At 37.4% G+C, this 57,671-nt stretch carries 42 protein-coding genes; 13 read left to right on the forward strand and 29 right to left on the reverse strand.

The features are described 5' to 3' along the window. Nucleotides 1-977: Ig-like domain-containing protein (locus tag BUA16_RS08935; protein WP_218616757.1), on the reverse strand; the 977-nt coding region annotated here is incomplete at its 3' end. A 417-nt stretch (nt 978-1,394) separates the two neighbouring features. After that, nucleotides 1,395-2,609: a fibronectin type III domain-containing protein gene (locus BUA16_RS08940; RefSeq protein ID WP_072764411.1), complete on the reverse strand. Its 1,215-nt coding sequence runs from the start codon at nt 2,607-2,609 to the stop codon at nt 1,395-1,397. A 762-nt stretch (nt 2,610-3,371) separates the two neighbouring features. On the opposite strand from BUA16_RS08940, the gene BUA16_RS08945 reads away from it, so the two are divergent. Together BUA16_RS08945 and BUA16_RS08950 are read left to right on the forward strand one after the other, a co-directional pair. Further along, the gene (locus tag BUA16_RS08945; protein ID WP_072764484.1) at nt 3,372-4,442 is read left to right on the forward strand and encodes an ATP-grasp domain-containing protein; all 1,071 of its coding nucleotides are present in this window, start codon (nt 3,372-3,374) and stop codon (nt 4,440-4,442) included. Nucleotides 4,443-4,568: 126 nt separating this feature from the next. After that, nucleotides 4,569-5,663 carry a GNAT family N-acetyltransferase gene (locus tag BUA16_RS08950; RefSeq protein ID WP_072764412.1) on the forward strand — a complete coding sequence of 365 codons (1,095 nt, stop codon included), beginning with the start codon at nt 4,569-4,571 and terminating at the stop codon, nt 5,661-5,663. A 452-nt stretch (nt 5,664-6,115) separates the two neighbouring features. Here the strand turns inward: BUA16_RS08950 and BUA16_RS08955 are convergent, their stop codons facing one another. The 9 genes from BUA16_RS08955 to BUA16_RS08995 form a co-directional block, all read right to left on the reverse strand. After that, nucleotides 6,116-7,285, reverse strand: coding sequence for an OmpA family protein (locus tag BUA16_RS08955; protein ID WP_072764413.1), 1,170 nt, complete (start codon nt 7,283-7,285; stop codon nt 6,116-6,118). A gap of 128 nt (nt 7,286-7,413) precedes the next feature. Continuing rightward, entirely contained in the window at nt 7,414-7,878 is a 465-nt protein-coding gene (locus BUA16_RS08960; RefSeq protein WP_072764414.1) for a hypothetical protein, read from the reverse strand. A gap of 92 nt (nt 7,879-7,970) precedes the next feature. Further along, nucleotides 7,971-9,113, reverse strand: a complete 1,143-nt coding sequence (gene bshA / locus BUA16_RS08965; RefSeq protein WP_072764415.1) for an N-acetyl-alpha-D-glucosaminyl L-malate synthase BshA — start codon at nt 9,111-9,113, stop codon at nt 7,971-7,973. Between the two features lie 220 nt (nt 9,114-9,333). Then, a complete protein-coding gene (locus BUA16_RS08970; RefSeq protein WP_072764416.1) occupies nt 9,334-12,249 on the reverse strand; it encodes a serine hydrolase domain-containing protein in 2,916 nt (971 codons plus the stop codon). A 95-nt stretch (nt 12,250-12,344) separates the two neighbouring features. After that, on the reverse strand, nt 12,345-12,827 hold the full coding sequence (locus BUA16_RS08975) for an ABC transporter ATPase (protein WP_072764417.1): 483 nt from the start codon (nt 12,825-12,827) through the stop codon (nt 12,345-12,347). A gap of 136 nt (nt 12,828-12,963) precedes the next feature. After that, entirely contained in the window at nt 12,964-13,755 is a 792-nt protein-coding gene (locus tag BUA16_RS08980) for a (Fe-S)-binding protein (protein WP_072764418.1), read from the reverse strand. 17 nt (nt 13,756-13,772) lie between these two features. Beyond that, on the reverse strand, nt 13,773-15,098 hold the full coding sequence (locus tag BUA16_RS08985) for a 4Fe-4S dicluster domain-containing protein (RefSeq protein ID WP_072764419.1): 1,326 nt from the start codon (nt 15,096-15,098) through the stop codon (nt 13,773-13,775). Between the two features lie 3 nt (nt 15,099-15,101). Further along, nucleotides 15,102-16,067: an MlaD family protein gene (locus BUA16_RS08990; protein ID WP_072764420.1), complete on the reverse strand. Its 966-nt coding sequence runs from the start codon at nt 16,065-16,067 to the stop codon at nt 15,102-15,104. Between the two features lie 56 nt (nt 16,068-16,123). Then, nucleotides 16,124-17,347 carry an N-acetylmuramoyl-L-alanine amidase family protein gene (locus BUA16_RS08995; protein WP_072764421.1) on the reverse strand — a complete coding sequence of 408 codons (1,224 nt, stop codon included), beginning with the start codon at nt 17,345-17,347 and terminating at the stop codon, nt 16,124-16,126. A gap of 130 nt (nt 17,348-17,477) precedes the next feature. Between BUA16_RS08995 and BUA16_RS09000 the strand changes: the two genes are divergently transcribed. Together BUA16_RS09000 and BUA16_RS09005 are read left to right on the forward strand one after the other, a co-directional pair. Continuing rightward, the gene (locus BUA16_RS09000) at nt 17,478-20,186 is read left to right on the forward strand and encodes a putative LPS assembly protein LptD (protein ID WP_072764485.1); all 2,709 of its coding nucleotides are present in this window, start codon (nt 17,478-17,480) and stop codon (nt 20,184-20,186) included. Nucleotides 20,187-20,230: 44 nt separating this feature from the next. Continuing rightward, complete coding sequence (locus BUA16_RS09005; RefSeq protein ID WP_072764422.1) at nt 20,231-20,611, forward strand: RidA family protein; 381 nt, start codon at nt 20,231-20,233, stop codon at nt 20,609-20,611. Here BUA16_RS09005 and BUA16_RS09010 read toward each other — a convergent pair. The 4 genes from BUA16_RS09010 to BUA16_RS09025 all read right to left on the reverse strand — a co-directional run bounded on the left by BUA16_RS09010 (nt 20,601) and on the right by BUA16_RS09025 (nt 28,034). Beyond that, nucleotides 20,601-21,455, reverse strand: a complete 855-nt coding sequence (locus tag BUA16_RS09010; RefSeq protein ID WP_072764423.1) for an N-acetylglucosamine kinase — start codon at nt 21,453-21,455, stop codon at nt 20,601-20,603. The genes BUA16_RS09005 and BUA16_RS09010 overlap by 11 nt on opposite strands. 83 nt (nt 21,456-21,538) lie before the next feature. Next, on the reverse strand, nt 21,539-22,540 hold the full coding sequence (gap, locus tag BUA16_RS09015) for a type I glyceraldehyde-3-phosphate dehydrogenase (protein ID WP_072764424.1): 1,002 nt from the start codon (nt 22,538-22,540) through the stop codon (nt 21,539-21,541). A 23-nt stretch (nt 22,541-22,563) separates the two neighbouring features. Continuing rightward, nucleotides 22,564-23,550, reverse strand: coding sequence for a 6-phosphofructokinase (gene pfkA, locus BUA16_RS09020; protein WP_072764425.1), 987 nt, complete (start codon nt 23,548-23,550; stop codon nt 22,564-22,566). A gap of 194 nt (nt 23,551-23,744) precedes the next feature. Beyond that, the gene (locus tag BUA16_RS09025; RefSeq protein ID WP_084668469.1) at nt 23,745-28,034 is read right to left on the reverse strand and encodes a translocation/assembly module TamB domain-containing protein; all 4,290 of its coding nucleotides are present in this window, start codon (nt 28,032-28,034) and stop codon (nt 23,745-23,747) included. Nucleotides 28,035-28,163: 129 nt separating this feature from the next. Between BUA16_RS09025 and tsaD the strand changes: the two genes are divergently transcribed. The 5 genes from tsaD to BUA16_RS09050 all read left to right on the forward strand — a co-directional run bounded on the left by tsaD (nt 28,164) and on the right by BUA16_RS09050 (nt 33,094). Beyond that, entirely contained in the window at nt 28,164-29,186 is a 1,023-nt protein-coding gene (gene tsaD / locus BUA16_RS09030; protein ID WP_072764426.1) for a tRNA (adenosine(37)-N6)-threonylcarbamoyltransferase complex transferase subunit TsaD, read from the forward strand. A 101-nt stretch (nt 29,187-29,287) separates the two neighbouring features. Further along, nucleotides 29,288-29,992 carry a 16S rRNA (uracil(1498)-N(3))-methyltransferase gene (locus BUA16_RS09035; protein WP_072764427.1) on the forward strand — a complete coding sequence of 235 codons (705 nt, stop codon included), beginning with the start codon at nt 29,288-29,290 and terminating at the stop codon, nt 29,990-29,992. Nucleotides 29,993-30,162: 170 nt separating this feature from the next. Then, nucleotides 30,163-30,813 (forward strand): DUF4159 domain-containing protein, encoded by a 651-nt coding sequence (locus BUA16_RS09040; RefSeq protein WP_072764428.1) that lies wholly within the window; start codon nt 30,163-30,165, stop codon nt 30,811-30,813. A 3-nt stretch (nt 30,814-30,816) separates the two neighbouring features. Continuing rightward, nucleotides 30,817-31,905, forward strand: coding sequence for an AI-2E family transporter (locus BUA16_RS09045; RefSeq protein ID WP_072764429.1), 1,089 nt, complete (start codon nt 30,817-30,819; stop codon nt 31,903-31,905). A 7-nt stretch (nt 31,906-31,912) separates the two neighbouring features. Further along, nucleotides 31,913-33,094, forward strand: a complete 1,182-nt coding sequence (locus BUA16_RS09050) for a THUMP-like domain-containing protein (protein WP_072764430.1) — start codon at nt 31,913-31,915, stop codon at nt 33,092-33,094. 62 nt (nt 33,095-33,156) lie between these two features. On the opposite strand, the gene BUA16_RS09055 is transcribed toward BUA16_RS09050, so the two are convergent. The 10 genes from BUA16_RS09055 to BUA16_RS09100 all read right to left on the reverse strand — a co-directional run bounded on the left by BUA16_RS09055 (nt 33,157) and on the right by BUA16_RS09100 (nt 46,729). Beyond that, a complete protein-coding gene (locus BUA16_RS09055) occupies nt 33,157-33,906 on the reverse strand; it encodes a M15 family metallopeptidase (RefSeq protein WP_072764431.1) in 750 nt (249 codons plus the stop codon). A 56-nt stretch (nt 33,907-33,962) separates the two neighbouring features. Next, nucleotides 33,963-34,382, reverse strand: coding sequence for a hypothetical protein (locus tag BUA16_RS09060; RefSeq protein WP_245795538.1), 420 nt, complete (start codon nt 34,380-34,382; stop codon nt 33,963-33,965). 6 nt (nt 34,383-34,388) lie between these two features. Next, a complete protein-coding gene (locus BUA16_RS09065; RefSeq protein WP_072764432.1) occupies nt 34,389-34,700 on the reverse strand; it encodes a hypothetical protein in 312 nt (103 codons plus the stop codon). A 234-nt stretch (nt 34,701-34,934) separates the two neighbouring features. Next, on the reverse strand, nt 34,935-35,651 hold the full coding sequence (locus tag BUA16_RS09070) for a gluconate 2-dehydrogenase subunit 3 family protein (protein WP_072764433.1): 717 nt from the start codon (nt 35,649-35,651) through the stop codon (nt 34,935-34,937). Nucleotides 35,652-35,654: 3 nt separating this feature from the next. After that, nucleotides 35,655-37,373, reverse strand: a complete 1,719-nt coding sequence (locus BUA16_RS09075) for a GMC family oxidoreductase (protein ID WP_072764434.1) — start codon at nt 37,371-37,373, stop codon at nt 35,655-35,657. 350 nt (nt 37,374-37,723) lie between these two features. After that, nucleotides 37,724-39,301, reverse strand: a complete 1,578-nt coding sequence (locus BUA16_RS09080; protein ID WP_072764435.1) for a RagB/SusD family nutrient uptake outer membrane protein — start codon at nt 39,299-39,301, stop codon at nt 37,724-37,726. Nucleotides 39,302-39,321: 20 nt separating this feature from the next. Next, a complete protein-coding gene (locus BUA16_RS09085) occupies nt 39,322-42,639 on the reverse strand; it encodes a SusC/RagA family TonB-linked outer membrane protein (protein ID WP_084668470.1) in 3,318 nt (1,105 codons plus the stop codon). Between the two features lie 195 nt (nt 42,640-42,834). After that, the gene (locus BUA16_RS09090; RefSeq protein ID WP_072764436.1) at nt 42,835-44,004 is read right to left on the reverse strand and encodes a FecR family protein; all 1,170 of its coding nucleotides are present in this window, start codon (nt 44,002-44,004) and stop codon (nt 42,835-42,837) included. Between the two features lie 92 nt (nt 44,005-44,096). Beyond that, a complete protein-coding gene (locus tag BUA16_RS09095) occupies nt 44,097-44,624 on the reverse strand; it encodes an RNA polymerase sigma-70 factor (RefSeq protein WP_072764437.1) in 528 nt (175 codons plus the stop codon). An 89-nt stretch (nt 44,625-44,713) separates the two neighbouring features. Beyond that, complete coding sequence (locus BUA16_RS09100) at nt 44,714-46,729, reverse strand: thioredoxin domain-containing protein (RefSeq protein ID WP_245795539.1); 2,016 nt, start codon at nt 46,727-46,729, stop codon at nt 44,714-44,716. A gap of 440 nt (nt 46,730-47,169) precedes the next feature. Between BUA16_RS09100 and BUA16_RS09105 the strand changes: the two genes are divergently transcribed. Together BUA16_RS09105 and BUA16_RS09110 are read left to right on the forward strand one after the other, a co-directional pair. After that, complete coding sequence (locus BUA16_RS09105) at nt 47,170-48,192, forward strand: sugar kinase (protein ID WP_072764439.1); 1,023 nt, start codon at nt 47,170-47,172, stop codon at nt 48,190-48,192. A 16-nt stretch (nt 48,193-48,208) separates the two neighbouring features. Further along, entirely contained in the window at nt 48,209-48,877 is a 669-nt protein-coding gene (locus tag BUA16_RS09110) for a bifunctional 4-hydroxy-2-oxoglutarate aldolase/2-dehydro-3-deoxy-phosphogluconate aldolase (protein WP_072764440.1), read from the forward strand. Nucleotides 48,878-49,241: 364 nt separating this feature from the next. On the opposite strand, the gene uxuA is transcribed toward BUA16_RS09110, so the two are convergent. Beyond that, nucleotides 49,242-50,438 (reverse strand): mannonate dehydratase, encoded by a 1,197-nt coding sequence (gene uxuA, locus BUA16_RS09115; RefSeq protein WP_072764441.1) that lies wholly within the window; start codon nt 50,436-50,438, stop codon nt 49,242-49,244. A gap of 255 nt (nt 50,439-50,693) precedes the next feature. Here uxuA and BUA16_RS09120 point away from each other — a divergent pair, with 255 nt between their 5' ends. Together BUA16_RS09120 and nagB are read left to right on the forward strand one after the other, a co-directional pair. After that, entirely contained in the window at nt 50,694-51,761 is a 1,068-nt protein-coding gene (locus tag BUA16_RS09120; RefSeq protein WP_072764442.1) for a substrate-binding domain-containing protein, read from the forward strand. A 314-nt stretch (nt 51,762-52,075) separates the two neighbouring features. Continuing rightward, nucleotides 52,076-54,004 carry a glucosamine-6-phosphate deaminase gene (gene nagB, locus BUA16_RS09125; RefSeq protein WP_072764443.1) on the forward strand — a complete coding sequence of 643 codons (1,929 nt, stop codon included), beginning with the start codon at nt 52,076-52,078 and terminating at the stop codon, nt 54,002-54,004. Between the two features lie 70 nt (nt 54,005-54,074). On the opposite strand, the gene BUA16_RS09130 is transcribed toward nagB, so the two are convergent. The 3 genes from BUA16_RS09130 to BUA16_RS09140 form a co-directional block, all read right to left on the reverse strand. Next, on the reverse strand, nt 54,075-54,929 hold the full coding sequence (locus BUA16_RS09130) for a hypothetical protein (protein WP_072764488.1): 855 nt from the start codon (nt 54,927-54,929) through the stop codon (nt 54,075-54,077). A gap of 11 nt (nt 54,930-54,940) precedes the next feature. After that, nucleotides 54,941-57,004 (reverse strand): TonB-copper family protein, encoded by a 2,064-nt coding sequence (locus BUA16_RS09135; protein ID WP_143150481.1) that lies wholly within the window; start codon nt 57,002-57,004, stop codon nt 54,941-54,943. Nucleotides 57,005-57,213: 209 nt separating this feature from the next. Next, entirely contained in the window at nt 57,214-57,588 is a 375-nt protein-coding gene (locus tag BUA16_RS09140; protein WP_143150482.1) for a hypothetical protein, read from the reverse strand. Nucleotides 57,589-57,671: the final 83 nt, after the last annotated feature.

A 57,671-nucleotide genomic window follows, 5' to 3' on the forward strand; every position in this document is an offset into this window, starting at 1 on the left:
CCTGCTCCGTTGGGCGTAATATCTACCGTATAGGTATTCCCATCGACCGCGATAAAATTGGACGACGTTGCATTGCTTAGCACCACATCCCCTAATTCAAAGCCAACAACATCCTCGCTAAATTCCAGCGTCACATTAAAAGCTGCGGTGGTATTCACGCTCGCCGGAGCGCCTTGAATAAGCACTGTGGGTGGTTCCGTATCCGCAGTTAATGTAGTTATGTTAGCCGTATTACTTAAGCCCGAAGTATTACCAGCAGCATCACTTGCCGAAATCGTAAAATTATAGGTAGTATTTTCTGTTAAACCAGTAACGTTAAAATTGGACGCTCCAGAGGTAGTTCCTATAATCCCACCGTTTTGGAATACATTATAACTAGTGACTCCTATATTATCTGTGGATGCCGTCCAAGATAAATCGGTGGTCGTAGTAGTTGTACCGCTAGCCGTTAAATTCGATGGAGCAGTAGGGGGAGTATTATCTTGAACGGAAATAGAAACGTTATCTATTAACACCTGACTTCCTACTTGACCTCCATTATAAGGAGCTGTATATACCCTTATCATTGGGTTGGTTGAAGCAGCCGTTAAATTCCATGTATACTGAGACCAATTATTTCCAACTATTGGGGTTGTAGAAAACCCTGTAAATCCTGTCCAATTAGCAAATGCAGGTTGAAAACTTAAATTTCCCTCTCTAGCCCATATACTAATTGTATACACTTGTCCAACAATAGCGGTAAAGGTATAATTCATATCACGGGTATTCCCCGTGCTCCCTGTAGAGGTGGCACTGAGTGAGAAATTTCCTTGAAATGGATTTACATTGCTTGATGTTATATCGGCATTCCCCGTCCATCCCGTGGTTGCATTGGCTTCATTTAAAATGGAGGCTGCATTTGCCTGTGTATGTAAATTTTGTCCTTTCACACTTAGCCCCAATACTATCATAAAACACAGTAGTAGTTTTTTTTTCATATCATACCACATTTTAAAAAATTATCATTCATCAAAAAGTTAACGGGGGAGGATTAACTAAGATAAACCGCTTATAATCCATTCTGAAGTAATCTCTTTGAAACGCAAGAATTTCCTTCATACCACATTCCAAATACCTCTTAACCTAAAATAGTTCAGAAAAAGCTCAAAACTGATTGCAATAAGTACATGATCCTTTTGAAAGTTTACCGAGTTATATTTCTAACTCCTTGATTCAATTATATTCCTATCGGATATTAATTAATTCTTCAATACTTGGAATGCTATTCCTAGTTTATTTTATAGGCGGTTAAAAGACAATTTTTTAATGATATAATGCCTTCAGCTAAATTCCCTGAGTTCAAAATCCAATCTATTGTCTGGATTTGAATCCTTTAATAGGCCTGAACCATTTTTTTAATCCTTTTTAAATAACCTCATGTTTTTTAATTCTTCATCCAATTGGTTGATCCGTTTTTCTTGTTGAATGGTATAAAGGGTAAGTTCTTCTATTTTAAGCAGTAATCTAGATACCATGTCTCCTAAAACAACTCCGTTTTCTTCCATTTCCTTGGAACTCGGAATATTTAGCAGATACCCTCTTTCTATAATTTGGAGTTCTACTTCTTCCAAGGATGGCAATCTATAGTCTTTTTTAAAAATATAATCTGGCCAATTTGTCTGGAGGGCTACTTTTACTTCTTCTGCAATTATGCTACCGGCTACCGCCAATCGATGTCCTTGGGTATTGGTAGTACCTATACCCACATTTCTGTTGGCAAATAAATCCCTTGCCCTCCAATCTACGGTAAATAAATTGGCATTCATAGAAGTATAATCAGTAGCTCCGCCCCCTCCTGATTCAGTAGTAACGTTGACGGTATTTCCAGAAGCGGAGGTATTTCCGGCGGCATCTCTAGCCCGAGCCGTAAAAGCATAAGAAGTACTAGGATTCAATCCTGTAACATTGAAAAAGGTATTGGTCGGAGATCCGACTTGCGTTCCATTTTGAAAAATAGTATACCCGGTAACCCCGACATTATCCGTTGAGGCATTCCAATTTAAGTTCGTTGAAGTTGCCGTTGTGCCTGAAGCGGACAAAGATGTTACTGCCGAAGGAGGCTGATTGTCTCCCCCACCACCTGCCGCCGTAATGGAAACACTGTCAAAAAACACCGAATCCCCTGTACTTCCTCCACTACTCGGACTCGTGTATATTCTAATAATAGGTGAGGTACTCGAGGCTGTCAAAGTCCAAGTATATTGTGTCCAATTAAGACTATTGATTATAGTAGTGGAAAATCCAGTTAAGCCGGCCCAATTGGCAAAGGCAGGTTGAAAATTTTGGGTTCCAGCCCTAGCCCAAATACTGATCGTATAGGCCTGTCCCACAGTAGCGGCAAATGTATAAGCACATTCCCGCCCATTACTTGCCGTAGAAGCAGCATTGATAGAAAAAGTTCCTAGAAATGGATTGTTGGTACTCGAGATAATATTGGCATTCCCTGTCCAACCGGTTATAGAATTAGCCTCATTATCAATTGAAGCTGCATTGGCCTGATTATGTAGATTTTGACCTGTCAATCCAAGACCAAAACATAAAAGCCCCAAAAAGAGTATTAGCGATTTCATATCCCATAGTGTTTATTATAGTTAAAATTGAACAACAAAACTGGGGGAAATACAACTCTATTGAAGATAACCAAATTCTACAGTGATGTCAATATTCTTCTATGAAAAGCATAAAAACCCTTTGAAATAGCTAGAAAAAAAAAGTGATAAAATAGTTGTCCCTTTTGGAGTTAAACCAACTACCTATAAGATTATAACCAATTGAATTGCAATATTTTTACAAAAACTAAAATTCAATTTTACATTTATAAAAATAGCATATTATAAGTATTACACACATTATAATTATGCACCTTCTTTGTCTAAAATAAAACTAGAAATTCACGATCTCATATAAAATTTGATAAAATGCCCTTTGTAGAAATCGAAAAGTCAAAAATCGTCCTATATCTTTTACCCTTTATCGATTAAACAGATTGTATTTACCGATAGTAACTATCAATTAGTAATTTTAATATACCTAAGTTCTGTCATCAATAGTATAACCCCTAAGAGTACAGTTTATAAACAATAATTGAAATTGAGAGGATCAGCGATAATTACAAGAATATATACCCCTAAGTAATTGTGGAACAATTAAACATTTCGGTTAATTCAAAATTTATTGATAGGCTATTTGTTTAATACCTAAGACTTGTGTCTTTATAACTTTTAGTTACCAATTTTCTATTTTTTTTCTATGATATTGAATAAAATGTAATCTTAAAGATGATTTTTTGAATGTTTAAAGGAGGACCGTTTTACAAACCAAATCACACCGCTATGAAAACCAACAATATACTTTTTACTTGTGCCGGCAGAAGGAACTACCTCATAAACTATTTTAAGGATGCCTTAAACGGCAATGGTATGGTCATAGCTATTGACAATCAGACCAATGCTCCTGCTTTAATAGATGCTGATTTGGCCATTCAGGTATCCGATATTTATTCGGACACCTATCTAGAAGAATTAAAATTTATTTGCAGCAAACATAAGGTCACCGCCCTAATCCCGCTAAATGATTTAGAACTCCCTATGCTCGCTAAACAAAGATCCGAGATTGAAGAAACTGGAGTCAAGGTAATTGTCTCAAATCAATCCGTTATAGATGTTTGTTTTGATAAGTGGAAGACTTTTCAGTTTTTGAATGATCATAAATTACTTACCCCTAAAACCTATATTGACTTTAATACAGTTGCTGAAAATATAAAAAACAAGGAATTAGAATTCCCCCTAGTTTTAAAACCCCGCTGGGGAAGTGCATCCATTGGTATCGAAATTGTAGAAAATATGGAGGAATTGGATTGCGCTTATCGTTTGCTCAAAATAAAATTATCACGATCTATTTTAAATAAAGCCAGCGAGGATGCTATTGAAAGCGCCATCCTGATTCAGGAAAAAATAGACGGAATAGAATATGGCATGGATATTTTAAATGATTTTGAAGGAAACTATTACAATACCTTTGCCAGAGAAAAACTATCTATGAGAGCTGGGGAAACAGACAAAGCTATGTCTGTAATAAACCCTAAATTAAGTGACATTGGAAAGACAATTGCTCGGAATTTAAAACACATAGGAAATATGGATTGCGATGTTTTTGTGGTAGGCGAAAAAGTATATGTTTTGGAATTGAATCCAAGATTTGGGGGAGGTTATCCTTTTTCACACGAAGCCGGAGTTAATACGGCAGCCATTTATATTGAATGGTTTAACGGTAATAAGGATGTAGCACACCTTAATAATTATGAAGAAAATATTTCTTTCGCAAAATGTGATGTTTTAAAAAAAATTCCAAACTCAAACGATCAACCAACATCCATAAATTCTTATGTCATAAAAGAGTATTAATTTCTTATCTTTTCATAGAAAAAACAAGATAACCAATTAAGATACAGTTTTTTAAAATCAATTATTTACTGGTTTTTAGACTAACTATTCTTTTTTTTAGTAAATTTAAAAATACCCCCCTAAGAAATGGCTATTATTCTTTTTGAAACCGGAGTTAAGGACGTTGCTCTAGAAGTATATCATTTGAATACTTTAGGTGACGAGGACAAGTATAATGATTTTTTAAAATTACTCCCTCCACACCCACTATACAAAAAGGAAATTCTCTTGTTCGGAAAATCACCCAATGAAGAGTTAAAGTATTTCGTATTCATTTATCAAAATACCGTAGTTGCATTAATGCCTTTTTTCCTTAGAAAAGTGATCATTAATGAAATAGATACAGGTTTTATGGATGTAAGTTCTCCTTATGGGTACTCTGGTCCCTTATATGCAGAAAACACTAGGGAAGAAGTTGTACAAAAGTTCTGGAAAAAAATAGATAAATGGTACAACAACAATAATATTGTTTCCGAGTTTATCCGATTTAATATGCAACACAATTGGAAAGGTTACAACGGGGAAGTAAATGCCACCCTATCCAATGTTTGCGGCAGCATTATCACGGAAAAGGAACAATGGAAAAACTTTAAGCCAAAAGTCCGAAATAATATCAGAAAATCACAAGAATATAATTTAACCAGTTCCATTTATCATAAAAATATCACTGCCGATGTTATAAAACAGTTTCACGCTATTTATGTCCATACAATGAGAAGGAATAAGGCAGCTCCTCACTTTTTCTATGAATTAGACTATTTTATAAACTTAATCAACACTAATTCGGATATTTGTGCTCTTATCCTTATCTACAAAGAAAACAAAGCTATTTCTGCTGAGTTACTATTATTGTCAGACAATACCGTTCATTCCTTTTTAGGTGGTACCGAAGCTGACTTTTTTCATACTCGCCCAAACGATTTCCTTAAATATGAAGTGCTTAATTGGGCCCGTAAAAATGGTTTCGTCCATTATTTCCTTGGCGGAGGAAGGGAAGACGGCGATAGTTTGTACCATTATAAAAAAGAATTCTTCCCAAAGGATAAGGACAGGATTTTTTATACCGGAAGAAAAATAGTCGATAAGGACATATACGATACTCTTGTAGCCCACAACCCTTTTTGTACGGGCTGTACTGTTTCTAATTATTTTCCGAAATACAATTGTAGACGCCCCTGCTGAATCAATTAGTTAAAGCCTGTCCATCATTTCTGTTTGGGCGTTCCCTCCTTCGTCGGGCGGGCCCTTAGCTATATCCCTTGCGATGCTGCGGGGATGTCGCCGCGGTCCCTAACGCAAAAAAACATCTCCGCAGTAAAACTTAGAGCCTTACAATAGACTTAAAATTTATAGATTATAGACCGTAATGTGGTTCATAGCCCCGGCTATAATCTGTCCTTTAAAAAAAGTAGATAGTTTCATTAAACCTTAATTCCTAAGATATTCCCTATTTCTTCTAATTTATCTCCTCTTCTTTTTTCTAAGATCTATTCCTAAATCAAGACACAGTATTCAAGACACAGTATTTAGGAATAAACAACCTGCTTAATCTTGCAGTTAATAAACGTCTAAAATAATAAAGCCGTGAGTTGCAACCCACGGCTTTATTATTTCTTAAGACCTATTTTAGCTACTTAAAATTTTATCACTTTAAAATCTGATCTTCTATTTACTCTATGCTGTGCTTCTGAACAACGAATGTTATCGTCACAATCATTTAAAAGATGTTGTTCTCCATGTGCTTCAGAAGTAATTCTCTCAGCACTTACGCCTTGGCGAACTAAATAGGCTACAGTCTTTTTAGCCCTACTCTGAGATAACTTTTGGTTATATGTAGATTCTCCTCTGGAGTCAGTATGAGCATTAACCTGAATACTTAGATTCGGGTTTGTTTCCATTAACGAAGCTACTTTTCTTAGGGCCGCTCTAGATTTAGAGTTTAAATAAGAAGAGTTAAAGCCAAATTGGATGTCTCCATATCCCTTTATAGTTTCTTCAAACTGTTTTCTTTTTGCTTCTTCAGCATCTCTTTTCGCTTTCTCTTCCGCTGCTAAACGTGCCTTTTCCTTTTCCAAGGCCAATCTTTCTGCCAATAGCCTTGCTTCCTCCTCGGCTTTTTTAGCTGCAATGGAATCGGCTTTTCTCTGATTTTCCTTTTCGAAGGCTTCTATCAAAGCTAATTTCTCTAATCCTCTTTTAGATAGATCCTTTTTCGCGCCAAATCGGTAAACAACACCAGCAGAGTGTTGTAAGTGATTTCCTTTAGCTTTGTCCATTGCAAATTTTCCAGAAGAACTAAGGTCTAATCCCCATCGGTCAGAAAACCAAGTTCTAAATCCAATCACAGCGTTATAAGTTCCCATATCCACATTATTGGCTTCCGTATATCCAACTCCGGCACCTACATATGGGTCAAACCAAGCTGTTTCACCAATAATCTTGTTTAAGTCGTAGCTTAATCTAGCATCAACAGAAAAATAATCGGTTTCTATAGTGTTTACAGCGCCATCAATTATTTTTCCTACCTTATATTTATTGTAGGCTCCAATGGCTTCAATACCCAATCCGCTTTCAAAATACCTTCCAATACTTACTCTGGAAGGATAAGCCAATGCATTCCAATTGTCCTCAACATCGAATAATCCCTCGAAACTTCGAGATCCGGAATCATCTACAAAATTATATCCCAATCCTACCATCCAGGAACTTTTTACGATACTATCTTTTTGGGACAATTGTAAATCCTGAGCGTAAATCGCATTAGTAATTACAAGTACAAATAGCAATAATTTAATTCTACTCATTTTCTTTATAAGTTTATTTCACAAAATTAACGAACTAAATTAACACTAAAGCACAATGTTTCCAAATAATACCACACTGTTGTGTGGTTTCATCGACAATGCACATATAAATAAGTTGAAATACATTCCTACAACCCTTTAACCAATATTTCCTTGCCAGAATCCTTCAATTTATAAATACAAAATGCACTTGTAGAAATGGCATTAGTATCTACTAATTCGGGAACAATCTTTTCTTTAATTCCTAATTTAATCAAACTATCATTTTCGGAGATAAAAAATAGTTCTGGAGGTCTTGTATCGCTTCCAAGTCCAGAAAAATATGCTACCACAATGTCTTTATCAAAATCGATTTCAGGAATTGGTAAGCCTGGTTTTCTGGTTTTGTTAATTTGGAGAAATAATTTCTTTAGGGCACCTAAATCTTCAATGACCCGAAATTCTTGAAATTCAATACCGCTATGACTATCATGTACTATTAATTCAAGTGAAATTGATTTCGAGGGATCTTGTTCCATTTTTTCAGTATTGATTTCCTTTAAAATAGTACATGAAGTAAAAAAAATAAAGAAAAAACACATCCCCCTTTTCATCTGTAGCTATTTATGGTTATTTATTGGTCATACGTAACTCGCATATCTTCATTATTGCGACCAGTTTTCGGTCATGCTGATTTCATTAAATATTATTGAAAGTTCTTATTCATGGCCAAATAGGCTTTTTCGTAGACGGCTTCGTACAGTGGTAATACCTTTAATATATCAAATTCCAAGGCTGCCTTTTGGGCATTTATTTTAAATTCTTCCAGCACTACATCATCCTTTAATATTTTCAGTGCATTTTCTGCCATCTCCTCTACATTTCCTATATCGCTTAAATATCCGGTAACCCCGTGTAAATTAACCTCTGGAATACCACCAGCATTACTGGAAATCACGGGTACCTTATTAATCATTGCTTCCAAGGCGGCTAATCCAAAACTTTCGGTTTGGGAGGGCAAAAGAAAAAGGTCTGAAAAACATAATATTCTATCTATTTCATTGCTATTTCCTAAAAACATTACCTTATTGGAAATCCCTAATTCTTCACATAAACGTTCGGCTCCCTCCTTTTCTGGCCCCTCGCCTACCATGATAAGTTTTGCTGGAATTTGTTTTTGAATATTATTGAAAATCTGGATTACATCTGGGATACGTTTAACCTTTCTAAAGTTACTGATATGTGTTATAATCCTTTCTTCATCCGTAGCCATTAAGGAACGCTGACAATCTGTAAACGTTGGATTGCATTTCCTTTTATCGATAAAATTAGGAATCACTTCAATATCCTTCTTAATATTAAACAACTCCAAGGTACTCTGCTTCAAATTTTCGGAAACAGAGGTCACAACATCGGAATTATTAATACTAAAAGTTACGGCCGGTTTGTAAAAGGGATGTTTCCCTACCAAGGTTATATCTGTCCCGTGTAAGGTTGTAATCATTGGGATGATGATCCCTTCCTCTTCCAACATTTTCTTTGCCATATACCCCGCATAGGCATGTGGTATCGCATAATGTACGTGTAAAAGTTCTATCCCGTGCAACTTTATGGTATCTACCAATTTACTGGACAATGCCAGTTCGTAGGGCTGATATTGAAACAAAGGATATTCTGGAACATTTACCTCGTGAAAGTAAATTTTATTGCTTAGCAACTCCAATCGGACCGGTTGACGGTAGGTTATAAAATGTACTTCATGCCCTCTATTCGCAAGAGCAATTCCTAATTCCGTGGCCACTACACCACTACCTCCAAAGGTCGGATAACAAACTATAGCTATTTTCATTACCTACAAATTTAGGGAAAAGAGGATACTATGAGAGTTTTTGTACGATTTATTTCAACCACGGCCCAAACTCATAGATGTATCTCCACTCTAACCAATTAACGTATTGATTATTATAAAACCCACACCACTATAAACTTTGCTATAAATTGTTTGTAAAGACAGCTTCTTTAATACCTATTCATTAAGGCAAAGAGCTCGCCGAATTGAGATAAAATAGTTAAAACTCTATAGCCTCATAAATGGCTGTTTGAACTTTAGTTCTTAATCCCGATTTCACCAAGAGCGTATTGGTAGCCGTTGGATAGGTTCTATTAGAGAGAAATACATATACCAAATCCTTTTCAGGATCGGCCCAAGTATAGGTGCCTGTAAACCCGCTGTGTCCAAAACTTTTTCTAGATACAAGTTTACTGGTAGGGCCTCCTTCCCCTTTTGGATCGGGCTTGTCAAATCCAACACCACGCCTTACATCTTTATCACAAAAATAACAGGTGTTGAATTTTTTAATGGTCCTACTTTCTAAAAATTGCCGCCCACCATAATATCCATTTTGCAAATACATTTGCATTATTTTGGCAACATCATTGGCATTGCTAAAGAGACCGGCATGCCCGCCTATCCCTCCTTGCATAGCTGCTCCCATATCATGTACATAGCCTTGAATAGTTTGATATCTATAGTAATTATCCTCTTCGCTAGGTACTATTTTGTTTTTGGCATATTTCTCTAAAGGATTATAGGAAGTATTCGTAGTACCTAAAGGCTTATACAAAAACTCATCGATCAAAGTGTCGAGACTTTGCTTATAAGTATCTTCTATGTATTTTTTCATTACAAAATAAGCCAGATCACTATAACGATACCTATTGGCTTTTAGCTTTTGTCTACCTATTCTGTTATAGATAGAATCTGAATAAACATTCGCAATATAAAGATGATCGGCTACTTTTACCGAAAAGCCATTAGATGATTGATTTCTATAGTACTCCTTGGATGGTTTCCTATCATTGTCCATAGTACTGAGATAAAAAGCTATCCATGCAGGCAATCGACCATAATGGGAAAGTGCCTTTAACACCGTTACATTTTTAAGTTCTGAAGATGAATAAGCCGGAATAAGTTCCTCAAAAGTATTGCTTAGGCCTAATTTCCCTTCTTCTTCCATTTTCATTACCAAAGGCAAAGTCGCCAATATTTTTGTCAATGAAGCTAGATCGTACAAATGATCAGGGGTAATTTTCTCTTCGGCGTCATAGGTAGGTTTCCCAAATCCTTTGTTGTAAACGACCTTACCCTTTCGTGCCACCAAAACCTGAGCCCCAGGAAACATTAGGGAATCTAATCCGTTATTCACCAATTCGTCTATCTTAGCCAATTTAGTAGAACTCATTCCAACACGCTCTGGCAGGCTGTACCCTAATCGTTTTAAGGAGGTCAATTCAATACTGGTTCCTGCCGGCAACTCCGGACTTACAGTAACTGGCAACTTCCCCTTGGCTGCTAGTGCCCCAAAAATTAATTGGGCTGTTTTTTCTTGGGCAATGGCACTATTTTGATAGCCCATGACGATGCCATCTATACCTTCAAAAGACTGTACATCTAAAAGCGCATAGGGTTTAGCAAATACAGAAAGAATAAGGTTAGAAGTTGACTCTTTGGCAATTTCTTTTAACCATAATAATTCGTTTGAAGAAAATTTATAAGCTTTCCAAGGAGTTGAATTGCTTTTGTGCAGGCCAATAATCACTAAATTATAGTCCTTTAATTTTTGTTTGACTGTGGTTAAATCCCCAGCATTGACTTGGGTAACCTTTGTGTATTTGTTCAGTTCCTTTAAAAAGGGCTTACTGTCATCATCCCCAAACTTTACATAAGCTATCTTTTTATTTTCTAAATTTTTAATGCCTAAAACATTGAACTCATTCTTTATAACAGTTATAGCATTTTCTATGGCTTCTTCGTATATAAGATCGTCTTCAATGGAATTTAAATCCTTATAAAGGTTGTTAAGTTTTATAGGCTCATATTGTTGCAAGCCTACCTTATATTTAGCCATAAGGATTTTCTTTACAGAACGAGCCAATCGCTCTTCAGTAATCCTTCCTTTATTATAAGATTCTAGAAGTTTTGCCTTTGCCTTAGGAACATCTATCGGCATTAATAAAATATCGTTTCCCGCTAAAAAAGCAGAGAGTTCTACTTCACCTTCTTTGGCAAAATTGGAAACCCCTCTCATATTCAAAGCGTCCGTAAACACCAAGCCTTTAAAATTTAATTCTTCCATTAAAAGCCCAGAAATAATCTGTTCTGATAAGGAAGAAGGGTATCCCTCTTTAATCTCAAGGCTAGGTACGCTTAAATGTCCTACCATGACACTACTAAGACCTTCCTTTATTAATTTTCTATAAGGATATAACTCTATGCTGTCTAATCGTTGTTTGGAGAAATCAATGATCGGCAAGCTTTTATGTGAATCCACAGCTGTATCTCCATGTCCAGGAAAATGCTTCCCGCTTGAAAGCACACCCGCGCTTTCCATTCCTTTCATAAACGCAATTCCCTTTTCAGCAACGTTATCCCTATCCTCTCCAAAAGATCTGTTCCCGATAATGGGGTTTTTTGGATTTATATTGATGTCGATATCGGGCGCAAAATTGATGTGAACCCCTAATCGTTTTGCATGCTTACCAATTTGACGCCCGACATTTTCTACTATGGCGTTATCTTTAATTGCCCCTAGCGTCATATTCCAGGGAAAAGCATAGGTTGAATCTAAACGCATTGCCAGTCCCCATTCTGCATCCATACCTATTAATAATGGAATTTTAGCATTCTGCTGGAACTCATTCGTTAGCTGTGCTTGCCGTACAGGACCGCCCGTAGAAAAAATAATCCCACCAAGGTGATGGTCCTGAATTAACTTCTTTGTCCTTTCTGTACTGGCTTTTGTCTGATCAGATGTAACCATTACCATAAATAATTGGCCCAGTTTTTCATCCAAAGACATTTTACTATAGGTCGCATCAACCCATTTTTGCTGAAGCAAACTATCCTTGGTTACTAAAGGATTAGCTTGACTATGGGCAAAAAACAAGGAGATAAAGAAAAATACAACAAAGAAGGTTTCACGCATAAAAAATCTGTCAATAAAATTTGGATATACAACAGTATCCTCTAGCCGTAATCACCAAAAAGTGAGCCAGAAAGTCATATTTTGGAAGTATTTAATTACATAAAGCGGGCATGCCAACTTTCTTCTGCCGGCACTTCCCAATGGCTAAGGTATTCTTGTTTGTTGGTAACCAAATTATTAAATACGATAGTATTTTTGGAAACGGCTTTATCCTTTGCCATTTTTTTAAAGTCGATCAACGGTTTATAGGCTATAAACTCTCCTTGTTTATAGGAAACATTCATTTTATCCAATAACTCTATATTGTATTGTTTCTCTAATTCTTGAATAAAACGTACCGAGGAATCAATGGAACATCCAGATGCCATAGTTATGGTTTGATCCAAGGCTAGAATAATAAATCTATTATATCTTATTTCATACCCGGCGTGCAAATCGCTCCCATGAGCTGTCCAATTAGCAATAAATTCGTTTAATTGCAGCTGCACATTTTCTAATTCGTCTGCTGTAAAACTTCGACTTGCTTGGAACACCCAAACCCTTGATTCATCTGGTAATGAAGAAAAATCTACTAACATCTTTTTTTATTGTTTTTTAAATTGTGTTAATTGGTTTTTGGTATCGGCCAATAGCATTGGTGGTCATTAAGCACTTCATAATTCTTTTGGTTTCGGATTAAAAGTATTTTCATTTAAAGCCGGAACCAAATATTGTTTATAGGTCTTCTGCTGTAGCTATCAGCTCTGCAATATCCATTACAGCTACAGAAGACTCCTTTTCTTTGTTTTTCACCCCATCGGTCATCATAGTGTTACAAAAAGGACAACCAGCGGCTATTATTTCTGGCTGCGTTTCCAAGGCTTGCTCGGTGCGTTCAATATTTATATCCTTGGAACCTTTTTCTGGCTCCTTGAACATTTGCGCTCCTCCGGCCCCACAACATAACCCTCTAGATTTACAGCTCTTCATTTCTACCAACTCCGCATCCAATTTTCGAATCAAATCACGCGGGGCTTCGTAAACGTTATTGGCCCTTCCTAGATAACAAGGGTCGTGAAAAGTAATTCTCTTACCCTTAAACTGACCGCCTTCCATACTAATACGGCCTTCTGTAAACAATTGTTTTAAAAATTGGGTATGATGAACCACTTCATAATCACCGCCCAATCCTGGATATTCATTTTTAATAGTGTTAAAACAGTGTGGACATGCCGTTACGACTTTCTTTATCCCATAGCCATTTAACACTTCAATATTTGTCACTGCTTGCATTTGAAACAGAAATTCGTTTCCTGCTCTTTTTGCCGGATCCCCTGTACAACTCTCTTCCGTGCCCAAAACCGCAAATTTCACTGCCGCTTTGTTTAATATTTTTACAAATGCTTTTGTTATTTTCTTTGCCCTATCATCAAAACTACCAGCACAGCCCACCCAAAATAAAACTTCTGGTTGTTCGCCTGCTGCAAAAAGTTCTGCCATTGTTGGCACTTTTAGTTCGTTTTCCATTTTATAGCATTCCTTTTTTATGATTCTTTAGCCCAATTAAGCCTATCCATTTGGTTAAACGGCCATGGTGCCCCATTATTTTCTATATTTCCCATCATATTATTTAGGTCTGATGGTGCAGCGGATTGCTCCATAACTAAATATTGGCGCATATCCATAATAATGGACAGCGGATCGATGCTTACCGGGCAAGCCTCGACACAAGCATTACAAGTAGTACAGGCCCATAGTTCTTCCTGAGAGATATAATCGCCCAACAATTGCTTTCCATCGGGTACGAACTGCCCCTTATTAACATCCATATTTTTGCCTACCTCTTCTAACCTGTCCCGGGTATCCATCATAATTTTACGAGGAGATAATTTTTTTCCGGTTTGGTTGGCAGGGCACTCACTGGTACAACGCCCACACTCTGTGCAGGTATAGGCATTTAGCAATTGAACCCAATTTAAATCCTGTACATCCGAGGCTCCAAACTTCTCGGGTACCGGGGCATTTTCATCGGGAGCCGCAAAAGGATCTGCCGAAGGATCCATCATTAATTTCACCTCATTGGTAACAGCCTCTAAATTTTCAAATTGTCCCTTAGGCTTTACTTTTCCGTAATAGGTGTTCGGAAAAGCCAATAAAATGTGAAGATGTTTGGAATAGTACAGGTAATTCAAAAACAGTAAGATACCACTTATATGTAACCACCAAGCTACTCGTTCTACGATAATGATAGAACTTATGGACATATCTTGGAAAAGAGGCGCTATAAACTGACTTATCGGGAATGCACCGGCTTTGGTATAGTGAGCAACGTCCATTTGTTGAAGCTGTAAATCGGCTGCATTCATGGTTAAAAAAAGAAGCATTAGAACAAATTCTATATATAGAATCCAATTGGCATCAGTTTTAGGCCAACCTTTCATTTCAGGGTTTAGGAACCTCTTTAACCTTACAATATTTCGACGGATCCAAAAAACGACTACCGCTACGATAACTAAGGCAGCTAATACTTCAAAGGATGCTATTAACACATCATATCCGCTTCCTAGAAAGGCAAATATCCTATGAGTACCAAAAAGGCCATCGATTATGATCTCTAAAACCTCTAAATTAATGATTACAAATCCCAAATACACAATAATATGCAGAATCCCAGGAATTGGCCTTACGACCATCTTTGATTGACCGAAGGCAATTCGCAACATATTGCTCCATCGTTGAGCCTTGGCATCACTGGTATCGACATCTTTACCCAGTTTAATGTTTCGGGATAGTTTTTGAATGTTCCTGGTAAAATAACCAATCCCTGTAATCAATATAATTGCAAATACAATATTAGGAAGGTACCCCATAGCTTATTGTTCTGTTTTTTCTGCCGGATCGTCACTAGGAAGAGTGTACTCTGTTTGCTTTTTTCCAAAAACGGATACATTTACATATCGTTTAGGATTTAAACGAAAATCTTGTAAAAGCAAATCCAGTTCCTTTGAGGCTTCTGTTAAATTATTATATAAGGCTTTATCATTTACCAATTTCCCTAAGGACCCTTCTCCGTTATCCAATTTAGCTAACATTTGATCTAAATTATTAATGGTAGATTGTAGACCCTTAAAAGTTTCTGTCAACCCTGCATTGGCCAGCGAATCGGATATTTTACTAAAATTGGCAGTAATGTTATTTAGGTTATTGATGGAATTGTCCAAATTGCCTTTGTTATTGGTTAAAAGTGAATTAAGGGTGTTGGCACTTCCTTGAAAACTTTTGACCATAGCATTTAATCCGCTAATACTCTCCTTTAAATCGGTTTTAGCTTTGGTATCCAAGACCTCGTTAATATTCATCAGTAAGGAGTCTGCATTAGAAACAGCTCCTTCAATTTTCAATTGCAATGGCGCCAGGCGTTGTTGTAACATATCTGTCAATCCCGGTCTTGAATTCGACGCTAGGGTATCTCCCGATTTTGCCATCGGCGAATCGTCAAAAACAGGCTTTATCTGAATACCTTTCCCCCCTATAATACCAGTATCGTACAGTTCGGCGGTACTGTTTTTGGAAAAGGAAAAATCGTTGTTCACTGTAAAAGTCACCAAAAGTTTTCCGGAATTGTCCTTAAACCTAATATCATTTACTTTTCCTACGGTAAACCCGTTAATAGTCACTTGGGTGCCCGATTGCAATCCGCCAACATGACTATACACCGCATAGAATGTTTTACTATTATCAAAAATGGGGGTCGATTTCAGGTAACTAAAACCTAAAATGAACAAAAGTATTCCGCCTAGAACGATAATACCTGTTTTGACTTCTCTAGATATTTTCAAAAGATTTATTTTTCAATTACTAACAAAATTAGAAATAATTTTTAGAAGACCTGCTATTATTCCGAAACGTATTTAAGGGCCTCTGCTTCGGAGATCCGCTTCCCGTCCTTATAAGCCACAATATATGATGACGTATACCCCTTAGCATCAGCATTCGACTTCAGCTCCTTAGCTTGAGAATGGGAACCTGTATTCCCGTACATATATCGATAAAGATTTTTATAAGATTCCTTGGACAGAGCGTTTAATCCTTTAAAATTTTCTGATTTCAAGGACAAATTCTTAGAACTGGCCAAAATCTGTACTTTAAACACTATGTTAGTATTATTAGCAGAACTTTTTTCTATAGTCTTCTCAGTTACTTTTTCCCGAGCAACGGCAGTATTCGGTATGCTAAACTTTTGATCGTCTGAGGAATTTAAAGCTAGATCCTTTTTCTTATCCACAGCTGAATTTTGGGAATCCGGAGTATCGGGGATATTTTGAACAATATCAGTATTTACCACCACTTCTCCCTTATAACTTAAAATAGCATCGGCAATAGCACTCGCCATTTCATTATGCCCCCTACTAGAATTCAAGTACGCACCTTCGTTCTTATTGGTCAAAAAGCCGGTTTCTACCAATACACTAGGCATGAACGTTTGGTGCAATACAATAAAGCCTGCCTGTTTCACTTTTCTATCGTTTCTTTTTAGTCTTCCAGCGAAATTATCCTGCATTAATTTGGCCAACCTTATACTTTGATCTAAAAATTCCTCTTGCATAATAGTTAGTCCTATAACCGACTCTGGAGAATTAATGTTATAGGCAGCATATCTACTTTCATAGTTATCTTCTAAGTATATTACGGAGTTTTCTTTCTTCGCTATATCAAAGTTTTGCTTATTGGCATGCAACCCTAAAACAAAAGTACCGGCACCATGGGCATCGGAGTTATGGGAATCGCAATGCACAGAAACAAATAGATCCGCATTGGCTTTATTAGCTATTTCTCCTCGCCGGTATAAATCCACGAAAGTATCATCCTTCCGAGTATAAATAACTTTTATGTTCGGATTCCTTTCCAACAAGGCTCCGACTTTCAAAACTATTTTAAGGGCAATATTTTTTTCTAGGTAGCCGTTCCCCATATTCCCAGGATCGTGCCCTCCATGGCCGGCATCCAATACAACAACAAATTCATCGTCATTGTCGACATTTGTATTATTTTTGCCAAACGAACTTAACAAAAAGACTACAATCACTAAAGGGATAAGATAAAATCGTTTTAGACGCATATAAAAAGTTATGATTAGATGTTTTTTTTTAAATTAAATTTATTGTAATCGGCTACAGACGGAACAAAAAATATATGTAAGTTTGAACCCAAAATTCAGCCCAATCGCTACAAAAATAGGACATATAGCTTTGCAATCAAATAACCAACATATACTTTTCCTATTGCTCCTATTATTTGGAGCCCTATCTTCTTCCGCACAGGAGGACCAAATTAAGCAATTACCCATTACTGCCGTTAGAGATACTATTGTAGCGCCACTCTTTCCGACTACTGCAGTACAAGATTCCGTCTTAAGAGACTCTATTCAAAAAGATTCCGTTAATGCGAAAAAGCCATTGCTATTAGACAACATCAAATACAAGGCCAAGGACTATGTAAAGATGAGTAAAAAAAATCAGAAAATATATCTTTATAACGAAGCCGAATTATATTACCAGGACACAGAACTAAAAGCTGGCGTAATTATTATGGACTACGTAAAAAATGAGGTGTACGCCGGCCGAATAAAAGATTCCTTGGGGAATTATTCCCAACTCCCCTACTTTAAACAAGGAAGCAATATAGTGATCCCCGACTCCATACGATTCAATTTTGACACACAAAAGGCTATTATATGGAATTCTAGAACCGAACAACAAGCTGGTTTAGGCCAGTTAGGTAGCGATGCCATGAAGGTGTATGCCCAGATCACAAAAAAAGAAAACGATTCTGTTTATTTCTTAAGTGAAGGAAAGCTAACCACTTCTAAAGACACCCTTAACCCCGACTACTATATACGCATTAAAAAAGCGAAATTCGTACCCAAAAAGAAGGTTATCGCAGGCTTCAGCAACCTCTATATTGCCGATGTACCAACACCAATAGCCCTTCCTTTTGCTTACTTCCCCCTTACAGTTGGAAGGACAGCAGGCTTAATGATGCCAACTTTTGGAAGTGATCCTAACCGTGGTTATTTTCTTCAAAACGGAGGATATTATATCCCTATAAACGATTATGCAGATTTGACTTTGACCGGGGATTTATACACCAATGGTAGCTATGGACTTAGAGCCCAGTCTATTTACACCAAAAGATATAAGTACAGAGGAAACATAAATTTTAGGTACGAGAACTTAGTAAACAGCCAAAAAGGATTTAGCGATTACAGCAGAAATACAATTTATAACATTCAAATATCCCATTCCCAAGATCCTAAAAATAATCCGAATTCCAGATTTCAAGCCTCTGTAAACCTAGGGAGTAGTTCTTATTATAGAAATTCTTTATTACAACAGAATTTGCCAAACACCCAAGTCAACAACTTATCTTCTTCCATCTCCTACTCAAAGACTTTTCCGGAGTATCCTTCCGTAAATGTCAGTTTAACGGCTACACACAACCAAAACACCAATACTGGCAATGTCGATGTTACCCTTCCGACTTTTCAAGGAAGCATGGAGCGTATTTTTCCGTTTGCCCCAAAGGAAGGAATTAAAAAAGGTCTATTTCAAAATATTAATTTCCAATACAACCTAAATGCTCGTAACAGCATCTCGACCACTGAAGATGACTTCTTAACCAGCCGAATGTTCAAAGACTCCAAGTTTGGAGCAAGACACACCATTCCTTTAAGCACCAACTTTAAGGTAGCCAAGCATTTTAGCGTTAGTGTGGGCGGCTCTTATGAGGACGTTTGGGCCATTGAAACTTACCGCAGAGGATATGATCCAGATACTAGAAGAGAGGTTATAACGGACACCATAAATGGTTTTGACCGATATAACAAATACAATTTCAGTACCAGTATAGGGACAACCTTATACGGTACCTTTAATTTCGGAGAGGACAAAAAAATTCAAGCCATACGCCATGTCATGCGACCGTCGTTAAGCTATGGTTACGCACCTTCTTTTGAGCAATTTTACGACAGCTATATCGGCGCTAATAATGAAGAAGAGCTATACAGCAGATTTGAAGGCACTTTAAACGGCGCTCCCGGATTAAACAAATCTAATTCCATGAGTTTCTCTTTAGGGAATCAACTTGAAGCCAAGGTACGCTCAAAAGACTCTACAGCTACCGAACCCAAAAAGATATCTTTATTGAGTAATTTGAATTTATCCGCTGGTTATAATTTTGAAGCTGACTCTTTAAAACTAAGCCCTTTAAACGTTAACGGAGGAACAAACATCCTTAACAATAAAATGGCCATAAACTTTGGCGCCAGCTTAGACCCTTATGCCATTGACAATAAAGGGACCAGAATAAATACTTTTAATATAGATAACGGAGGAAGCCTGTTTAGACTAACCTCGGCTCGGGCCAATGTAAGCTACTCATTAAGCAGTAAGTCTTTTGGTAAAAAAGAACAGGAAGAAGAAGATAAAGACGAATACGATTATGTTGCTTCCAGTGGTGGTAGGGATGATGATCTTTTTGGTCGCGCGAACAATTTTAATGAAAACCGTCCTTCGGATAGGGACGCTATGGATAGTGAGGATGTTGAAAATCCATTTTTTGGCACAAAATTACCATGGGACCTTAGATTATCCTATGCAGTTAACTACACCAACTCAAATCGTCAGGATGCCATTGGTAGCCATGCCCTGATGTTTTCGGGAAACATACAACTTTCCCCAAGATGGAAGGTAGGGGGATCATCTGGTTACGATTTTAAAAACCAAGGCTTTACCCTTACACAACTCCGATTCGAAAGAGATCTAAAAAGTTTTAGAATGAACTTTAACTGGACCCCATTCGGTACTTATCAGCGCTGGTATTTCTTTATAGGAATAAAGAGTTCTATCTTAAAAGATCTTAAATGGGAAAATAGAAGCCAGCCCACTAGAAGAAGATAATCACAAAGAAGTTAGTTAATCAAGTATTTTTAAACCCTTAACAGATGAAAAAGATAATCACCACTGTAAACGCTCCTGCGCCTATAGGCCCCTACAATCAGGCTATATTAGCTGGAAACACCTTATATATATCGGGACAAATTGCATTGGATCCAAAAACAGGCGAATTGGTTTCTGGAGATATTAAAATTGAAACGGAGCAATGTATGAAAAACTTAAAAGCCATTCTTACCGAAGCAGGAATGACTTTTGAGAATGTTGTTAAATCGTCTATTTTCGTAAAAGACATGCATCAATTTTCACAGATAAACGAGGTATATGGCGCCTATTTTGATGCTGAAACGGCACCGGCCAGAGAAACTGTGGAAGTGGCCAACCTTCCTAAATTTGTCAATGTAGAAATTTCAATGATCGCTATACAATAGCACTCTTGTGAAATTCAACAAGACCATCTATAGGTCTTTGACGAATTACCCCTAAAATCAAATCGTTTCTTTCTATCACGGTGGCTAATTCTTCTCGAAGATAGTAGGCTATACTTCCTACGAAACTTACAGGCACCTTGGTAGCAAGATCGAATTGCATTATGTAATTATTTACAAACTGCTGAAAACCTTTATGAATGACACCTTTACAATAAGGGTGTTCTTTATTTTCTACAATAAACCTAGCAAAGGTCGCCAAATAGGTATTGGGATTAGGCTGCTTATACAGGTTCTCTTTTATAACATCGGCCTCCAAGTTGTATTCTTGTTCGAATTTCAAACTTAGGTCTTTTGGTATTTTATTGAAATAATAATCTCTGATTAATTTTCTGCCAAAAAAGTTTCCACTACCATCATCCATAGGAATATAGCCTAAAGAAGCTACTTTCTGATGCACCTCATTCCCATCATAATAACTGCAATTAGAACCAGTTCCTAAGATACAAACAATACTTTGATCCCCTATTTTAGTCGTAGCATAAATAGCCGCGTAGGTATCTTCTTTTACCTCAGCTTTAGCATTGGGAAAAAATTCATTAAAGATACTGGTCAAAAACACTCTCATTCGATCGGTTCCACAACCAGCACCATAAAAAAACAAATGAGTAACAATTTCTCGGTTCTTGGAAAGCTCAAAATTATTAGCCAATCTATCTTCAATAACAGGACGGGTTAACACTTCCGGGCTCAATCCTAATGTTTGGGTAAAAAACAATTGGTTTCCTTTTTCATCCAAGGCTATCCAATCAGATTTTGTAGCACCACTATCAACAATCAATATCATAACGTATGTTTATTAAAAAAGAATCCTGAAAACAAACAAAGATATTGTTCACCTTCAGGAAACTTTATATTAGAAGCATTATCCTATAATTCCTGGATGTATTGCGCTAAATCAACCAATTTGTTGGAATATCCAGCTTCGTTATCGTACCAAGAAATAATCTTGAAAAATTTAGAATTCAATTCGATACCTGCACCTGCATCAAAGATACTAGTTCTTGCATCCCCAATAAAGTCTTGAGAAACTACTGCCTCCTCTGTATATCCTAGAACTCCTTTCAATTCTCCTTCTGAAGCAGCTTTAAACGCTTTTTTTATTTCTTCATAAGAAGTCTCCTTCTCTAGACGAACTGTTAAATCAACTACAGAAACATCAGCTGTAGGAACTCTTAAAGCCATTCCTGTTAACTTCCCTTCCAATGCAGGAATTACTTTAGTTACTGCTTTGGCAGCACCAGTAGAAGCTGGAATAATGTTCAACAAAGCACTTCTACCACCTCTCCAGTCTTTTCTAGAGGGACCATCTACTGTCATCTGAGTAGCAGTAGTAGCGTGAACAGTTGTCATTAAAGCCTCTTCAATACCAAAGCTATCATTTAAAACCTTAGCTAAAGGAGCCAAACAGTTTGTAGTACAAGATGCGTTAGAAACGATTTTGTCGCTTGCTTTAACATCTTTATGGTTTACACCCATTACAAACATTGGAGCATTGCTAGATGGAGCAGAGATAACTACCTTTTTAGCACCTCCGTCAATATGAGACTGAGCAGATTCCAAAGTAGTAAAAATACCAGTACATTCTGCAACTACATCAACACCTACTTCATCCCATTTCAAGTTTTTTGGATCTCTTTCTGCAGTAATTCTAACGGTTTTACCGTTTACTACCAAGTTACCATCTTTTACTTCAACTGTACCATCAAATTTTCCGTGTACAGAATCATATTCTAGCAAATAAGCAAGATGCTCAACATCTAATAAATCGTTTATCGCTACAACCTCAACATTTTCTCTTTTAACAGTAGCTCTAAATACTAATCTACCTATTCTACCAAAACCGTTAATACCTATTTTCAAATTTGACATTTCTATGTTTATTATGATTAAAATTATGTTGACATGATATCGGAAACCCTAATAAGTTCCTTATCAATTTTTGTATGTCCTTTTATTGCCTTACTGATCGGTGTCAGGGTTATTTTATTATCCTGAACTCCCACCATTAGGTTCGTTTTCCCTTCCAACAAGGCTTCTACGGCCCTCACTCCCATTCTACTAGCCAACACCCTATCGAAACACGATGGTGAGCCTCCACGCTGCATATGTCCTAAAACAGATACTCGCACGTCGTAATCGGGAAGATGTTCTTCTACATATTCCTTTAGTTCAAAAACATTTTTACCTGTTTTATCTCCTTCGGCAACCACTACGATACTAGAGGATTTTCCGGATAACCTACTACGTCTCAACGATTCGACCAATCGTTCTAGTCCTAGATTTTCTTCAGGAATCAAAATCTCTTCTGCTCCTGCTCCAACACCTGCATTCAAAGCAATGTGTCCGACATCGCGTCCCATTACTTCTACAAAGAACAAGCGATTATGAGAACTGGCCGTATCCCTTATTTTATCGATACATTCTACTGCAGTATTCAGTGCTGTATCAAACCCTAAGGTATACGTAGTTCCAAAAATATCGTTATCAATGGTTCCAGGAATTCCAATTACAGGAAAATTAAACTCTTCGTTAAAGGTCATTGCACCAGTAAAACTACCATCACCTCCAATTACCACAAAAGCATCAATACCAGCCTTCACTAAATTATCATAGGCCATTTGACGTCCTTCCTTGGTTCTAAAAGGCAAACAGCGAGCAGACTTCAGGATAGTACCTCCTTTATTGATAATGTTGTTTACGCTACGCGCATCCATTACCTTAAAGTCAGATTCCATCATTCCTTCATACCCTCTATAGATACCTACACATTCTACTTTTAAATATGCACAAGTCCTCACTACTGCTCTAATTGCAGCATTCATTCCCGGGGAGTCACCTCCTGATGTAAAAACACCTATTTTCTTTATTGTTGAGCTCATGAAAATTTTTAAAAAAACAAAACTAGCAAACTTATTTTAATTAATGATTGACTTTGGATTTAATTTGATTCTGGGGCATCACTATAACGTTTTAGATAAATTATTTACTTCAAATTGTTAGATTCTTAGTCAGAATATTGCAAAAATAAATTTTAGACACTCCTACTTTTATAGCTTCAACAGTATATTGCAGCTTATTCCTTTCTTCCCAAGATTTTTAACAACAACGCCTTAAAACTATCAAAATCTACTTGATAAGAAAGCCCGATTCCTTGGGTGTATCCTTGTCGGTCGGCCAGGAATTGTTGAATCTCATTTTCTCTATTAAAGATCTTAGCGCTTAGGGTTCCTTCTTCATTTAACAGTATTTGTACTTCCACATCGCCAGCCACTACTGTTTCCGACACCCCACCAACAGGTACTCCTACCCTACCATTTAGCAGCACTCTATCGCTTATTTGGGTAGACAAGGTTACTCCAATCCTGTTTTCGGTCTGTATATCGGTATTTCGGTCTAGAATTCCTTGTTCATACGACAAACCTAAGTTCAACTTATCATTATCTCCAGACAATACTGAATTAAGCAATCCTGAGGCCGATTGCAGTAAGTTTCCTGTAACAGCCTGTTGATTGATTCCTGTACCTTCATTGACAAAGGACCCTTGAGCCAATAAGAACAAGGCATTTCTTTCTGCAATAGTAGGATCCTGTAGGCGATATTCCAATTCTGATTTTACAATAGAATTGGTTCCCGGAAAATCAATTCTCCAATCGATGACTGGACTTTCTAGCTCCCCGGTCAAGCGAACCACTACATCTGTAGGAATTCGTCTAGTGTAGCCAGGGTTATCTAAAAGCGGTGCAGGATTGGCATTCAAAGAATAAACAGCTTCCATATCTAAACGAGCAGCCAAAGGATCGCGCTCCCAAGTAATCCTCCCATCTGGCTTAACCCTGAAGGTTTTATCTATAACCCCTCCAAATTTATAATGAAACTCCCCTGTCACCACGACAAAATCGCCATACATATTAAATTTACCCTTGGTATTTATCTCTATAAATAAAATTCCCACCCCGGTACCTTTTAAAGAGCTACCAGTCTTTGGATCTACGACGATCTCTACCTCGGCCTCTGGGGTAACATCCAAGTTAAACGCTAATTCTAGCCCTTCATATTCCTTAAGCTTACGTTTTTCATCATCGGGTATTTCGTCCTTGTTATTTACAAAGTTGATAAAGGAAAAATCGCCTATACTGGCGACATCGCTTATCGGTATTTTTAATGAAGTTCCTTTAGCAGTTTCCCCATCTACATTAATGGTCAAGGCATTGGTTGGACCAAATATTCGTCCTTTCCCCCTTAAATACCCCATACCGTAATACAACACCTCTTCTTCGAAGGGAGTATTTAAAATCAGAAAACGATTGTTTTTGGTATCTACATTTAAATCTAACACCCAGTCTTTAAAAAGGTTATGAGTGATTGTGCCGTCTAAAACAGCCTTCGTATTCATAGAGATATCTGTGAGCTGAATTTGTTGGAAATTAAAAGTCTGCCCTGATAATTTCACTCTTGAATAGGGTGCAAAACTATAATCTACTTGTAAATATGGCACCGCTATCCCCGCATCGTTGAGAGCGAGGCTCCCCCTCATATCCGGATTATTGATATCTCCTTTCAGCTGAGCACTTCCCGACAGGAATCCACGTATATTGGTAATTACCCCTTCTCCAAGCGGACTAAAGGGCTCAAGGTTAAAATCTTGAAAATTAGCTATTAGGTTTGCCTGGGGCATATCTTTCTGATTTAAGATATTACCCACAACACTAAGCTTTTCGACCTCCTTATCAACCAAGGCAGAATTGACCACAAAATTTGTCAAATCCCTATTGCCGACAATACCAAGCGACAAATCGCCCAAGGGTATATCATTGATCCCAAATTTTTTAATATTAAGGTTCGAAGACGGCAAATACACATTATCCCTTTGCAACACATTTAAGGTCCCATTAACCTCTCCATGCAGCTTTAGACTATCTATAGCGGGAGTAATCTTACTTAAAGAAACCCGATTAAAACGCAATTCTATATCCTTAAAGGTAGAATCTGCTAATTGGCCTTTAAGCCTAATTTGTTCATGGTCGCCGTTATTCATAACGACTTCTTCTATTGTTATAGAATCCAAGGTTTTATTTAGGATAACCTTATTTTTGTTATCTCCTTCTTTGTTCAGAATCCATGTATTTCCCTTAAAACTAATATCGGAAGTTTTTAATCCTATAACAGATTTGTTCCCCTTGTTGAAAGTGTGATAAAAATTGATATTATAACTATCATGAAAACCACTTCCTCCATGAAATTCCGTTCTAAAAAACAAGGTATCCTTTAAGGTCGTATTAATAAGACTAAAGTTGTTTACATTATAATAGGGAGTTTCTAAATTCCCAACAGAAATATAGGTATTAAACAAGGGGTTCTTATTATCTATTTTAATATCTATGCTATCGAGCTCATTATTAAAAGCTTTGATACTAGGCGACTTAAAGTTTAGCTTAAAATCGCCTTCATCGGCAATTATATTCCCTTTTATAAATGTATTTGGGTCAAATTTCACCTCTGGAAAAAACACATCGACTATCTTGTTATAAATTTTAAAATTAAAAGACAGTCTTTGTTGTTTAGAAATTTTAAACGGTCGGTAATTGGTATAGATACTACCTAAGGAATTTTGCATCAATCTCCCCAATTCTTTTACTTTAAAGAACCCCTTGAGGTACCCCGTAATAATGTCTGGCGAATTGATAGTAATAACTCGAGTACTATCATTCTCAAAAGTTGATGAAATTTTAAAATCTTCAAAATAATAGGTATCATTTTTATTCTGATAATTAGTTTTTGAAAATTTGATATCCCCAATCAGGTTATCCAGAGTATTTCCGCTAATGTCCATATTGACATCTCCCTTAAACACAGAAATACTATCGTCAATGATCTTTAGATTTTTTAAATTGGCATAATCTACGGAGGCTATAAAGTTTAAATTACTTCTTCCTTCACCAAAATCTGCCAACCCTTTAAAGCTAAATTTTGCATTTTCGTCATTACTCAGTAAAGTACCATCAAACAACTGTTCCTTTAAGACACCAGAAACCTTAAGTTTCTTGTATTTATAGCCATTAAACCCAAGTGAATACACTTCTCCAATGACTTCTGTATTTAAATTCTCTTTTATAAAACCTTTTCCTTCAACATTAAAATCGAGCGTCGTTAATCCTACTTTTTTGGTCTCCAACAAATCTCCCAAATCAAAATCTATCAAGGAGACAAAACCTTTGTAGGAGGCATTGTCGATATCATTGATATCGGTTAGTTCCAAATCTACATAACTGCTACCAATAAGAGTATTGATATTGGCCTTTGATATTATAGAAGACTCTGTAATAACAGCATCTCCCCTAACCGTAAACTGTCCTAATTTTTGAATAGAGGAAGGCAAAACATCTCCTAAAACGTTAGGCATCAATGCTCTTAGCTCATAATAATTGGAAGTTACATTCTTCATTTCTGCCGTTAAAGCAAAGCCACCTTCTTTATTAAATAAATTCTTAAAATTAAAGTCGCCACGAATACCAGTATCATCCATATTAAGGAAGAGGTCATAGGTATTCAGATCGTTTAGAACACCATTTATCCGGGAAGAAAACAACACTTTTTTACCGCTACCAAACTGATCATAAAGAAGGTTCACTTCGTCCAAAGCAACGGTCGATTCTACAAACTTGGCAGTTATATTTACTTTATTAATAAAATCGACAAAGTCCTTTCGCTCATAATCGAAGACTAAATTCCCCGACAAATGCGATTCTGGAGTGTCGATGCTTAAGGCATCAAAACGCATTTGTTGTTTGGTATATTTAAATTTAGTGACCATTTTTTTTACTTCGACACCTCTTTCGCTAATAAAGGACATGCCGCGAATATTCGATACAACTTCGGGTCCTAAAATTTGGAAATCCGTGGCCGAAATATTTAAATCTCTAAAATTCAACATTTCGGTATTCTCTTTATTTTCATCAAGAAGCTGAAACTTACTTTCAGAAATCTCTACATCGGCAGAAGAGAATAAAAATGGTGGTGTACCCGGTTTTCTAGGTTTTTTATCATCTAGTTTATCGATAAAAACCTCTAAATTGGAGTTCTTCTCATCTTTATAAGTCTTTAATTTAAAGTTAAGGCGTTCAATTGCTATATCTCCTAATTGTAATTTTCCTTTGACCAGATTTGGAACATTTAGGACAGAAGTACTTAGATGATCAATATAAAATAAAGTATCTTTCTTGTAGTCTTCAACAAAGACTCCTTTTAAAGAAGTATCCCAAGTAATTAAGGACACTTTTAGCCTGTCTATATGGATGTTAGTACCAAATACTGAATTGATCTCATTGGCGGCATATCGGGCAAAGGAGGTCTGCACGAAAGGCATAGAAAGCACCAAAGTGCCCAAAACACAAATAAGAAGGAGCACTAAAAGTACTCGGACTACAATTTTTCTTAATTTTTTGATAGGGCTTTATGTTTTACCTTTGTACGTTCAACTTTTATTCCAAACCGAATGGAAAATAAAAATATTTATATTCTTGCCATAGAATCTTCCTGTGATGATACCTCAGCTGCGGTTTTATGCAACAAAAAAGCTCTTAGCAATATTGTGGCCACGCAAAAAATACATGAGGAATACGGTGGGGTAGTTCCAGAACTTGCCTCGAGAGCTCACCAACAAAATATTGTTCCTGTTGTACATCAAGCATTAGCTAAGGCAAATATCGATAAAAATCAGTTATCTGCCATAGCTTTTACGCGGGGACCAGGACTAATGGGTTCTTTATTGGTTGGAACTTCATTTGCTAAATCACTTTCCCTAGGATTGAACATTCCATTAATTGAGGTAAATCATATGCAAGCTCATATTTTATCGCATTTTATTGAGGATGACACCCACAAAACCCCAAAATTCCCCTTTTTGGCCATGACCATAAGCGGTGGACATACACAGGTTGTTTTGGTAGAAAATTATTTTAAAATGGAAGTAATTGGCGAATCTCTAGACGATGCCGTAGGAGAAGCCTATGACAAGAGCGCCAAAATATTAGGTTTGCCATACCCTGGAGGCCCATTAATAGACAAATACGCACAATTGGGTAACCCCAAGGCCTTTCCGTTTCCAAAACCAAAGGTTGAAGGACTAAATTTTAGTTTTAGTGGATTAAAAACCAGCATCCTATATTTTATCCAAAAGGAAACTGCCAAAAACCCCAATTTTATTGCGGAAAATTTAAACGACATTTGCGCCTCCATTCAATATACCATTATAAACATTTTAATGGACAAATTAAAAAAGGCCGTTAAGCAAACAGGAATAAAACAAATCGCCATCGGTGGCGGGGTGTCCGCCAACTCGGGGATTAGAAAGGCTTTGGAAGAAGCGGAAATAAAACATGGCTGGACCGCTTATATTCCTAAATTCGAATTTTGCACCGACAATGCAGCCATGATCGGAATTGTGGGATATCTGAAATATATGGAAACCGAATTTTCAGACCAGAGTGTTACGGCCAAGGCCAGATACATCCTATAATTTTACGATGACACACAAATTACTAGGGGCACACTATAATTATTGGAGGTCAGACCAATCGTGTTGCCCCGGCAATAACATCAAATAAACTATATTTTATTATGCAGCTTTTTTTTAATCCCAATATTAACCAAGGAGACATCCAGTTCGTTTTCGATACCGAGGAAAGTAAACATATCGCCAAGGTTTTGCGAAAAAAAACGGGAGACATCTTACAAATAACCAATGGAAAAGGTTATTGGTTCGAAGCTAAAATTCTGAATCCGGATCATAAAAAATGTACCGCCGAAATTATTTCCACAACACCAAAACCACCTAAGCCATACTTATTGCATATGGTGGTAGCCCCTACAAAACTAAACGATAGATTTGAATGGTTTTTAGAAAAAGCAACTGAAATAGGGGTTCATGAAATAACCCCTATTATCTGCGATCATTCTGAAAGAAAGGTCATTAAGAAAGATCGAATGGAGAAGGTCATACAATCGGCTATGAAACAATCATTGCAGACCTATCTCCCAAAATTAAACAGCGCTATCACTTTTAAAGAATTTATGGCCTTACCTAAAAGTGGAGATTTATTTATAGCCCATTGCGAAGAAGGCAATAAAGCAGAATTCTTTAGCTCTTTAAAACCATCCCAGCAAACCACAATCCTTATAGGTCCGGAAGGAGATTTTTCGACTTATGAAATAAAAAAGGCTATAGATAACGGTTTTGCTCCTGTAGCTTTGGGAGAAACCAGGCTACGCACAGAAACGGCAGCCATTTTTGCATGTACGACCGTCGCACTTAAAAATTTATAACAAACAGAAGAGGTACTACCTTTTTTCACATATAATTTTGATGAATTGACTGGCCGTTTCAGAGCTTTCGACATTGGTATTTATTGTCATCTAAAAAGGCATATTCCAATTTTAAGTTTTTTTCCTCGTGAATATTCTTAAATTTGATATTATTAATCCTTCGAGCTTTTATGACACAACGCGCTATATTATTATTGCTCTTTACATTCCTTCAAATTTCTTATGTAAAAAGTCAAGATATAGCCATTTTAAAATACGGCGGGGGTGGCGATTGGTATGCCAACCCCACGGCCTTACCCAATTTAATCCGTTTTTGTAATCAAAATATTGACACCACCTTAAATCCAAAACCCTTAGTAGTAGAAGCAGGTGATATAAACATTTTTCAATACCCGTTTATACATATGACAGGGCATGGAAACGTGTTTTTCACTGCGGAAGAAGCCGACAACCTAAGGACCTATTTACTGGCCGGTGGATTTTTACATATTGATGACAATTACGGCATGGAACCTTACTTAAAGAAGGAGCTCGACAAAGTGTTTCCCGATAAAGAATTAGTTGAATTGGGGGCAGACCATCCCATATTTTCTGCTCCTTACAATTTCCCTAAAGGCCTGCCTAAAATACATGAACACGATGGGAATCGTCCACAGGCATTTGGTGTTTTCCATGAAAACCGATTACTACTTTTGTTTACTTATGAGAGCGATCTTGGAGACGGATGGGAAGACCCCGAAGTTCACAACGACCCTAAGGAAGTTCGCATGCAGGCCCTACAAATGGGTGCTAATATAATATCTTACGTTTTTAAAAATTAAAATATGACTTCAAAAACAATTTCTAAAGGCATATTAAGCGCTGTTGGTGTTATATTAGGAATCGCACTACTCTTATTTTTTTTATTTAAAATAAGCCCGGTTCTTATCTATATCACTATAGCCGCCGTAACCTCATTAATAGGAAGACCTATAGTCATATTCCTCTGTAATAGACTTAAAATCAACAATACCGTAGCGGTAATTATTACCATGCTATTTCTCATAGGTATTCTCGCTGGCATCATATCACTATTTATTCCCTTATTAATTCAACAGGGCCATAATTTGTCGTTATTAAACATAGAAACGCTACAGTTGAATGTGGAAAGCCTTTATAAACAGCTTATAGAATATTTCGGTGTTAGCGCTACGGATGTTGAACAAGGCATCAAGGAATCCAAGGTGTTTACGAACATAAATTTTGGAGTTATTCCCGATTTTCTAAATTCTTTAGTTGCCGTTCTCGGCAATTTCAGTGTTGGACTATTTTCTGTCTTATTTATTGCATTTTTCTTTTTAAAGGACAGTAAACTTTTTGAAGAATCGCTCCTAGTAATTATCCCCAAGACCAAAGAAAGAAGGTTTAGAAATTCCATTGAAAAGATTAAAAACCTACTCTCGCGTTACTTCGTAGGACTCGTTTTTCAAATTTTGATTCTATTTATAATTTATGCGATCGTTTTATTTATTTTTAAAATAGAGAATGCCATAGTAATTGCTTTTTTGTGTGCTTTGCTTAATTTAATCCCCTACATAGGGCCTTTAATTGGCGGATTACTCATGGCTGTTTTAACAATGACCAGCAATGTTGGAAGCGATTTTAGTAGTGTTATTGTACCTAAAACTACTTATGTCATGATAGGTTTTGTTATAGGACAATTGGTTGATAATTTTTTCTCCCAACCCCTTATTTTTTCTAACAGCGTGAAATCGCATCCTTTAGAAATTTTTCTAGTGATCATTATTGGGGGCTTACTTTTCGGGGTTACCGGAATGATCATTGCGGTCCCTGGATATACCGCCTTAAAAGTGATTTTAAAGGAATTCTTTGCCGAAAACAAAATAGTAAGATCGCTCACAAAAAATTTATAATACTACCTTGAACAACAACATACTTACCCCAAAAGTACAATCTTTTATAAACTCTAATTTAAGTACCGATATAATGTCGGTATTACTAAAACCTTGTCCTTTTGAAGGGGTAACCAGCCGAGAACTTGTCCAACAAATAGAGTCCAAAAACAAGTGCAAGGAAAAGCTTCCTATTTGGTATAATTATCCAAATATTTATTTCCCTAAAAAGATACATATCGAACAATCCTCCTCTGAAGCCACTGCTGAATACAAGGCAAAACTGGTAAGCGGAAAATCTTTATTGGATGTCACCGGCGGATTTGGCGTGGACAGCTACTATTTCAGTAAAAATGTTTCCAAGGTCTATCATTGCGATCTTAACGAAGAGCTATCAGAGATCACAGGCCATAATTTCAAGATTATGGAGATTGAAAACATAGAAGCTCATGCTACCGACGGACTCCATTTTATCCAAAACTCCGTAGAACATTTCGATTGGATTTACATAGATCCTTCTCGTAGGGACGACCATAAAGGAAAGGTTTTTTTATTGTCGGATTGCTTACCTAATGTCCCCGAAAACTTAGATGCCATTTTTAATAAAACCAAACAGGTTTTAATAAAGACCTCTCCTCTCTTGGATTTTTCTGCGGGGATCAATGAATTGCAATTTGTCAAAGAAATTCATGTCGTTTCAGTGAAAAACGAAGTAAAGGAAATCCTTTGGGTACTAGAATATGGATACCAAAATGATATTTTAATTAAAACTATCAATTTAAAAAAGACCGGCCAAGAATCATTTAATTTTTCACTTAAGGATGAGAAATTAGCCTTTTCTAGCCTCTCACTCCCTCTAGAATATTTGTACGAACCCAATTCCGCAATCTTAAAATCCGGGGCTTTCAAATCTGTGGGAAACCAGTATTCTTTGTACAAGCTACACGAACATTCGCATTTATACACTAGTAATTCGTTGGTTGAATTTCCTGGAAGGGTATTTAAAATAGAACAATCACTAGCGTTTAATAAAAAAGGAATTCAAAAATTAGGGCTAAAAAAAGCCAATATTACCACCCGGAATTTTCCTCAGAGTGTGGCTGACATTAGAAAGAAATTTAAAATAAAAGACGGTGGGGAACAATACCTTTTTTTTACAACGGATAAAGAAGGCAACTATGTGGTTTTACAATGTACTAAGACAGTATAGTATTCTTTTAAAATCGTCCGCAATAGACTCCATGATCAACTTACCTAGACAGGAGTTATTCTCTAAGGGCATTCCCATTTAAAATTCGCTATCTCATCGTTAGATCCTGAGGCAAGATTATAATGCCACCATTCCGTTCGAATAGACCAAAATCCGTATTTCTCCATGGTTTGTTTCAACAACAATCTGTTATTGAGTACTGTCGGTGGCAAATCTAGATTATCATGATAGGCCCTTTTTCCAAAAAAGTCGAAATCGGTCCCCATATCCAATTCTTCTCCTTCCAAAGTGACCAAGGTGATATCTACTGCTCCTCCTTTGTTATGAATGGAGCCTCGGACCGGATTGGCCACATATTGCGGATTGGGTACGATGGCCCACATTTTGAATTGTACATCATGAGGACGGTAACAGTCAAAGAACTTTATTTTAAATCCCTTCTTCATCAAATCTTCATTTGCCAAGAGCAATGCTTTTGCGGTTTTTACCCGGGTATAGCATTCTGCACAATCATAAACCTTTGCCTTTAAAAAATTATTCTCGGTAGCATAACGCATATCAAAAACAAAATCTTCACTGTAGTCTGCAAGATTAACAAATGTGGTATCGCTTAATGCTTCCAAGGCTTCATAGGGCGAAATACTTAGCTCTTGAACAACCTTCTGTTTATCGACAATAGAATCCTTGTTAATCTCTATTGGCATGCTCACCATAGGCAGTTCGCCTTTCGCTTTTTTTTCCTTACATCCAACAACAATCCCAATAAACACTACCCCAATTAGCCCGATAAACCCTTGTATTTTTCTATTCATTATTTTTATACAAACTATTCATTAGTTAAAATAGCACAATACTGACAAAAAAACAATCAACGTCTGTAGATTGATCTTTTTTCTATGACATAAAAAAACAGGGCTCCAATAAAATAAAGGAGTACATCTATAGGATCGGCAGTATACCTTAAACTAACTTTTGGAAGGAAGTACTCAAAATAAATAGCATAATACAGGCTTAAAGAAAGCATTATGGGCAGTGATAACCGAATGTTGTTATTTCGTTTTATTTTCCGAATACCAAATTGACAAACAAATAACACAATTGGCATGCATAAAAAATCATTGACGTAATTATTGATCCATATAGGTAAGGACACCCCTAAGCGTTGCAAGGAGTAGATAGCTGTTGCAACAACTGAGAAAGTTAAAATCCAAGCCCCACTACTTCTTGAACTATTCTTATATAACTTCTCAAAAGTCTTGTTTTTAATCAGTCCTTTAATTTCCTCCATACAACTTTAGGCTGCAATATAACTAAAGACGAAAGCTAAAGCAGCTCCTATCATCATTACCAACATCCAAACAGAATAAAGTGTTTTTGCAAACAGTCTTACTATTAAATTGGGATGTGTCAAGGTCCCTTTTAAGAATGTGGTAATGGCAGATGGTTTTTCTTGTTTTTGTTGCTCCAATTTTTGAAACGCCTTCTCTTCACTTTCCAGTTTTCTTTTTAAAACGATATTGATAATGGCACCACAATGCTGACAATAGTCGCTATTTTCATTTAACGTATTGCATTCTAGACATTTTCTATAAGAAATCTGACTCATAAGAATTGTTTTCTATAAAATATTTAATCACCACCTCACCAAATCAATTTGCAAAGGTCGGTATAAAGTAGAAGACCTAAAAGTTTCCGAAGTATGTAAGCTGACGCTAAATTGATTTTCTATAAAGGACAAAAAAAATTGGGAAGGTGTAAAGCTACACCTTCCCAATTTTAATTAAGACGTATTGGAATTCTCCAAGACTATTAAAAAAAAGCAACCATAATGAATTTTCTCCTAGGTCAACAAATTCCCATCGGCATCCCATTCAGCGATATCCGATCTTTTGCTTTGATCTACACATTTCGCCAACCATTCTGGATCATAGGCTTTTCCGTGTTGTTTTAACACATCCTCTGGAACTCCGTCCCAAACGTTAGGGGAATTTCCTTTATACCCTAAATCTTCTATCCCCATTTTTGAGGTATAGTAACCAGAAAGGGTAAGATTTCTCATCAAGGTGAAAAATCTGATCTCTAGAGGACGCTCCGATTCAGGAACCGTGATATCTGGATAGGCAATAGTGTCTAATATTTGTTTTTGTTGATCCTCCGTCGCCTTTTTAAACTCAGTTCCGAATTCTGTATTGCTCTTATGGTCTAACCACATAAGTCCTCCTCTCAAGGGAGTTTGCATTTCTGGAATATCCTTTACCATAAATTCAATAAAATCTGGCACCCCGGCATCGGCAGCACTACCAAATTTATCATTGGCAGGAAGTATCAGACTACTTAAGACGGTAATAGTTTCTAATTCATGTGGATTAAAAAACTGTTCCGCATTTAATTTAGCGATCTGTTCTTTTTCCTCCGGGGTTCTTCCAAAATGGTTCTCTTCGACCTTTGCCAACGATTCTTCGGCCACAGAATCGCCTTCGGGTTTACAACCATGCATTACCAACCCTCCGGCAACAGATCCAAGTAAAATCGATTTTAAACTTTTTCTTCTATCCATTTCTTAGATATTTTGCTTTTTCAATTGTTCTATAATATAATCTGAGGTTCTCCAAGAGAGTGCCAAAATTGTCCAAGTAGGGTTTTTATCGGCTTGGGAAACAAAAGGACCGGCATCGACAATAAACACATTATCTACATCGTGCAACTGCTGAAAACTGTTCACTACCGATGTCTTAGGATCATTCCCCATTCGGGTAGTCCCTACTTCGTGTATAATTCGCCCAGGAGCCAACAATCCATAATCTTGTTCCTTGGTAGGTTTAGCTCCAATAATTTCACCTCCCATATTATGGGTAATTTCCTCAAAAGTATCGACCATATGCTTGGCCTGTTTTCTTTCGTAATCGCTCCAATTATAATTGAAACGCAATACAGGAATACCAAATTCATCTACTACGGAAGGGTCTATCTCGCAATAGTTATCTTCCATGGCTACAGATTCTCCTCTACCGGCCATTCCCACAACAGAACCATAATATTTCCTAACATCGTCTCTAAGACCGTTTCCATAACCACCGACTTTTAATCCAAAGAACTGGTTAAAATCATTGGCATTAAATCCGAACCCGTAACTAGGCATTCCCAATCCGCCCCATACCTCAATATGGTACCCTCTAGGGAAATCTAGTTTTTTATTGTCTAACCACCAAGGGGTATATACGTGCATTCCTCCAACACCATCTTCGTTATAGGTTTTCCTATCCATGAGTCCAGGAATAAAGGCAGACAATCCGGAACCGGTAGAATCATGGAGGTATTTCCCTACCTTATTACTACTGTTTCCTAGGCCGTTTGGATGTTGCTTACTTTTGGAATTTAACAAGATACGAGCCGAACTACAGGCAGAAGCCGCAAGCACGACAATTTTCCCCTTAAGCTGATATTCTTTCCTATCTTCCTTGCTAATATAGGACACTCCGGTAGCCTTACCTTCATCATTGGTAAGCACCTCGCGTACCATGGCATTTACAAATAAATCTATCTGCCCTCCATTCTTTTGAGCCGGAAAAATTAAACAAGTACCAGCAGAAAAATCGGCATAAACACCACATGCTCTACCACATTGTCCACAGTAAAAACAAACTCCTCTTTCATTATTTATTCTCTTGGTAAGCATGGACATCCTAGAAGGAATAACAGGAATATCAGATTTACGCGCCCCATCGATATAAAATAGTTCGTGCAACCTTGGTTTCGGAGGAGGCAAGAAAAACCCATCGGGTTCATTTTTTAGATTTTCTTTGGTTCCAAAAAGACCAATCAACTTATCTACCTTATCGTAATATGGCTTTACATCTTCGTAGCCTATAGGCCAGTTTTCGCCTAAGCCATCTACATCCTTATGCTTAAAATCCCTTTCAGAAAAACGCAGGGAAATTCTTCCCCAGTGGTTTGTTCTTCCCCCTAACATTCTAGATCGAAACCAATCGAACTTTGTACCATTTTTTCTAGTATAGGGTTCTCCTTCTATTTCCCATCCCCCATATGCACTATCAAAATCCCCAAAAGGCCTAACGGTACTAGCCCCTCTCCTTGGGGATTCATAAGGCCATTTTAATTGTGTTTTTTGCACCGGATCTGCTGGATCAAAATAAGGTCCAGCTTCGACTACTGCTACTTTTAGACCTGAATCTGCCAATATTTTAGTGGCCATACCTCCACCAGCTCCTGAGCCAACTATAATAACGTCGTATATAGTTGATGATTCTTTTATCTGCATGTTAATTTTTTTTTACGTACAATTTAATATTATTTATCTTTTAAAAGTCCTTTTATTCTACAAATACCCAATCTGAATCTACCGAAAACAAAAAAAGTATTGCTGTTCGACAAAATTGTATTAACACGATTCTTTGTTTTCAAATTAATTATGTGTCCTTGGAAAATTTGTACCTCCTGACAACCACCTTTTACTTTCGTAACTTCCTATGGCTTATACCAACAGAAACCCAACTCCCCAATTTATGTATAAATCAGGAAGGGGCTCTAGTTATATATTTCTTCTACAAAACCTTATCAAATAGGTTTTTTTGTGAAATCATGCTTATCCTTCAAGCATCGAAACACCTGCTAGTAGCCGTTATTTTCGGTTCCTAGACTAGGATTCCTTTGCATCTCTGGGCCGGGGAGCGGCAACAATAAATGTTTTTCCTCAATTTGTTTCCCTTGGCTTGTTATATGTCCAATAACATCCACAAAAGAAACATCTCCTGGAGCATTGGCCACTGGAAATTTTCTTGTTCTAACAATATCGAACCAATTCTGAAACTCAAAAACTAGTTCTCTATGTCGTTCCAACCATACTTCTTCTATAAATTGTTGCGTTGATAGGGTCGAAACCGACAATTTTATATTATTTATATCGGTTTTCCAATATGCTCTTGCCCTAACTTGAGATAAATAATCTATGGCATTAGCGTTTACCCCAGTTGATCTTGCAATGGCCTCCGCTGCAATTAACAATACGTCAGAATAACTAAACATGGCTTGATCCTTCCCAGAATTAGCCGTGTTAAAAATAGCCTCATCATCGTGCCATACATAGGGTGTGGGAGGAAACGTTTTATCGGTACCTTCTAATGTTGTATGAAAAAACTGTTTCTCCTGTGCTCGTAAATCATTTAATGGATCATATAGGTTTAAGAACGTATTTGATGGTTGGTATGCACCGTTGGTAATATCATATAACACATCTTGTGATAAGGCTGTTGGATAAGAATATTTAGCGAATTCCGATCTAGAAATAGAAGCATCAAATTCCTTAATATAAATATGTTCTTGCGGTGAAGCATCGGACTTCCTTATTTTATTGTAAGCTGAGTTTTCAAAATCCAAAACGCCTGGTGCAGTTTCATTATGTCCTACCAAGCTATAGTTGCCATAAGTTCCGTTTATTATATCCTGGGCAAGGCTGGCGGCATCACTATATCGATCTTCATTTAATGGAGCCCCACTCATTGTCAAGTAAACTTCTGCCAATAGAGTCGCTACAGCCCCAGCTGTAATTCTCTTTCCATTATCAACCATATTGACTGTAGCAAGGCCACCATTTTGAAGCGCATCTTTTAAATCTGCTTCAATTAAGGCATATACGTCTGCAACCGAACTTCTTTCTAGGTAGAGATTCTCTAAAGAAGCGTATGGCTCGGTCGTTAAGGGTATGGGGCCAAACATACGCACCAAATAATAATAGGCATAAGCCCTAAAAAATTTAGCTTCCCCGATTAGTTGTTTTTTTTCATCGCCTGTAAGTTCGGGAGTATCGGGTATATATTTAATCGCGTTGTTTGCTCTTGATACACCTAGGTATAACTCTCTCCACCTATCTTGTAGATACCCCCCAATATTATCTCCATTATGTGTTAACTGTTGAGTGTTGCTTACATGTAATTCCTGACCAGCATACTCGTTAGAAAAGAAACCCGACATATAGGCTCCCAACATTAGAGGCATACCACTGTACACGCCACCATCGCTCATATTGGGCGCTCCAGTTCGATAAAGCGAATTAACTGCGCTCCATGCCTGACCAGGTTCTTTGAAAAATTGATCGGAAGCTAATTCAGACAAGGGCTCCTCATTAAGAAAATCGGAACAAGCGCTACAAAAAACAATGACGGGAATTAATAAAATATTTTTTATTCTCATGATTTTTTCTTTAAATAAAATTAAAATTTAAGGCTACATCCTAGTGTGAAGGTTCTTGGCTTCGGGTATTGAAAAAAGAATATATTCTGCCCCCATTGATTTCCTCCCCAAGACGATGCCTCTGGATCGTACCCTTGAAAATCGTCCGAGTGAATTACAAATGCGTTTTCTAGCGTAGCATACACCCTTAACTTATTTAACCTCATGGCGTCTAGCGACTCTTGATCAAAGCTGTATCCAACAGAAAAGAGGTTACCCCGAATATAAGATCCATTAACTACCCAATGGCTATCCACTTGACTATTTTGTCCTGCATAGGATTGGTTTCTTATTTCCTGTACCATGGTATTCTGATTTTGCTCAGTCCATCCGTCATATAATATACTCGCAAGTCCATTCGCTATTCCCGACCTATCTTCTGTAGAGTGATAAAATTGCTGCATGATATCAACCCCACCAACAAACTGGATATCAGCTGTAAAATCGAAATTTTTGTATGTAAAGGTATTGGTGAAACTTCCTGTAAAATCGGGCAAGCCTTTCCCCAAGATCTTTTTATCCTTGGATCTTTTAGCTTCTCCCGGTACGGCTCCGACAGCAGAAGCTTCTGAAGCCTCATCCGTACCCCATGTACCAAGGCGTTCGTAGCCCCAAAATGAGCTTAATGATTCTCCTACACGTAAGATTGTTTGACTTCCGGAGACCCAATAAGGTCCTGGCTCTATATCTTCATCATTTTCACCCAAACTTTCGATGGTGTTTTTATTATGATTAATATTAAAGGAAGTTTCCCAATTAAAATCTGGAGTGCTTATGTTATTTGTTGTTACCATAGCTTCCAACCCTTTATTGGACACTGCACCAATATTATCCCTAACTGAAGTGAAACCAGTGGCATATGGAACAGGTCTATCCAACAATAAATCTGTAGTTTCTTTATAATAATAATCCAACTCTAGGCGTAGCCTATTTTTAAAAGCAGCAAAATCGACTCCTAAATCAAACTGACTGGTTTTTTCCCATTCCAAATCTGGATTGGCCAATCTGTTGACCTGACTAGCTGCCACTCTGGTTCCGTTTAAAAGCACGGTACCCGAAGAAACCGTAGCTAAAGAACTATAAGATGGTATTTCTGTATTTCCGGTTATCCCGTAACTAGCTCTAATCTTTAGTCGATTAATAGACTCGTTGTTTGCTAAAAATTCTTCTTCAGATAGCATCCATCCTAAACCAGCTGATGGAAAAATTCCATATTTATTATTCTCACCAAATCTAGAAGAACCATCTACCCTACCTGTCAAGGTTAACATATATTTGTCTTGCAAGGTATATCCTGCTCTAACAAAATAGGAATTTAACGACCATTTGTTATAATTCGAAGAAGGTGCACTAGGATTACTGGCCGCCCCTATATTATTGTATTTAAAGAAATCATCGCTGAAACCACGTGCTTCTATATTTGATGAATTAAACTTCTGTTCCTGCCAGCTTACCCCTAACATTCCATTAATTCTATGATCGCCAATTTCTTTATTATAGGTTAAATAGTTTTCTTGCTGCCAATAAATGCTGTTCTCATTGTAAATACGGGCAAATCCGTCTGGAGAAGAAATGTTAGTCAAATCTCTAGGAGAATACTCTTTCTTCTCTCTTAAGCGTTTATCGAAGCCAAATTGGGTTCTAAATTCCAAATCTGGTGTAATTTTAAATTTTGCAAAAACATTCCCAAAAATCTGGTTGCGTTCCCATAATCTTTCTTGGGTTTCCAGAACATGTACAGGGTTGGCCATCGCTTCCAAATTGTATGCATCGGAAATCATAAAGCTATTACTGGAAGTTCCATCTGGAAACTTTACAGGAAAAATAGAAGGCATCTCTATCATGGTACGCCTAGGCACTTGACCTCCCCCACCTTCTTCAAACTCCTTTTCCTTCACATTGTTTACCAATACGTTAATCCCTAGGGACAACCAATCTTTAGGGGTAATATCATAGGCTATTTTTGCACTTATTCTATCCAGGTCATTGTTCAGCATAATCCCTTCCATATGGGAATAGTTCAAAAAAGCTCCTACCGAGGAATTCTCGGTCCCATGCTGAATGGATAGTTGATGATTATTAGATATAGCAGTTCTAGTAGCTTCATCTTGCCAATCCGTATCATAGAGAGGGTTCCCATTGGTATCAAACAAATTAGGATCGTTTGTCGTAAACACCGGCGCCGGATTTCCTGGTCTATATTTGGGCGTATTAGCCATTCCGGTTTTAACTACTTCCAACCACTCTTCCGAGTTTAATAGATCCATTTTATTTCTTATTCTTCCAACACTGAGAAAACCGTCATATCCTATCACCATTTTACCCTCTTGTGTCCCTCTTTTTGTGGTGATCAGGACCACCCCATTAGCTCCTCGAGCCCCATATATTGATGCGGAAGAAGCATCCTTAAGTACTTCCATACGTTCAATATCGTTAGGATTTATATACTGGATATCTTCCATAGCAACGCCATCGACCACATATAACGGATCTGAAGATGAATTAATAGTTCCTACTCCCCTAATAACAATTCTTGGTGCTCCCGAAGGCGAACCTGAATTTAAAAACACATTTACACCTGCTACTTTACCTTGCAGGCCTTGAAGGGAATTGTTAACCGGAGCTTTCAGCAAATCTTCGCTGCTCAATACCCCTACGGCTCCTGTTAAATCTGATTTTCGCTGTGTTCCATATCCTACCACAACCACCTCTTCTAAAAAAGAAGCTTCTGTTATCATAACAACATTTATGATGGATTGAGCCCTTACCGTTACTTCTTGTTTCGCATAACCGAGAGCAGTAAAAATCAAAACATCACCCGTTTTGGCATTTATCGAATAATTACCATCAAAATCTGAAGCAACACCGATAACCGTCCCCTTAATAACCACACTTACACCTGGTATTGGAACACCTTCAGGATCCGCAATAGTACCATGTATGTTTTCTTGTTCCTGAGGTTGTTTCTTTTCTGCCCCTTTTTCTAAGGGAATTTCAGTGCCAACAGATAATAAAACCTGCCTATTATCATAAATGTTATATACGGTGGGAGTATTTTGAAATAATTTTTCCAAAATTTCTCCAATTTTTCTTTTGGATACATTAATGGTCACCTTACGGTGCAAGTCAACGTTTTTATCCTTGTATAAAAATCTGAATTCGGTTTTAGACTCTATAGTATTTAAGACCTCTCTTACACTCACATTCTCTAAGTCTAATGAGATATTAGTGTTCTGCGAATAACTATTGGCATGAATTTTAAAAAGTGAAACTATTAGTAATAGTGTAGTGAGCTTCATTTTTAGACTAATTTTCCTGGGGCATGACAATAATATCCCCTTAGGATTTATTTTTTCCATATTTTTGATGCGTTGTTTGGTTTTACATTTATGTGGAATCATTTTTACTATTCGGGGAATGGTGGTACATTTCCCGTTTTAGTTTTGCGAAAAACGATTAAAAAACGCTCCTTTCTTAAGTCATATCTATGGGTTTTAGCGTTCGTTAATAATTATTTTATTTCCTTTTTTAGAATATAAAAACTGGTGTTCCAAATTAATATACCCTAGGACCTGCTCAATATTTTCTACATCAACATTAAATGACGCACTAAATACTTCCTTGTTCAATATTTCGTTATGACATTCGATAGAAACGTTATAACTTCTTTCGAGTTTTTTAATAATATCTTTAAAAGCTAAGCTTCTAAATACGATTTTCCCTTCGATCCAACCTGTATATAGATCAAGATCAATTTTTTCCATGCTTATGTTTTTTTGTTTTTTATTCCAACTAGCCATATGTCCAGGCTCTAGAAGGGAAGAATTGTCTGGTTGAAGAGTATCGTAAACTTGCACCGCCCCTTCTACCAACACCGTCCTTATTTGATCATCCTCTGGATAAGATGTCATATTAAACTTTGTCCCTAACACAGTAACTCCCAATTCTCCTGAATAGACGGTAAAAGGATGTGCCACATCTTTAGCCACGGAAAAAAAGGCCTCGCCATCTAAAAACACTTCGCGCTTATGTCCTGTTAAAAAGTTTATGGGAAACTTTAAAGTGGTGCCAGAATTAATATCGACCACTGTTCCATCAGAAAGTTCTAATTTAATTTTCTTCCCATTAGGCACAGTTAATTCACTGTACATCAAATCCTCAGATGAATAATCCCCTTGATACTTTAAGATTCCTTTATGCTGGGAGAAAATAGTACTGCCTTTTTTATCTAAGACAGGAATCGAAACTTCAGGGTTAATCGATTGAACTGTTCCGTCTTCCATCCTCAATATTATAGCGGTTGGATCAATGGTATTTATCGGTTCAGAAAATGATGAAAAATTATAATAATAGACAAATGATGCCCCAGTAATTGCTAACAATACAGCAGCGGCCCGATATAATCTTTTGACAAAACCATATCTTTCTTTTAATTTTAGTTCTTTCTGTATTCTTTTCCAGTCTTGCTTCTTCGATTTTTCTATCGCTTTACGCTGTTTTTTTCTTGCTAATACACTATCCTTATCTGTAAGACTTTGAACTATATATTCTTCTTCCTTTTGAGACCAAAGCATTTGGCTTTCCTCAACGTCAACCTTCCTTCCTTCTAAAATAGAATGAGCAATTTCCTTGGATAACTTGAAAACCTTTTTTAGACTATTCATCTACAATTTTAATGGTAATTACTAAAAACAATTACCTCTAAAACGACAATAATCTAAAAGAGGGTGAATAAAATTTTAAAAAAATATTCAATTCATAAATTGGGATGTATCAAAATAAGAAATATGTCTTTTTTTAACAATTCCCTCAATTTTCGATATGCCAGTTTTTTTTGTGTTTTCACCGTATTTATAGATATGCTAAGATCCTCTGCTATCTGTTCGTTCGAGAGCCCCTGCATTGCCAACCTTACAACCTTACCGCTCTTTTTAGGCAAGGTTTTCATTGCCTTTTCAATGATATCGGAAGCTTCGGAAATAATTATTTCTCTTGCTAAAAACGCGTCGCTCTCTAAATCTTTAAAATCTATTTGGACAGATAAATTCTTTTTTTTGTTATAACTGCTTTTTAAAAAATCTATACTTTTATTTTTAACCGAGGTATACAAATAAGACTTCATCGCTGCTTCATCTCCAATTACGATCTTCTTCTTCCAAAGCTTTAGAAATACTTCTTGCACTATATCCTTTGAATCGTCCAAACTATCTAAATATTTATTCGCGAATAAACACAAAGGCGTATACAAAGTATTAAACAACACCTTGTAATCTTTTTTATTCATTTGGAGTTTTTCTTCGAACAATGGAAAATAAAATTTAAACTAAAACAAGCCTCCTTTCCCTAAAGAACACCCTTTAAGCTTAGAGTATTTTAAAAATCATTTAATTGTTCCAAGGCCTCTTCTACGGTCACTACTGGGAGTTTACAAGTATGGTCCTGACATACGTAGATATAGGTGCCATCCTCAACGAATCGCCCTTTAAACAAAGGCGATTCACTATTTTTTTCAGCACCTACGATCAACACATTAGGAAGGTGCTCCTTGTTTAATTGTGCCACTAATTTTTTGGCATCAGCTCCAACAACAGCAATTTCGTAATATGGATAGACCGTGTTTAACATCAGGGAGTTCCATTTGGCATAGCTATAGGCATTGTCTTTTACCATAGGAAGCATGGTAGAAAGCATTGTTCTGGCTTTTTGGGTAGCCTCTTTATTGTAGTCAATATGTCCCAAAAGCAACAAATTCTCGGCCATGATCGAGTTCGGGGAAGGCATCACCCCGTCGTCTGTTTTAATTATTTTAGCAATTAACTCATCACTAGAATTAAAACTGAACATACCAGAATTAGCATCCGAAAATTTAGTTGTGGCCGCTTGAATTAATTCTTCGGAAAATTTCAGATATTCAGCAGACAAACTTGCTCTATACAAATTAAGGGAAGCATTTGCCAATAAGGCATAATCTTCTATATACCCCTCGCTTCTTTTCCCTCCTTTTTTATAGGAATGAACCAATTGGTCCTTTTGCAGACTGTGAGTCTTAATGAAATTAAAGATTTTCTCGGCCTTCTGTAAATATTCAGGATCGTCAAATGCATTGTAAGCCTCTACAAACCCATTGATGAGTAAGGCATTCCATGAGGTTATGATCTTATCATCAATTAACGGAGGAGTCCTTTTATTTCTATGGGTCAGTAATTTATCTTTCCAATTTTGTTTCAGAGCTTCCAGTTTTTCTAAGGTAAGGCCGTTTTCCTTGGCAAATTCCTCATCCCTTGTTTTTCTGAAGAGCACATAAGAATCGTTCTCCCAAATATTGGATCTACTAATATTAAAGTATTTGGAAAAGGTATCAAAGTCAGCCTTCAGGATATCTTTTAGTTCTTTTTCTTTCCATATATAGAACTTCCCTTCTTCTCCGTCACTGTCTGCATCAATCGCAGAATAATAAGCTCCTTCTGCATTTTTCATTTCGCGATCTAAAAAGGCTATTGTCTGCTCAACCACTTTTTTATACAAAGGATCTTTAAAAATGGTATACGCTTTGGAATACACACTTAATAACTGTGCATTATCATAGAGCATTTTCTCAAAATGCGGAATTTTCCAACGTGCATCTGTACTATATCGGTAAAAGCCACCGGCAATATGATCGTAAACACCACCCATGGCTATATTATCTAGGGTTGTCTTTACAAAATCTTTGGTTTCCTCATCCTTGGTTATAGCAGCATAATCCATTAGAAAATCTAAGTTCACGGGGACCATAAATTTCTGTTGTCCTTTATTTCCGCCCCATTTCAAATCCCAATTAGCTTTCCATTGCTGTACACTTTCGGAAAGAACTTCCTTTTGTAATCCGTCCAGATCCGACACTGGTTCAATGATGTTTACATCTTCGATGCCTTGGGCCACCATGTCTGCATATTCATTGGCCTTCTTTGGATCTTCTTTATATAGTTTACTTACCTCGGCCAACACCTTCATCCATTGTTCTTTGGTATGATAGGTCCCCCCATATATAGGCTTCCCATTTGGCAGGGTAATGACATTCAGTGGCCATCCCCCATTGCCCTTGATCAATTGCAAAGCGGTCATATATACATGATCAACATCTGGCCTTTCTTCCCTATCGACCTTGATGTTAACAAAATTCTCGTTCATCAATTTGGCTACCTCCTCGTCTGCGAAAGTCTCCTCCTCCATTACATGGCACCAATGGCACGAAGAATACCCAACACTTACCAAAACTAATTTGTCTTCTTTTTTAGCTTTCGCTAAAGCCTCATTGCTCCATGGCTTCCAATGAACCGGATTATGGGCATGCTGTAATAAATATGGACTGGTTTCGTGAACAAGATCGTTTGTAAATTTATGGCTCATTTTTTGTCCTTTGCTATCTAAACAAGATAAGCATATTAAAGAAGATATTAGAATTAAGTTTAAAAAGGTAAGTCGTTTATAATGCCGAATCATGTTGATTTTTATTTAGTCTTGGGCTAAAATACAATAATTGTATTCAATCTATGAATGGAAATGAATGCTATTTAAGGAGACCTTTTATTTCGCTATTGTACGAACTATGAAGGTAAATTTACGCTTCATTACTCCCTATAATCGACTACAGCAAGTAAAGTAGAACACGGAAAGGGAGCTATTGCCCACTGCTTTAATTTACAAATAGCTCTTCTAAAATAAACGCACCATAACTGGCTAACACTTAAAACAAAACAGCTGCTTAACGTTATAAAAGATAAAAAGATTTCGTTTTCAGGTTTTCAGTTATATCTTAGGGCTCCTTAATTTTACTTAAAAATTCCTTAATGAAGAAGGTTATAACTTTTGGCGAAATACTCCTAAGATTGTCCACGGAAAAACACCTTAGGTTTTCACAAGCGACAAATTTTAATGCCAATTATGGGGGTGGCGAGTTTAATGTTGCCGTTTCCTTGGCGAACTTTGGACATAAGGCCGAGTTTGTAAGTCGCTTACCCCAAAACGATATCGGCCAAAGTGCCTTGCAAGAAATAAGAAAACAAAATGTCGATTCTCAAAACATGCTGTTCGGAGGAGATCGTTTAGGGATCTATTTTTTAGAAACAGGAGCTGGTTCTCGTGGCAGCAAAGTAGTCTATGACCGCGCTCAAAGTGCTATAGCCGAGATAGAAACAGGCATGATCGATTGGAAGACTGTTTTCCAGGATGCCGATTGGTTTCATTGGAGCGGTGTAACTCCGGCCATTTCTGCCAATGCCGCGGCCGTTTGTTTAGAAGCTGTTAAAGTGGCCCACGAAATGGGCCTTACCATTTCTGCCGATTTAAACTATCGCTCCAAACTCTGGAAATACGGAAAAGAACCTAAGGAGATCATGCCAGCATTATTACACTTCAGCCATGTTATTTTAGGAGATCTGGACACCGCTTTTTTTATGACGGGAAAGGAAAAGGTTCACCCTGACTATCAGGATACGGAAAGCTTGCCTGCCTTATATGATACCTTGTTTAAGGAGTTTCCAAATTTAAAAATAATGGCTACCACCTTGCGATATTCCATAAATGCCTCGCATCAGAAAATTGGGGGCATCCTTTATGACCATAAAAATATTTATACCTCACCTATTAGAGAAGCAAACCCGGTAGTTGACAGAGTTGGTAGTGGCGATGCTTTTATGGGAGCTTTAATACATGGCCTATTACAAGAAGACAATAACCTACAAAGGACAATAGATTTTTCAGTAGCCGCCTGTTGTTTAAAACACAGCATTGCAGGCGATTTTAATTTAGCCACCCTTGAAGAAATACAACAATTAGCCAGCGGCGATTCGTCGGGCATAGTAAGTAGATAACGATAATAAAATAAGTATGTCACAATTTTCGAGAATAGAAGTTGCCACACTAATGAAGGAAACCGGACTGGTTCCGCTTTTCTATCATCCGGATGTATCCTTGGGAAAAAAAATATTGAAAGCCTGTTATGACGGCGGTGCTCGACTTATAGAGTTTACCGCTCGTGGAGATTTTGCTCACGAAGTCTTTGCGGAACTCAATAAATATGTCATTCGGGAATTGCCCGAAATGGCTGTTGGGGTCGGTTCTATAACCGATGCCGCAGCGGCCTCTCTCTATATGCAAATGGGGGCCAACTTTATAGTTACCCCATCCCTGAGAGAAGATATCGCTGTTGTTTGTAATCGGAGAAAAGTACTATGGAGTCCCGGATGTGGCAGTCTTACGGAAATAAACAATGCCGAAGAAATGGGATGCGAAATCGTAAAATTATTCCCTGGAGCCAATTATGGCGCCAATTTTGTGAAGGCCATTAAAGGACCACAGCCTTGGACCAGTGTTATGCCTACCGGAGGGGTCACCTTAGAGAAAGAAAACTTAAAAGCTTGGTTCGATGCCGGGGTAACATGCGTTGGAATGGGGTCTAACCTTATTAGCAAAACAATATTAGAGAATAAGGATTACGCCGCATTGGAATCTCGAGTAAGGGAAACTTTAGCCTTAATAAAAAACGTCCGGCCGTAGTTCTAAAGTAAAATTTTCCTTGTTGATGAATTTAAAACGAAAAGAAAGTGTCTATCCTATCCTTCTTTTCGTTTTATTCATAAGATTCTTCCCCGAACACCGGTAAGAACATTTTTTAAAATAGCTCTTAGCGTATTAATTTGGGCGTTCCCTCCTTCGTCGGGCGGGCCCTTGTCTATATCCCTTGCTATGCTGCGGGGATGCCGCCGCGGTCCCTAACGCAAAAAAAGTGCCTCAACAAAGTTGCATCAGCTAAAAATCAGTAAACGAAAAGCAAATTAGGTCCCAGTAAGAAGGATTCCGGCAATCTACTCCAGAACATTAAAGAACAGCAAATGAATACCAAAAATTCATCGGCCCACTATTAAAGTGGCAGCATAGATTTTCGTATTCCCATTTCCAATCCCCGTAATTCTGCAAGTCCCTTTAACCTTCCTATCGCCGAATAGCCTGGATTTGTTTTTTTCTTAAGGTCGTCTAACATTTTATGCCCATGATCGGGGCGCATCGGCATTCTGATGTCTTTCCTGCCTTGTTCACTGCGTTTAAGTTGTTCTTCTACCAAAGCCTTTACTACACCATACATATCTACATCCCCCTCTAGATGGTTCGCCTCATGGAAGTTGCCTTTCTCATCTCTTTGTGTACTTCTCAGGTGAATAAAGTGAATGCGATTTCCTAGGCTTTTTACCATTTGTACCAAATCGTTGTCCGGACGAACCCCAAAGGATCCGGTACAAAATGTAAGTCCGTTATGGGGGCTATTAACGGCTTCGTACATTTCCATGATATCCTCTTCGGTACTTACTACTCTTGGCAGTCCCAATATTGAAAACGGAGGATCGTCTGGATGTATGCACATGTTTACACCTGAGCTTTCGGCCACAGGAATAATCTCCTTTAAAAAAGAGAACAGATTGTTTTTTAATTCTACTGCATCAATAGTATCGTAGGCAGCCAATATTTTATTGAATTCCTCCAAGCTATACCCCTCCTCGGCTCCGGGTAGCCCGGCAATAATATTGTTCACCAAAGCAGTTTGTTCTGTTGTACTCAATTGTTCTAAGTATACCCTAGCGGCTTCTTTTTCCTTTTCACTGTATCGCTCCTCTGAGAGCGGTCGTTCTAACAAATAGAGCTCAAAAGCAGCGAAAGCATTTTTTTCAAAACGTAAGGCTGTAGCGCCATTTTCTAATGGATATTCTAAATGTGTCCTTGTCCAATCCAAAACCGGCATAAAGTTATAACAGATAGTATCTATTCCGGCCGCCGCCAAATTTATGATGGTCTTCTTATAGTTGTCAATATACAACTGATAGTTTCCTTGTCGGGTTTTAATATTCTCGTGCACTGGCACACTTTCTACCACGGACCAAGTAAGCCCTGCTTCTGTAAGTAGTTTTTTACGCTTTACAATTTCGGGCACAGGCCATATTTCCCCATTTGGAATATGGTGCAGCGCCGTAACAATACCCGTCGCACCAGCTTGTTTTATATCCATTAAAGATACCGTATCCTTAGGGCCGTACCAACGCCATGTATTTTCTAATCTTAAACTCATATGGTTGCATTTATGGAGAATCCCTTCTGTTGTTATTTCGATACTTAAACCAAGATACCTCTAATCACTATGCAAGATAAAAATTTTATCGTGTACGTACACAAAATAAAAAACCATTGTTAAAAAATCTTTTTAAATCTCAACTCCTTTAATACCTTTGCCACATAAGCTATGGCAACTTATGCCAAGACATTTTGGAAAACCTATTCCTAAAAAAGCGACATTATATACCTTGTATTATGTCAAGAAGGCACTATGATCACAATTAAAGAAATTGCAGAAAAAGCCAAAGTTTCGGCAGGGACCGTAGATAGGGTCCTGCACAACCGCGGAGGAGTCTCCAAAAAGACGGAGGAAAGCGTAAAAAGAGTCCTCAAGGAAAATAATTTCACCCTAAATGTTATAGCTAGTAGACTCGCTTCGCGAAAAAAATACCACATAGCTACTTTAATTCCCAAACACAATTCTTCTAATTTATTCTGGAAATCGCCTCTTTTAGGCATCTTGGAAGCCGCCAAGGAAGTTGAGGAATACGGGGTCAAGGTCACTAATTTTCTCTATGAGCAAGTCTCACAAAGCTCATATATTGAGGAAGGAAACAACCTGATACATACCAAACCCGATGCCGTAGTCATTGCACCGACCTTTTATGATGAAACCAAGGATATTGTCACAAGATTAGAGGAAAAGAACATTCCTTATCTGTTTTTAAATATAGATCTTAAAGGGTTTAAAAACCTGTCTTTTATAGGTCAAAATTCCTTTGACGGCGGATATTTAGCTGGTAAACTTATGCATTTGAGTACCGGAGGAAAGCATCAGATTCTAATTGTCCAAACACACTTGCAAGACCATAATTATCACGTCACCAAAAAAAGAATAGAAGGCTTCACTTCCTATTATAAAGATCAGGGCACCAATTTAGAAATCGTACATTTTAACCTTCATAGCCTGGAAAACAAATCCTTCGTAAAAGAAGGCTTACATTCAGTTTTCAGTGCACATCCCCATATAAATGGAATTTATGTGCCTTCAAGTAGAATTTCAACTATTGCCAATGAAATAGATAGCCAACGGTTAAATCAAATTCGAATGATCGGTTATGATACCACAGCCCCTAATCTTCAATCTTTAAAAGAAGACAAAATAACATTTTTAATTTCCCAAAAATCTTTTCATCAGGGGTATCAGGCTGTTCTTTGTTTTTCGGATTTATTTATAAAAAAAACCCTCCCTCTTTCAAGAATATATTCCCCTTTGGAAATCATAACGAAAGAAAATATCTCCTACGGGAAAGGGTATAAAAAGGGAAGGCCCTTGTAGCGTTTCACCGCAAAATATCTGTTTCACAGATAAGTATTTATAAATATTTCAACAATAAACCAGCTTGGTGTTATATATTTTATAAAAAAGCTTTGACTTCCCATAATGCCTTGGGAGAGGCCGTAAAAAATGTTTTAAATTCCTCTCTTTTTGTGTTCAATATTTTGCCATAACCGTATTATTTACGGCAAATAACTATGATTTCAGAAATAAGTCCATTTTCGCCTTAAATTTGTTTGTCCAAGGCCTTTAAATTGGATAGTTTATAGTAATTTTATTGATTCAACCAAAAATGAACAAAAATCTATCTATTCATGATTAAAAGTAAATTTGATAAGGTAACCAGTTTTGAAAAACGTTTCGAAAAAATCAACACGGTTATCTTTGAAACTTCTGAGGTTGCGTCCAAAGCAGCCGCTTTGGAAATTGCCACACTAATTAAGAAAAAGCAGGATGCAAATGAGATGTGTGTGCTTGGACTTGCTACAGGATCTACTCCAAAACGCTTGTATGCCGAACTAGTTCGCTTACATAGGGAAGAGGGGCTTAGTTTTAAAAACGTCATCACCTTTAACTTGGACGAGTACTATCCAATGGAACCGGATGCTATTCATAGCTATGTCCGTTTTATGAAAGAGTTGCTTTTTAACCATGTTGATATTGCTCCTGAAAACTACCACATTCCGGATGGAACGTTAGCCAAGGAAGATATTGCTGACTATTGTAAGGAGTACGAAGCTAAGATTGATGCCTTAGGTGGAATAGATTTACAGATTTTAGGGATTGGTGGAAATGGTCATATTGGTTTTAACGAATCTGGATCATTACCAAACTCTAAAACAAGATTGGTTGCTTTAGACCATATCACAAGAGTTGCTGCAAGTTCAGATTTCCAGGGCTTAAACAACACTCCAAAAACAGCCATCACCCTTGGTATCAAGCAAATAATGCAAGCCAAACAAGTTCTTTTAATGGCTTGGGGAGAAGGGAAATCCTCTATCATCAGAGAATCTGTTGAAGGACCAATCACTGAAAAAGTACCTGCTTCTTATTTACAGGAACACCCTAATAGTATTTTCATTTTAGACCAAGGTTCTTCTTCTCAATTGACGAGAGTAAGTACGCCATGGATCGTAGAAGAGGTGAAGTGGGACGCAAAACTTATCAAGAAAGCCGTTGTAGGATTGGCCTTAAAATTGGACAAGCCTGTATTAATGCTTACCGAAGCAGATTATATTGAGAATGGAATGAGCGACTTATTGACGGAAGTTGGTAATGCTTATGACATTAATATTAAAATATTCAACAAACTTCAGCACACTATCACTGGATGGCCAGGAGGTAAACCTAATGCTGATGACACCAATAGACCAGAAAGAGCAGAACCTGCAAAAAAACGTGTTCTAATTTTCAGCCCACATCCAGATGATGATATCATTAGTATGGGAGGTACTTTTATGCGTTTGCAAGAACAAGGTCACGAAGTACACGTAGCCTACCAAACTTCTGGGAATATCGCTGTTGCGGATGATGAGGCACTTCGTTTCTCTGATTTCGTTATCGACTACAACCGTTCTTTTGGAATAGACAATGAGAAGTCTGTTGGAATTTACAAAAAGGCTACCGAGTTTATAAAACACAAGAAAACTAGCGAAATAGACATTCCTGAGGTTAGAAACATCAAAGGCCTTATTCGTCGTAGTGAAGCAAGAGCAACCAGTCACTATGTTGGACTTTCGGATGACCAAATTCATTTTAACGATTTACCGTTTTACGAAACAGGTACCATTGAAAAAAATCCTTGGGGAGAAGCCGATATTAAAATTACGATGGATTTAATTGAGCAAATTAAACCTCATCAAATTTACGCCGCTGGAGATTTAGCCGATCCGCACGGAACCCATAAAGTATGTTTGGATATTATTTTTGAATCTTTAAAGCGATTGAAAAATGAAGAATACATGAAAGACTGTTGGGTTTGGTTGTACAGAGGTGCTTGGCAAGAATGGGATATCGAAGATATTGAAATGGCAGTACCTATGAGTCCTAGTCAGGTATTAGCGAAACGATATGGAATCTTTAAACACCAATCTCAAAAAGATGGTGTAGTATTCCAAGGGTCAGATTCTAGGGAGTTCTGGCAACGTGCCGAAGACCGAAACGGCGAAACTGCAGCTAAATACGATGATTTAGGCCTTGCCCATTATGCGGCAATGGAAGCCTTTGTTCGATATAAATTTTAATCGGAACTAAGAACCATATAAAAGAGGCTGCCTTGTCGGGCAGCCTCTTTTTTTTATGAAGATAATCGTTCTAAAACTCCAGTTCAAAATATAAGCTGCTCGCCTCATTTTCTTCGGTTACATCTTCTCCCTTTAGCAGCTCTCCGGACTCATTCAATACCTTTAGATTCAATTTCCAATATCCTGTCATACTCAAGGACAATTGTCCTTGATACATTTGGGATGTTGCATCATAGGTTAAATCTTTATTATTCGGAGAACCGTGGTTCCCCATACTGGTCATTCTCGGATCTAGGGTTATGGTGTAATTTTCTACCAGTGAAAATTCTTTCATACTCTCCATTTTGTACAACACTGCCGCCATATTATTTAAACCTTCTTTAGGCTTTTGCGGCGAAACCATGGCCAATACATATTTTACATTATCGCTACCAGTGAATGTGGTTACCTTTTGCTTACCATCGGTCGGATGGTTAACATCTATGTTTTTTTTGACCGTATATTCCGTCCCCTCTACCTTATAGTTAAGGGTCAAGTCCCAATATTCGTCTTCATTGCCTGCCATCTGAAACACTAAATACCCTTTTAAAACGGTATTATTTTCTGTTGCCCCCAATAAAGACTTGGGGCCAGTATGCATCATAGCTTGCATGTACATCATCGGTGTCCAAGTAATTTTTGGATTGGCAAAATAAGTTTCCCTGTCATTGTCCTTAATACGGATATAAATTTCATTGTAACCCGTAGTAAAACCTTCGCCATCTGCATAGAGTTCTACGGTATGCCCATTAGCCTCCATTTGGCTTACCATATTAAATTGGGCCATAGGATTCTCTTCTATAATTGGGGAATCATCTTCCTTGGAACAAGAAGTTGCTCCCATGCTAAGAATAATAGATGCTAATATTAATTTTATCGTTTTCATCGTCATTAGTTTTATTTTATTGAATAAGTCAGTGTTAAGAATATATTTCGTCCCATTCTTGGAATATTTTTCCAATCAGTATAAGTTGAATACTCTTTGTCAAAAATATTTTCGACTCCAACTTTGGCCATGATGGAGTCATTGTTCATATAAAAGGTCTTCCCTATGGAGATAGAAAAGACGGTATAGGCCAAGGTTTGGTCTTCCCCGTATTCGGGATTATAATTTACTTGCTTGGTCGCCCCAGACATCTTAACGGCCACAGAGAAGGTGTTTTTATCGTACTGAACCCCTGAGCGATAGGAAAGGGGGCTAATAAAAGGCAAATTTGCGCCTTGGTTATCCGTTCCAAGATGATAAGAAACATCCCCTGTCCATTTTAATTCTGGCAGTAGCGCATACTCGGCATCTAAAGAGGTATTAAACAGCCTGGCATACGACAAGTTTTTATACATCTTTACGCCATCGGCCCCAAGGGTCATAGCACTTAGTGAAGGGTCTACCACCCCTATTATATAATCCGGGATATGGAAAAAATTAGCCTCGGCACTTATATTAAACTTGGGCTTCACATAGGATAGTTTGGCATTGACCTCCATAGATTTTTCATTTTTAAGCCTTGGGTCCCCTACATAATCGTGGTTATCAAAACTGTTAAACAGGTAAAACCCATATCCTTCGGTGACCGAAGGAGCCCTATCGCCATATGATACTCCGGCATTTAGGTGCCAAGGCATCCACATTTTGTGCCATTGTCCGGAAATACTTTTTAGGAAACGGGGTTTGGAAGCTTCCATCTCTGGATAAAATATCCGCAGACTATTTAAGCCAAATTCATCGGCTACATTCTGATTCTGTAGCGCTATTCTAGTTGCGATTTTTAAGGAACTCCCTTTTAAACTCAATTCATCCTCAACATAAATTGCGCCATTAGCAGTGCGCACATCGGGCCAAGTAAGCATAAACATTGGTTTCTCATTGGGGTCCTGTGGGTACATCGTCATTTCTGCCAAGGACCTATTGTAATACCCATCTACCTTGAACATTAATTTATTGCTGTCCCCATTAAGACGTGCTTCGGAGAAAAACCCATAGGTATCGCTCCAGCCAGGCATATCCATATGTATGGCCACATCGGGACGATTGGTATCGTCCATCACATGGGTAATGGTATTCATGTAGAGTTTAGAATTCCAATGTTGTAAACGCCCCCCCAAGGAGTCCTGCTCATACCCTATCGAGCCTATAATCGCCTTTGCCGAAGAAACATCCATAGGCAGTGCCGGATAGCCCACATCACGGGCCTCATCAAATATAAAACTTGCAGTTATGGCATTATCATCGGTCAATTTATAGCCTAAATTTGCAGAAATATTATATTTTGTAAACTGTGAAAACAGCACTTCCTTGTCGCCACCAGCCTTATAATTCTCTGTCTTGCGATAAATAATATCCGTATCGGCATAAAATTTAGCACCGGAATAATTCAACTCACCCCCTATTATGGATTGTTGGTTATTGCCTTCAAATCCGGACTCCACACCTCCTCTAAAACCTGTATTTCTAAAATTGCTCTTATCGAGCTCTAAATCTATGGCTCCACCGATAGTATTTCCGTGTTTCGCGCCTTGTTGTCCTGATGCGATGTGCGCCTTTGATAAATTAGAGGCATCTACATAGGAGGTTATAGGATCCATCTTATCGGTACAGGCACCAAAAATTCGCATCCCGTCTATGGTCACTGAAAGACGTTCCGAAAACATATTGTTTAAGGTAGGCTCCCAAGCATAACCTCCTCTTTTTACCATGGCAACCTTTTTGGAAGATTCCAAAAACTCATCTAAAGATGATAGGGGCTTAGCCTGTTTGCGGAAATTAAAGGCCTTTTGGGCCGAAATCATAATAACCTCCTCTAGATTGATCATAATAATAGAGTCTTGGGGAAGCACTAATTCCTGGGCCGAGATAAAGCTAGGGAAGGCTACACACCCCATTACAATTCCCTTACATAACCCATGTTTATACAATGCCAAAAGTGTATGACAAACCCTTTGGACAGATTCTTTTACTTTCATCTGTAAGTTTTAAAGATTATAAAAAGTCTAATAAAACGTGAGGCCAAGGCACAGCACAGCTGTGATATCAATAATCATTTCCAATAAGGGGCAATGAGTATTGTAACCAGGTCGGTTTTATTTGATTCTATTTATAAAAAAATAAACGGAAGCCCATATGAAGTTGTTGGACATAAGTCCTAGGAACAACCTATATAGCAGTATGGAGGTTATACTCCTTCTGGTGGTTTGGCAATATCTGTTAAGAATTCTCTAGAAAATAGATTTGGAGTAGATTTAAAATTGTCTTGAGCAGTATCGTTGTAGTTTTCCAAACCAAAATTAAATACGGATTCAAAAGAGGTAATAAACTGAATTTCTAGTTTGGAAGGATTGGCTTCAAAGGGGTTTTCTTCACTCCCCTCAGATTCCTTGGCCAATTGTTTTGCCAAATAGCATTTTCCGTCACAATTTAGTAGCGGTTTATCACGGTTCTCACATAAATTTTCAACAATATAATCATAATTTACTGCGTACTCTGCTACCGGCCAAAATGGCTTTATCAGCATTAGTATCCCAACAAACAAGACGAATTGTTTCCTCAATTTATATTTAATTTCGCGTAACGGTACTTAGTAGTTTCCAAAAGGCTTCTAACAAACTATAAATCCAATTACAGTGCGAAGAT

Origin of the sequence: Arenibacter nanhaiticus (assembly GCF_900141935.1) — a bacterium.
GTDB lineage: Bacteria > Bacteroidota > Bacteroidia > Flavobacteriales > Flavobacteriaceae > Arenibacter > Arenibacter nanhaiticus.

Coding starts and splice junctions, on each gene's coding strand:
- BUA16_RS08940 (WP_072764411.1), bottom strand. CDS start 2,609: ATGAAATCGCTAATACTCTTTTTGGGGCTTTTATGTTTTGGTCTTGGA.
- BUA16_RS08945 (WP_072764484.1), top strand. CDS start 3,372: ATGAAAACCAACAATATACTTTTTACTTGTGCCGGCAGAAGGAACTAC.
- BUA16_RS08950 (WP_072764412.1), top strand. CDS start 4,569: ATGGCTATTATTCTTTTTGAAACCGGAGTTAAGGACGTTGCTCTAGAA.
- BUA16_RS08955 (WP_072764413.1), bottom strand. CDS start 7,285: ATGAGTAGAATTAAATTATTGCTATTTGTACTTGTAATTACTAATGCG.
- BUA16_RS08960 (WP_072764414.1), bottom strand. CDS start 7,878: ATGAAAAGGGGGATGTGTTTTTTCTTTATTTTTTTTACTTCATGTACT.
- bshA (WP_072764415.1), bottom strand. CDS start 9,113: ATGAAAATAGCTATAGTTTGTTATCCGACCTTTGGAGGTAGTGGTGTA.
- BUA16_RS08970 (WP_072764416.1), bottom strand. CDS start 12,249: ATGCGTGAAACCTTCTTTGTTGTATTTTTCTTTATCTCCTTGTTTTTT.
- BUA16_RS08975 (WP_072764417.1), bottom strand. CDS start 12,827: ATGTTAGTAGATTTTTCTTCATTACCAGATGAATCAAGGGTTTGGGTG.
- BUA16_RS08980 (WP_072764418.1), bottom strand. CDS start 13,755: ATGGAAAACGAACTAAAAGTGCCAACAATGGCAGAACTTTTTGCAGCA.
- BUA16_RS08985 (WP_072764419.1), bottom strand. CDS start 15,098: ATGGGGTACCTTCCTAATATTGTATTTGCAATTATATTGATTACAGGG.
- BUA16_RS08995 (WP_072764421.1), bottom strand. CDS start 17,347: ATGCGTCTAAAACGATTTTATCTTATCCCTTTAGTGATTGTAGTCTTT.
- BUA16_RS09005 (WP_072764422.1), top strand. CDS start 20,231: ATGAAAAAGATAATCACCACTGTAAACGCTCCTGCGCCTATAGGCCCC.
- BUA16_RS09010 (WP_072764423.1), bottom strand. CDS start 21,455: ATGATATTGATTGTTGATAGTGGTGCTACAAAATCTGATTGGATAGCC.
- gap (WP_072764424.1), bottom strand. CDS start 22,540: ATGTCAAATTTGAAAATAGGTATTAACGGTTTTGGTAGAATAGGTAGA.
- pfkA (WP_072764425.1), bottom strand. CDS start 23,550: ATGAGCTCAACAATAAAGAAAATAGGTGTTTTTACATCAGGAGGTGAC.
- BUA16_RS09025 (WP_084668469.1), bottom strand. CDS start 28,034: ATGCCTTTCGTGCAGACCTCCTTTGCCCGATATGCCGCCAATGAGATC.
- tsaD (WP_072764426.1), top strand. CDS start 28,164: ATGGAAAATAAAAATATTTATATTCTTGCCATAGAATCTTCCTGTGAT.
- BUA16_RS09035 (WP_072764427.1), top strand. CDS start 29,288: ATGCAGCTTTTTTTTAATCCCAATATTAACCAAGGAGACATCCAGTTC.
- BUA16_RS09040 (WP_072764428.1), top strand. CDS start 30,163: ATGACACAACGCGCTATATTATTATTGCTCTTTACATTCCTTCAAATT.
- BUA16_RS09045 (WP_072764429.1), top strand. CDS start 30,817: ATGACTTCAAAAACAATTTCTAAAGGCATATTAAGCGCTGTTGGTGTT.
- BUA16_RS09055 (WP_072764431.1), bottom strand. CDS start 33,906: ATGAATAGAAAAATACAAGGGTTTATCGGGCTAATTGGGGTAGTGTTT.
- BUA16_RS09060 (WP_245795538.1), bottom strand. CDS start 34,382: ATGGAGGAAATTAAAGGACTGATTAAAAACAAGACTTTTGAGAAGTTA.
- BUA16_RS09065 (WP_072764432.1), bottom strand. CDS start 34,700: ATGAGTCAGATTTCTTATAGAAAATGTCTAGAATGCAATACGTTAAAT.
- BUA16_RS09070 (WP_072764433.1), bottom strand. CDS start 35,651: ATGGATAGAAGAAAAAGTTTAAAATCGATTTTACTTGGATCTGTTGCC.
- BUA16_RS09075 (WP_072764434.1), bottom strand. CDS start 37,373: ATGCAGATAAAAGAATCATCAACTATATACGACGTTATTATAGTTGGC.
- BUA16_RS09080 (WP_072764435.1), bottom strand. CDS start 39,301: ATGAGAATAAAAAATATTTTATTAATTCCCGTCATTGTTTTTTGTAGC.
- BUA16_RS09085 (WP_084668470.1), bottom strand. CDS start 42,639: ATGAAGCTCACTACACTATTACTAATAGTTTCACTTTTTAAAATTCAT.
- BUA16_RS09090 (WP_072764436.1), bottom strand. CDS start 44,004: ATGAATAGTCTAAAAAAGGTTTTCAAGTTATCCAAGGAAATTGCTCAT.
- BUA16_RS09095 (WP_072764437.1), bottom strand. CDS start 44,624: ATGAATAAAAAAGATTACAAGGTGTTGTTTAATACTTTGTATACGCCT.
- BUA16_RS09100 (WP_245795539.1), bottom strand. CDS start 46,729: ATGAGCCATAAATTTACAAACGATCTTGTTCACGAAACCAGTCCATAT.
- BUA16_RS09105 (WP_072764439.1), top strand. CDS start 47,170: ATGAAGAAGGTTATAACTTTTGGCGAAATACTCCTAAGATTGTCCACG.
- BUA16_RS09110 (WP_072764440.1), top strand. CDS start 48,209: ATGTCACAATTTTCGAGAATAGAAGTTGCCACACTAATGAAGGAAACC.
- uxuA (WP_072764441.1), bottom strand. CDS start 50,438: ATGAGTTTAAGATTAGAAAATACATGGCGTTGGTACGGCCCTAAGGAT.
- BUA16_RS09120 (WP_072764442.1), top strand. CDS start 50,694: ATGATCACAATTAAAGAAATTGCAGAAAAAGCCAAAGTTTCGGCAGGG.
- nagB (WP_072764443.1), top strand. CDS start 52,076: ATGATTAAAAGTAAATTTGATAAGGTAACCAGTTTTGAAAAACGTTTC.
- BUA16_RS09130 (WP_072764488.1), bottom strand. CDS start 54,929: ATGAAAACGATAAAATTAATATTAGCATCTATTATTCTTAGCATGGGA.
- BUA16_RS09135 (WP_143150481.1), bottom strand. CDS start 57,004: ATGAAAGTAAAAGAATCTGTCCAAAGGGTTTGTCATACACTTTTGGCA.